Here is a 42,230-nt window from a genome sequence, read left to right on the forward strand (position 1 = left end):
GGCGGAGGGGACCCACGCGTTCCCATCTCGAACACGACCGTTAAGCCCTCCAGCGTCGATGGTACTTGAACCGCAGGGTTCTGGGAGAGTAGAACGTTGCCAAGCACAGAAAAAAGCCTTTTTGAGAGAAATCTCAGAAAGGCTTTTTGTTTTTCCTATCACTCAGCTGCAGAAAGTACATCAAAATTAACAGCCTCAAGCCTATTTCAAGCAATTACCTGCATTTTGTACAGGTAAATCCAGTAGAAATGCCCCAAATGGATCAATCCACCCAAATAAGCTGCACTTTTTACATCTAAGTTTGTTAATCTGAGCCTTGGAGTATCATTACCTGCACTTTTTGCAGCTAACTATAGGGAAGGAAGAAACTTAAGAAGCATCAATGGTAAAAATGTGTCTGAGTTAGTTTCTGCTTTTCTGTATCCGGACGAACCAATCCCTACACGGATCTAGCCTCCCGCTAGATCCTTTTTTAATTTCCTTACAATTTCTTAACCTGGGGATTACATAGCATTGACCCTAAGAACTTGGCATCAAGTTAGAATTGATTTATAGAACAAAATAAAAACAAGTAAACACACGAAATTAACAACGATTTCCACATTTCTTTTTCAAGGAGGATGATTCTATGAAAGTAGAACTGCATTGCCATACAAGACTGTCGGATGGTTCATTCACATTTGATGAAATATTGGATCTGGCTTTTCAAGAAGGTATCGGTCACTTAGCTATCACGAATCACGATACAACACGTGATCTTCATGAAATGGTGCTTGCTGGGCAAGAGAGAGGCATAGAGATCATTCCTGGCATAGAAATCTCAGGCTATGATTTTACAAGAAAGAGAAGGGTTCATATTCTCGGTTACTATATTGAGCAAGCAAACACTGCGATTGAGGCGTTATGCAGCCCATTGTTGGAAAGACGTCACCAAGGTTGCCTTACTGCGGTAGATAGACTGATTAAGGCGGGATATTCGATTACTTTGGATGACGTGATGAAACATGCGGAAGGCGGAACGGGTATCTACAAGCAGCATATTATGCACGCCTTGATAGAGCAGGGTTATACAACAACGATATATGGCGATTTATATAAAAAGCTGTTTTCTCGCGGTCAAAACGGCGAGCAGCCGGGTATTGCCTACATCCCGACAGAATATGTAGATGCGTGCGAGGCCGTTAGGGTTATTTTGCAGGCAGGCGGAGTTCCTGTGTTGGCACATCCCGGTCAATACAGAAGCTTCGAAATTGTCCCAGAGCTAGTGGAAGCAGGGCTCCAAGGTATCGAGGTGTGGCATCCGCTGCACAATCAAGAGGATGAGCGAAGAGCTCATGAGTACGCGCTTGAGTTCAACCTGATGATGACCGGGGGCTCTGATTTCCATGGGTTTTATGGAGAAAAAGAAGTGATGTTGGGGAGTAAATCTCCCGGATTGCATGTTGTGAATGACCTTCGTGAACGAAAACAAGCACTCAAGGAGATGATTTGATATGAAGTCCATCCATCAAACCCATGCTAACCTCCCATTATCATCCGAGCCAAGAATTCATGCAAGCAGCTTTATTACGAATAGTTTTGCCGGAGAGTGGACCTCCATCGGACCAACGAATCATATTATCGAGTCTCGAATCGGTGACTATACCTATACGATGGATGATGTGACGATCAATTATGCCGAGGTAGGCAAATTTACGTCCATTGCCTCGCACGTTTGTATCAATCCCGTGGATCACCCAATGGATCGGGTGACACAGCATCACATGACTTACCGAGGAGCCTCTTACGAACTCAGTGAAACGAATGACGAGGAGATTTTTAACTGGCGCAGAGGCAATCGTGTCACGATCGGGCATGATGTTTGGATCGGACATGGAGCAACTGTTATGAAAGGAGTTCATATTGGTACAGGAGCTGTTGTTGGTTCAGGAGCTATAGTTACCAAGGACGTCGCTCCTTATACGGTCGTAGTGGGTGTTCCTGCGAGACCAATTAAGCAAAGATTTCCTCAGGAAATCATCGATGCTTTGTTTCAGATTGCATGGTGGGATTGGCCCCGTGAACTCATCAAAGAAAGGTTCCAAGAATTGAACGATATCTCGAGTTTCGTCAAGAAATACGCGTAACGGTGAAGGGAGGCGGCAAGCATGTTTGAAGAAATGGATATTATGGACCATCTCATCCAGATGATTCAATCGGGTAAGTATGAGCCTGACGATAAACTGCCATCCGAGAATGAGATCGCAGATTGGTTCAAGGTTCCTCGTATCACGGCTCGTAAGGCCTATGAACGACTCCAGGAGCTCGGCTACATTTACTCCAAACAGGGAAAAGGAAGCTTTGTGCAGGACAGGAACCTGCGAATCCCCCTGGTGCTTTCCGCCAATAAAAGCTTCAGCCAGAAAATGATTGAGCTCGGGTATCCATATGAGTCGAAAAATATTTTTTGCGAGCCGATTGAATTCAATCACAAAATATACGAAACGCTTGGCGTTGAGGAAACGGATCGTGTTTATAAAATTGGCCGTCTTCGCATCATCGACGGTAGGCCGATCGCGCTGCATATCTCCTATGTTGCAGAATCCATCTTCCCTCATATAGAAAGCACGGGTAAGGATATTACTTCGATGTTTACCTATTACAAAAGTCAGGGATACGAGAATTTTCAATCTACGGAGACAACCCTTCGGTTAACGCATCCTTCCAAATATGAAAGGGAGCTACTGGCTTGCTCCAGTCTGATTCCGTTGCTAGTGCTAGAATGCGAGTGCAAGGACGGCGAATCAGGCCGAACTTTGGAATACAGTAAAACGATGTATCGTGGGGATTTGTTCACTTATGTCATATAGAAATGTTTTTTACACAAACTTAACAGCTGCTAACCTGGCAACAAGATATTGTGGGTGATGTGAAGTTGGTTTGCATAAGGAGGAAGGAGGCTTAGACATGAATCGGAAGCAAAGAACGGAAATGCTGATTAACGGTTCCCCCCAGCTCGCTGCTGCTTTGGCTAATGAGATTGAAAGCCGTTATCCTGTTGCTTTAATCGAAGAGCCGAACCATGGACTTGTTATGGTGAAGGTAAGGGAGACTGCACAGAAAAGCCTGTTTTACTTGGGCGAGGTGCTGGTAACCGAATGTAAGGTACGGGTCGAAGGCACAGTTGGCATCGGAATGTTGAAAGGCGACGAGCCAAAGAAAGCGTATGAACTGGCTGTCATCGATGCGGCATATGGCGCCGGCTTGAAGGAGACAGAAGCTTGGACAGCACGGCTACAGTCGGAAGGTGAACAATTAGCGGCAAGACGACAAGCGCAGCATAAGAGTGTTCTAAGAACGAAAGTTGATTTTGAAACAATGGACATAGATTGAAAGGAGTTTAACCGATGATGCTGGATATGGTGCACGACATCCAAACCGCGTATAGAAAGTTAATTGACTCGATGTCAAAGCCGGGGACAATTTCAGACCTTTCGGAAGAAGCAGGAAAGCTGGAACAGTTGCAAGGCTATCTGCCTGCAACGTATATAGCAGCTCGAATGCTGCTTGATACGGAAGTCACTTTCAAGGTGGTGTCTAAGCGGGAGAAGGAGATGGCACTTGCGCTTAGTCAATCTACGTATGCGAAAGAGGTTGAACTAGAGGAAGCAGACTTCATCTTCGTCCTCAGCGATGCTGAGCCTTCGGATTTTATTGGCGCTTTGGAAACGGCCAAAATCGGAGAGCTTCAAGACCCGCACAACTCAGCGACGATTATTATCGAAACGGCAGGCTTGTCCGGCGGAACGAAGCTGCTTTTGAGCGGCCCCGGAATACAGACGACCGCCAAAGCGGAGATACAGGTAATTCATGAGTGGATGGCCATTCGAGCTGAAAGAAATACTGAGTTTCCACTTGGGCTGGATCTGATATTTACGGATTCCTCCCACCGTATGCTGGCATTGCCTAGGACAACTCAAGTCATGAAGGAGGAAGTCTAAACGATGGGTTATGTAGCGGTAAAAGGCGGAACACGCGCAATAGAACAATCTTTGCAACGAATCCAGTATGAACGGTTGCGGCAGGGCAAGGTGCTGGATGTGTCCGCGATTGAAGCCGGAATGAGAGGGCTTGTTGATCAGGTCATGTCAGAAAGCAGCATGTACAGTGAGCAACTTGCGGCACTAGCGATTAAGCAGGCGGAAGGCAACCCGGAGGAAGCGGTATTCCTGCTCCGTGCTTATCGTTCCACACTGCCCCGGAAGCATTATTCCAGAACGGTGCACTCGGAGGAGATGCGGGTGGAAAGAAGAATTTCCGCTTCGTTCAAGGACATTCCCGGCGGACAAATTTTAGGTGCTTCCATGGATTACTCCCATAGGCTTTTGGATTTCGATCTCGTCGATGAGACAGAAGAAACTGTAGCCGAATGGATGGAAGAGTATCGTAAAGCGGAAAGAATCACGGCTCAAGAGATGACGGATACCGATGACGGCAGATTTCCCAAAGTGCTCGATTATTTAAGAAAAGAAGGACTCATTGCCGAATGTCCATTGGATCCTACTGAACCGGATGATGTTACCCGTACGAGTCTTACGTTCCCAGCAACACGGAGCGAGAAGCTGCAAATTTTGACAAGAGGACAAACCGGGGCTGTTACTTCATTGGCCTATGCGGTCATCCGTGGTTATGGCATGGTCCATCCTACGGTTGGAGAGCTGCGTGTCGGAGAGCTTCCCGTTTATATCGATAGCCCGCTCACGAAATCGGGTGAAGAAGATGATTCCTATTTTATCGGTGACATCAAGGTAACTGAGGTAGAAATGCTCGTGCCAGTAACGGTCGAGAAAGAGAATGGTCGCAAGGAGCTGCAGCTTGAATTCGGATACGGTCTTTGTTACGGACAAAATGAAACGAAAGCCATTGCCATGAGTATTTTGGACAAAAGCCTTGAAAAAGGCGATAAGTCGATTCCAACACAAAATGAGGAGTTTGTCCTTTTCCATATCGATTCTGTCGAATCAACAGGTTTCATTTCGCATTTGAAAATGCCGCATTATGTTACGTTCCAAGCGAAGCTTAACGATGTTCGTAAGACGAGAAAAACCCCATTGGGCAAAGGCCAGGAGGTGTAAGGCAGATGCGAATCCAATATAACTTTGCATTTTTGGATGAAGGGTCCAAGAGAGAGATCCGCCGAGCTACGCTTAAAGCGATAGCGATTCCGGGTTATCAGGTCCCATTCGCTTCCCGAGAACTGCCAATCGGACGTGGTTGGGGAACTGGAGGCTTACAGCTGACGTTGTCCCTAATCGGGAAAAAAGACGTGCTGAAAGTGATCGACCAAGGTTCGGATGAATCGGTAAATGCCGTCAGCATTAAGAAGCTGATCGACAAAACAACGGGTATTCCAACGGTAGATGCAACGAAGGATGCTACGCTGATCCAATCCAGGCACCGCATTCCGGAAGTCCCGCTAGACGCAGGACAAATCCTCGTCTTGCAGGTTCCGATGCCGGAGCCGCTGCGGATGTACGAATCCAGTGAACTGGAGACCAAACGTCTGCATGGGGAAAAAGATTATAGCGGGGCCTGGTTGATGCTATTCGAGCAAATCATGAAGTACGGTAGTGTATCCACGGGTGCGGATCATCCGGTTATGGTGCATGACCGCTATGTCATGGCGCCAAGCCCGATTCCGAAGTTCGACAATCCGAAGATGAACTATTCCGAAGCCTTAATTTTACTGGGTGCGGGACGCGAGAAGAAAATCTATGCCGTTCCACCCTATACGCAAGTGGTTTCCTTGGCGTTTGACGATGTTCCTTTTGAACCGGAGTCATTCCCAGGTCAAAGCTGCCGACAATGCGGTGCGCAAGATGTATTCATGGATGAACTTTATGACGCCGCAACAGACGAAACGTTTTACCAATGTAATGATACAAGTTATTGCTTAGATCAAATGAATCCATAATTGCTCTAAAGAGGAAGAGGTGACATGAGGATGGGAGAAATTGCAGCCCCTATCATGCGTGTTAATCATTTAAATAAACAATTCGGCTCAGGCTGTGAAGCTTGCAGCAACCCGGAGCACAGGCAGTTGGAGAGAAATTACTGCCGGGCTTGCGGCACCGTCTATTCGTGCCAAGATATCACTTTCGATCTGTACCCCGGCGAGGTTCTTGGTATTGTAGGCGAAAGCGGCAGTGGCAAATCGACATTGATGAGATGTCTCTACTTCGATCAGGATGTGTCCGGAGGAGAAGCTTACCTTCACCCTTACAAGGATGGCGAGAGCAACCTTTTTCAGGAGTCATCCCAACAGAAGAAACATATCCGTAATCATCTAATGGGCAAGGTGTATCAGAATCCAGTTCTGGGCTTAAGGATGAACTTTTCCTCGATCGGTAATATTGCGGAAAAAATGATTGCTGCTGGAAATCGTTCTGTCAGCGCCATGGAGTCCCGGGGAAGTGAGCTGCTAGAGCAGGTTCATATTCCCGTTTACCGGATGAAGGAAGCACCGAAGAATTTCTCCGGCGGCATGCAACAGCGCGTTCAAATTGCCAAGGCGTTGTCTAATAATCCACCGATTTTATTGCTAGACGAAGTGACAACTGGACTTGATTTATCCGTACAGGCGAATGTCTTGGATCTAATCAAGCACCTGCAAAGAGAGCTGAAGATCAGCATGCTGCTAGTATCGCATGATCTTGGAGTGATCCGAATGCTGGCAGATCGGACGATGGTGATGCTAGATGGCCGTATCGTTGAGCAGGGCTTAACGGACCAAATCCTTGAAGATCCACAACATGCGTATACACAACAGTTGGTTCATTCCCTGTTATAACGAATCCCCGAGTGGAGGTCTTTATGATGTATCTACTAACGAACGGCATCATTATTACGGAAGAAGCGCTTTTGGAAGGTTATGATCTACTGGTCCAAGATGGGCGAATCGCCAGAATTGCTCCCAGAGGTGAGATTGCGGAAGTGAAAGGTATGGAGGTCATCGACGCAGGCGGAGGTTACGTGACACCAGGGATGATCGACATCCACTCCGACTACATTGAGCATATGACGGCGCCTAGACCAACTTCACTTATCGATTTTAAAATAGGCCTGCGCGAAACAGAGAAAGAACTTATTTCTCACGGTATTACGACGATGTACCACTCTTTGTCCATTTTCAAATCAGTTGATTACAAATACCGTCCAATTCGTGAGCCCGAAAATGTAAGGAAGCTCATCGATTTGATCGATAGCACGCACAACAGCAAGCATTTGATCCGCCATCGTTTTCATGCGAGATTTGAGATCGATAATCTGGATCAGATCGATAATTTGAAGAGCTATATTGCGGAAGAGAAGGTTCATTTGGTTTCATTTATGGATCATACGCCTGGACAAGGACAATACAGAGATCTGGAAGTGTATAAAAAGACGGTTCTTGGCTACGATACGCTGTCTGATGAGAACATCGCCGTGTTAATTGCCAATCATCAGACCAAAGAGAAAATGACAGTAGACGCGATTCGGGAAATTGCCGAAATGGCTAGAGCACACAACATCGCCATCGCCTCGCATGATGATGATTCCGTAGAGAAGCTGGATTTGGTGAAAAGCTTTGGCACCGCCATTAGCGAATTTCCAATCACGCTCGACATCGCCCGCAAAGCGAAAGAGAAAGGCTTGCATACCGTAGCCGGCGCTCCCAATGTCATCCTAGGTGGTTCGCATAGCGGCAACTTGTCAGCAGCAGAAGCGATTGAAGATGGCTGCATCGATATTTTGTGCAGCGATTATTACCCGGCAGCGATGCTTCACGCCGTATTCCAACTCGCAGGACCGAACCGGAATAACCTTGTTGACATGTTCAAACTGGTTACTCTTCATCCGGCGCAAGCTGTTAACATTGACGCGGAATATGGTTCCGTCCGGGAAGGAAAGAAGGCAGACCTGCTTATCATTGAGCGATTGGAGCCGGATGATTTTCCCGTTGTGACCACCGTTTTTGTAGACGGAAAGCTGATTCAGAAGACGAACTACAGGATCTAACAGGAGGTGATGGCATGGAAAATTTGCTGTCGATAGAACAGTTGTCCAAATCTTTTACCCTACATAATTTAAATAAACAAATCTCTGCGATTGAAGATGTTAGCTTGTTTCTGAAAGAAGGTGAATTCGTAGGGATTACCGGGAAGAGCGGAAGTGGGAAATCCACTGTTCTGAAATGTATTTACCGTACCTACCTGCCTCATGCGGGACATATTTGGTACAACTCGGAGAGGTTCGGTCGTATTGATCTGGCTGCCGCTCCCGAGCGGACCATCATCGAGCTGCGCAAGCACGAAATTGGGTATGTATCACAATTCCTTAGCGTTATGCCGCGTACCACAGCTCGGGAACTGGTCCACAATGCCATCATAGAAATGGGCGATGATGCCCAGTATGCTGAGGCGGAGACGATCAAGATGCTGGAGCATTTCGAGCTCGACCGCAGCTTGTGGGACAGCTATCCAGCTACTTTTTCGGGAGGCGAGAAGCTGCGGTTAAATATCGCAAGAGCGATGGTTAAGCGCCCGAGACTGCTGCTGCTGGATGAGCCGACGGCAAGTCTAGATCACGGTTCAAAACTGAAAGTGAAACAATTGATCGAGCAGTTGATGAAGCAAGGAACGACGATGCTTGGCATTTTTCATGACCTGGAATTCATGGATCATCTGTGCGACCGGGAGTATCAAATCAGAGATGGCAGATTTTACACAGCAGAAAAGAAGGACAAGTTTACAATCTCTTAAAATAGACAGAATATTCAGAAAACAAACATGCGGTAAACTAGATAAAATAGGAATAATAGGAGGATTTTTTCAAATGAAAAAAATATTAACACTCATCATTTCTTTATCTCTAGTTGCCGTGGTGGCAGGTTGCGGTACAAAAGCAGCAGGCGACACCAAGGGTGCAGCAGCTCCAGTTAAGACCAAAGACACCATTACCATTGCCTGGTATCCGAATGAATCCGGCGCCGAGCTGAAAGATGCGCGTGAAGAACTAGGAAAAGCTATCGCAACAGCAACTGGTAAAAAAGTCGAGCATAAGACAACAACGGATTACATTATCGCGATTGAAGCTATTGCAAGCGGCGGTGCGGATCTGGCTTATATGGGACCACAAGGCTATGTTGAAGCTAATGCAAAAAATAATAAGGTTCAGCCTTTAGTTGTTTCGAGCGGTGAGTCAGGCACATTGGAAGACGCTGTTTACTATAGCTGGTTAGGCGTACGTAAAGGTGAAGAAAGTACATATAAAAACGGCAACGCATTCGCCATCGATAAAATTGCCGGCAAAAAGTTCTCATTTGTATCAAACTCCTCTACTTCCGGATTTAAAGTACCATCTGCCAATATCGTTAACTATTTCAGTAAACAAGACCAGTATAAAAAGTTAACCGTTGATGATCTGCTTCAAGGCGGCAAGGACAAGTTCTTCAGTGAAGTTCTTTTCGGAGGCACTCACCAAGGAGCGGCTGTCAATCTGTTAACAGGTAAAGCTGATGTAGCTGCATTCTGTGATACTTGTGTAGCTAACTATGTTGAAGTGAGCTCAGGGACAGCTAACACGCCAGGAGCGGTATACAAAGTGAAACAAGGAGCTGCTGAACCGTTTAACACACAAGTTGGTAAAGAGTTTAGTCTCATTTCCGTTACGCCAGTATTGAACTCCCCATTTGCTATTAACACAGGTACGGTCAGCGCAGAAGATACGAAAAAATTGAAGGATGCTTTCACATCGGATGCTATTACGAAAAACCCGAAGATCTTCTTGCCTAAAGACTCAAAAGATGCCGGCGTGTTCAAGCAAAAATCAGGCAAAGAAAAATTCCTGCCTGTAGATGATGCCTTTTTCGCTCCAGTCAGAATGCTGTCTAGCAATTAATGTCACCACGAGTCAACTAATGGATTAAGGGAGCAGCCATGACAACGTTATTGGAATTCAAGCAGGTCTCTAAACAGTACGGTGCGGATACAAGAGCGTTATCTGATGTTAATTTCACTGTCAAAGAAGGGGAGTTCCTGTCGATCATCGGACCTTCCGGAGCAGGCAAATCAACTCTCCTTCGCTGTATTAATCGGATGATCGACGCAAGCAGCGGAGAAATCGTATTTGATGGCGCGAACATTATGGAGTTTAAGAAGCATGAATTGAAACGGTTGAGAACACAAATGGGTATGGTGTTTCAGCATTACAATTTGGTGAATAGATTGACGGTAGTCGAGAATGTCCTGCATGGACGTCTTGGCTACAAGTCAACGATAGAGGGAGTTCTTGGGCTTTATACCAAGGAAGAGAAGAAGCAGGCTTTTGATATACTGAGCATTCTTGGGCTGGAAGATCAGGTGTACAAGCGTTGTGACCAGTTAAGTGGTGGACAAAAGCAAAGAGTTGGCATTGCCCGCGCTCTGGTGCAGAATCCAAAAATGCTGCTGTGCGACGAGCCAATTGCTTCCTTGGACCCGAATGCCTCTAAAGTGATTATGGATTACTTACGCACGATCTCTACCAACATGGGCATCACGGTCATCGTGAACCTGCACCAAGTGGATGCAGCGCTTAAATATTCGGATCGTATCCTTGGTGTGAACAAGGGAGCTATCGTCTATGACGGTTCGCCGAAAGAGATCAAGCGCGATCAGCTGTCCCTGATTTACGGTTCGGAGCTTGAAGAGCATGCAGAGGAGTTGGGGGGCAAATATGCGGGATAACTTCTTTGCTAAAAAGCGCATGAACACGCTGCTCTTCTGTGCTTTCCTATTGTTAATCACGTTAATTGCTATGATCGTTACAGACTATAACGTCATCAAAGGTTTCACTTCAATACCGAAAGCGGCTGAATGGGCAGTGAGCAACTTTTATCCCAATGAGAAAGCAATGAAGCGACTTCCTGCAATTATTAGCAGTCTATCTGAGACGATTCTTGTGTCTATAGCAGCAACCGCTGTTGCAGCCGTATTTGCCATGATGTTCGCAATAGCGGGCTCACATACGACAGGCGTTGGCGGCGTTTTCAGCTTCGTAAGCCGATCAATCGCAACTCTATTCCGAAACATTGATGTGGCTGCTTGGTCGATGATTTTGTTAATTTCTTTCGGGCAAAATGTACTCACTGGCTATTTTGCGCTCTTTTTCGGCTCATTCGGATTTCTGACAAGAGCGTTTATGGAGTCTATCGACGAAGTAAGCAACAGCTCTGTCGAGGCCTTAAGATCAACAGGGGCAGGTTATTTTCCGATCATCTTTCAATCCGTGATTCCTGCCAGCATTCCTCAATTGCTTAGTTGGGTTCTATTCATGGTAGAAACCAACATTCGCCAGGCAACATTAATCGGTATCTTGACAGGTACCGGCATTGGCTTTCTTTTCAGCCTGTACTACAAAGGTCTTAATTACAGTTCGGCCTCCTTGGTCGTTATCGTTATCATCCTTGCGATTTTTGCCATCGAATCGGTGTCTACTTATGTGAGGAGGGTGATTTTGTAAAATGGAACTTCAGGAATCGTTGAAAGCCGTCTCTAACAAAGATACTAGCTGGGATCACACCAAGAGCCCAAATCCCAAGAAACCCTTTAACAAACAATCCTTTGTAATTCGGCTGACACTAGCTGCGCTGGCTTTATTGACCGTGTTTGCATTTGCTACTTTTGACTATAAGGACATTAACCTAGTAGAAGCCGTCTTTTCGACAGCCCTTACGGTTAAAACCATGTTTTTTCAACCGCTTTTTAAACATATAACCTTTTTCGAGGCGATTAAACAGTTGATCATTACGCTGGGTCTTGCTTTCCTGACAACGTTGTTCGGGTCGATCATCGCTCTATTTCTCGGTTTATTGGCAGCTCGTAATCTATCTAATCCTAAACTCTCTATCGTCATTAAGGCCGGGGTCGCTTTTATTCGCGCGGTTCCAACTGTGTTATGGGTTTTAATTTTTGCTGTTGCAGCAGGACTTGGAAGTGTGGCGGCCGTCATCGGAATGACGTTCCATTCCATCAGCTATCTCGTCAAAGCATACTCGGAATCATTCGAGGAGCTGGATAAAGGGGTTATTGAAGCCTTGAAAGCAAGCGGTGCCAATTGGTGGCAAATCGTGTTTCAAGCTGTGCTGCCATCGTCCGTCTCCTACTTGATCTCATGGACGTTTATGCGATTTGAGATCAACTTCGCTGTCGCGTTGGCCATGGGGGCAGCTGCTGGAGCAGGGGGCATTGGGTTCGATATGTTCATGGCCAGTTCCTTCTACTATGATGTGAGGGAAATCGGTGCTATTACGTATCTCATCCTTGCGTTTGCCATCTTACTTGAATTGCTCGCTTCAAAAATTAAGAAGAAGTTAAGGGTTCAAGGGTGAACAATTAAAGCGCATTCACTCCATGGGGGGAACGCGCTTTTTGTTCCTGCACCGATCCCTCGCAGCTGCAGTAGCTGGAGAATCTACCGTTAATCTGCGCTGTACAGGCTCGGGGAATGGTTCTCATCCTCACTTGAGTTCACACACCATTTTGTAACTCCCAGCTTCCGCACGGAAACCGATCAAATCACGGTTTATTCGCAGCATGGGCGCGTTCATTGAATCATTGTGTGTCCTTAAATAAGGGACACCGCATGCGACGGCCGTTTGTATGCCGAGCATCTTTAAGGCGAGAGCTATGCGGCGGCCACGGTATTCCGGCAGCACGCCGGTATACTCATGATACATAGCCCGTGTTTGTTCGTTCTGTTGGAGCGTGACAACGCCAATGTAACGATCGCCATCCTTGGCGATATGAATCCACTCCGGACGCACGCCGGATTGTGTGAGGGTCCACTTTTTCCATTCCTCGAACCATGGAAAGCTGCCGGAGTAGCCGGGGATATCCGGATGGGTGATTTTATACAGCTCATAAAGCCTTTTCTCGCCAGCCTCCCCAGGCTCCTCCGCTAAAGTTATGAAGCGAATCCCCGTTTGCTCGGCTTTGCTTATCGCATCATACAGCGAACCGCCATCGAACGATGCCAAGTCGAGCACGGATTCAAACGTGTGGCGCTCCTTGATGTAGCCTCGGCGCTCCGCAAAAGCAAGCGATCTCTCGTCCGTTTCCCTCATGTAGTCGATTAATCGTGTCGCCTTGACCTCGGTAGCCCATTGATGAAGAGCATCGAATAAAGCTCTTCCGATCCCGACCCCGCGATTCTCTGGGTGAACGACAACCGTATGGCTTAAAGCTCCTGGCTCCGTCCAGGGAGCTCGCCAGCAAATCGCGTAACCGACCACTCGCCCTTGTTCGTCTTCCGCGACCCATTTGGGACGGTCCCATCCCATCAGCTCGCCATCCTCATTGTAATGCAGCTTGCCCGGAGGAATGCTATCCTCGTCTCGTTGCAGTCGCTCAGCTGTTGTCGGCTCTGACCAGATCAAATTTAGTAAGGGTGCGACCGCTGCATAATCGTCCGGCTGCCGCATCGTGCGAATCGTAAACGTTGACACTAGGATGACCTCCACCTCAAATTAAGTTAACTGATACAGTCATTATCCCATCCGCGGTGGAGAACTTCTTGGTAAAGTCTGGATATAAAAAAAGATTCGGATGGAAGCCCTTTTTCTCTCATTCATTTGACAATTTATCTAAAAAGGTGTAGAAATGAGATAACTGAATGTTCTGAGTAAATTCATTGACGAGATCGAGTAAGCTAATCCCTTGTTCCCCAGAGAGTTGGCCCTGTGCTGAAAGCCAACGTTCAAGACTTAGCCCAAAATCCTCTCCGAGAAGGAAAGCTGAAGCCACTGGAGTAAGCTGACCCGGGATCCTGCCGTTATATGGGGCGCGTATGTTGGTACGTTGACGGAGGTACCGAGGGTCGAGTTATGGATCAATCGGAACAAGGGTGGTATAGCGAGATACAATCTCGTCCCTTATGGGACGGGATTTTTTTGTATTTATTTTAATAAGGGAAAGGATGATCTGTATGAGAAAAGTGGATGTAAAAGAAAAAGCAAGAACCCGCGAGCTGCGCATCCTGAATCAATGGCAACAAAACGGAACATTCCGCGCATCGATCGATCATCGGAGTGATAAACCGAACTTCGTCTTCTATGAGGGGCCGCCTACAGCCAATGGAAAGCCTCATATCGGTCACGTGCTCGGACGTGTCATTAAGGATTTTATCGGCAGGTACAAAACAATGTCAGGTTACCGTGTCGTGCGAAAAGCAGGCTGGGATACACATGGCCTTCCCGTCGAGCTTGGCGTGGAGAAGCAGTTGGGTATTTCGGGCAAACAAGAAATCGAGAAATATGGAATAGCCGAATTCGTTGAAAAGTGCAAAGACAGCGTCTTCGAATACGAGAAGCAGTGGCGGGAATTGACAGAGGCAATCGCATACTGGACAGACATGGATAATCCCTATGTGACCTTAACGAATGATTACATCGAGAGTGTGTGGCACATTTTATCCGAGATTCATAAAAAAGAACTCCTCTACAAAGGTCATCGGGTCAGCCCTTATTGTCCTGACTGCCAGACGACGCTTAGCTCACATGAGGTGGCTCAAGGTTATGAAGATGTTAAAGACTTGAGTGCGACATTCGAGTTTCGCAGTACGAAAGGGCAGGAAATATTCCTTGCCTGGACGACGACCCCATGGACACTTCCAGCAAACGTTGCGCTTGCGGTAAATAAAGACATCGACTACGTGAAGGCCAAAAAGAATGGTAAAGTCTACGTCATTGCCAAAAATCTTGCCGAAAAGGTCTTAAAAGAGGACTATGAGATCCTCTCTACACACAAAGGGGAGGAATTCGTAGGAACCTCCTATGAGCCACCTTTTGGCTATATCTCTGTGAACCGCGGGCATATCGTTGTCGATGCGGATTACGTAAGTGATTCGAGTGGTACCGGAATTGTTCATATCGCGCCTGCACACGGGGAGGATGACTACCGCACATGCCGCCAGCATAACCTGGATTTCGTAAATGTCGTGAATCTTGCTGGACGGTATACGGAGGAAGTAGCCGACTTTGCCGGGCGTTTTGTTAAGGATTGTGATGTGGATATTGTCAAAAGCTTGTCAGAACGCGGTCTTTTGTTTGCTAAGGAACGATATGAGCACAGTTATCCATTCTGCTGGCGTTGTAAATCTCCCCTGCTCTACTATGCGATGGAAAGCTGGTTTATCAAAACAACGGCTGTGAAGGACCAACTTCTTGCGAACAACAGCCAAGTGAACTGGTATCCGCCGCATATCCGCGAAGGTCGTTTCGGGAAATTCCTTGAGGAGCTTGTCGATTGGAATATCAGTCGAAACCGCTATTGGGGCACTCCGCTGAACCTCTGGCTTTGTCAGGATTGCGGGTCAGAGTATGCGCCGGGAAGCAGGAAAGACCTGTATGAGAAATCCATCACGCCTATCGATGACAGTCTGGATCTGCATAAACCCTATGTGGATGCTGTGAAATTGCGCTGCTCTTGCGGAGGAACCATGGAAAGGACGCCGGAAGTGATCGATGTGTGGTTCGATAGCGGCTCGATGCCGTTCGCTCAGTATCATCATCCATTCGGTGATGAGAAACTGTTCGCAGATCAGTATCCGGCTGATATGATCTGCGAAGGCATTGACCAAACGCGCGGCTGGTTTTTCAGCTTGATGGCCGTATCTACCTTATATAACGGAAAGCTGCCTTACAAAGCGGTAATTTCAACCGGTCATGTTTTGGATGAAAATGGTCTGAAAATGTCCAAGAGCAAAGGGAATGTGATCGACCCTTGGGAAATCATTGAAGAATTCGGAGCGGATGCCTTCCGCTGGGCTCTGCTTGCTGACAGTGCGCCGTGGAACAGTAAACGGTTCTCTAAGCAGATTGTAGCCGAAGCTAAGTCTAAAGTAGTAGATACGATCAATAATACACACGCTTTTTACTCGTTGTATGCCATGATTGATCAATATAAGGCGGAAGACTATCCGCAGCAAGCTTCAAAAAACGAGCTAGATCGATGGGTGCTCTCTAGGTTGAACTCTACCCTTCAGAACGTCTTGAAGGGGCTGGAGGATTACGATTTTCTGAACCCAGCCAAGCATATGGAAGCTTTTGTTGATGAGCTAAGTAATTGGTACATTCGCCGTTCTCGCGACCGTTTCTGGGGCAGTCAAATGACGGAGGACAAAGTCTCTGCTTACCAAACGCTGCGCGAAGTCCTGGTCACCTTAGCACAGATGGTTGCCCCTTATATCCCGCTCATCGCGGAGGATATTTTCAGCAACCTTGGGGGTGAAGGCAGCGTTCATTTGACCGATTACCCGAAAGTAAACGAAGCAGCAATCGATACGACACTGGAAAATGACATGGCCACCGCTCGGCAGATCGTTGAGCTAGCGCGCAACATTCGCAACGAGGTCGGAATTAAAACACGCCAACCTCTGTCTGAACTCATTGTTTCGCTAGACCGTGACTTTAATTTGAGCAGATTTGAAGACATCATCAAGGACGAAATTAACGTGAAACATATTCGCTTGGAGCAGAGCGAAAGCACCTTCGTTGACTATCAGTTGAAATTGAACTTAAAAGTTGCTGGCAAGAAGTATGGCAAATTCGTTGGTCCTGTGCAAAATGCCTTGAAACAGCTTACTGCGTCTGAAGCTAAGCAAGTTGTTGACAACGGCCATCTGGACGTCACCTTTGACGGCGAAGCCATCCATCTTACTTTGGATGAGCTGCTTGTGGAAAAGCAGGGGAAAGCAGGATTTGCCTCCGCGGTGGGGTACCAAATCAACGTCGCGCTGAACACAGCCATAACGGAGGAGCTGGAACAGGAAGGTCTTGTTCGCGAGGTGATCCGCGGGATTCAAGATTATCGCAAGAAACTGGATTTGCCGATTGAAAAACGTGTCATCCTGACGCTGCATGTTGATGCTCCCTTGAAAGCCGCGATTGAGCGCTTTGATCATGTTTTGCGCGAGAATGTGCTTGTCTCCGAGATCAGATATGCTGCCCAAGCTGCGAATATGGAGGATGTTTCGTTCGGCGGTTATCAGTGCTTATTGCTCATAGAGTAGTTGGAGTTTGTGGGGGGTTGCTACTTAGTAGCGGCCCTTTCTTTTGTTGTGCGGAGGGAAGGCTGCGTCTGGAATTCTTCCTGTAGGGGAACTACAGGGCGTTATTTTGGAGAAACCGGTGATTTTGGTGAGAAAGCGGAACTACAGGGCTCTATTTGCCCTGAAATGGCTATATTTCACTGAAACCTATTGAATAGGGGATTGTAGTTCCCTTACAATAGTCATAATGTTAGTTTATTGAAAAACTAGAGGACTTTAGTTCCTCTAGTGGGGGGAGAAAAGTATGCTAACGAAAACAGAAATTGTCGCCTACTTGAACCGAATTGGCATCAAAGATATTCAGGCTCCAACTAAAGCCTATATGTTTGATCTACATAGAGCACATGTAGCCAATATTCCATGGCAAACACTCGATATTTACGCTGGCAGACCGACATCTATGGATGTGAGGGAGAGCGTTCAGCTTATGATCAATCATCGAAGCGGTTATTGCTTTCACTTAAATGGTTCATTTGGTACTTTGCTTAAGTCTTTAGGGTATCAAGTGTCGTGGCATAGGGCCGGTGTACAGCCAATCGGTGAAGAGCCAAGGGTTAATTCTTTTCATCTAGGTGTTACCGTCAGCTTGAATAATGAAGCCGGAGAGAGCGAACCGTGGATTGTTGATGTCGGTCTTGGCGATATGCCTTATGAGCCGCTGCCTTTGCACTTCGGGAAATACACACAAGGGCATGCTACTTATCAGGTAACGGCGTCTAGTGTAGCCGAACAGGGGTGGCGCTTGGAACACGATCCCCTTTATGCTTATGCTGGAGTCGATTATGCGCCTGAGGCTGAACTGAATTTGGACGTATTCAAAGCTAATCATGACTTTTACAGCCGATCAAGTGAATCACCGTGGATGAATTTGTTTCTTCTTCGACAAAGATGTGCGGCAGAGAGTAATGAGCTTAGAGGCTGTGTATGGAAAAAATGGGATCTGAATGGCGCGGAATCAACGGAGTTGTCAAATCAAAGCCAGTGGCTTGATGTTATGGCCTTTATTTTTAATGAAAGACTTGTCACCTATTCGGTGTTGGAACGTGATGAGCTATGGAAAAGAGTAAGGAAACAGCATGAGGATTGGAAGAAGCTGACGAACAAGTAAATAAAGAGTACAAAAGCCAGTCAAACACCAGATGTTTGACTGGCTTTTTTCATGCCGGCACCTACATGGAGTCGATTATTTAGCGAGTAATTTCAAAAACTCACGCATGAAGCCTGGCAAATCAGGCCAAGCATGGCCAGAGACCAACTTCCCATCCACATGAAGCGTGTCCGTCGCATACTTGGCGCCAAGCTGCTCGACGTCCAAACGACATGCGGAATAGGCAGTCATGGTGCGACCTTCAAAGTAATGGTTGTCTTTTAAAGCGGAGAATACTTGCGCAGCATGACAGATAGCGCCGAGCGGCTTGTCAGCTTCAAGAAAATGGCGAAGAATGCGTGGAACATGTTCATTCGATCGAATGTACTCCGGAGCTCTGCCCCCAGGAATGATAAGTCCATCATACTGACTAGGGTCTACATCAGCAAAAGCGATGTGTGAAGGCAGCAAATGCCCAGGCTTTTCTGTGTAGGTCTCCCAACCTTCGATAAAATCGTGGACGACGGTACGAAGCACTTTTTTCGTCGGTGAAGCAATAACAGCCTCATATCCTTCCTCTAATACACGGAAATAAGGATAATACACCTCTAGAACTTCTGCAGCATCACCGGTAAGAATTAAGATTCTCTTTGACATCGTATCACTCCTTGGTAATTATTGGTAACCTATAAATTTAATTATGAATAAACCACGCAGCGTTGTAAACGGGTGGATTTTGACACGAATTGTCGAATGCCAGTTGGAGACGTAACCAAAGCTATAACTGCCCCCTCTTAATTGGATAGTGCGGCTTTTTTTTTGCATGAAAGGTTAAAAGGGGGCTGATGGAGAATTGCTGAGCAAGGTACATTTGTAGGTGCAGGCATATCTCGAGGCTAGGAGGAGAAATGATGAATCAGCAAAGAAATTCAGGTTTGAGCAAGGGAAATGAAGAGCTAGCAGAGCAGGTAAGTGCAAAGCGAAACAAGCTCCACGAGGAACGAGTAGGGCAAGCGAATGCGTTTTTGAAGCAAAAGGTGGAGGGTCTTGAGGGTGACAGTTATAGACTGAGCTATCATTTGATGCCTCCTGCAGGCTGGATGAATGATCCGAACGGTCTAATTTTTTATAAAGAAGAGTATCATGCGTTTTATCAGCATTACCCATATGAGGCCAAATGGGGACCAATGCACTGGGGACACGCCAAAAGTAGAGATTTGGTGAATTGGGACCATTTCCCAGTAGCGTTAGCGCCTTCGGAAGAATACGACGCAGGAGAAAATAGCGGCCACGGCTGTTGGTCGGGCAGCGCGGTGGACGATAATGGTGTCCTTACGTTAATTTACACAGGGCATGTTGATGGACGCACACCGGTGGAGGTGCAGTGTCTCGCGACTAGCACGGACGGAGTGAGCTTCCGCAAAGAGGCTTGCAATCCGGTCATTGCGGGGGCTCCACAAGAAGGCGGAGTCGGGTTCCGAGACCCGAAGGTCTGGCAGTATGCAGGTGCATGGTATATGGTGGTCGGGTACGGGAAAGACGGCTTGGGCAAAGTGTTGATGTATACATCTGAGAATCTGCGGGAGTGGCGCTACCTTGGAGTAGCTGCGGAGAGCGACGGAACGATGGGAGATATGTGGGAGTGTCCGGATCTCTTCCCTTTAGGGAGCGGGGACGATCATGTGCTTGTCATTTCACCGATGAATATGGGAACGACGAAGACGATGTACTTAACCGGCAAGTTGAACTATGAAACAGGTCAATTCGCCTATGGCTATGCGGAGCGGCTGGATTACGGGTTCGACTTCTATGCCCCGCAAACGTTCATGGACGGGCAGGGCCGGCGCATCCTCCAAGGCTGGATGAACATTTGGGGTGCCAAGATGCCCGAGCAGGAGCGGGGCTGGATGGGGGCCTTCACCTTACCGCGCGAGCTGAAGCTTAACGCGGATGGAGCCCGTGGCGGAGCTTACTGCTCTACGCGGGGCGCACCAACGTGTTGACGATCTATCTATTGGTGCGGATACGGAGTTGACGCTGCCGAATGTGTATGGCGATACGCTTGAGTTAATCGCCGTTTTTGATGTGGCGATAACCGCTGGTGCAGCGGAATTCGGCTTGTTGCTCCGCTGCTCGGAGGATGGCACCGAGTATACGAAAGTAACCTATTCGGCAGCTGACCGCAAGCTCAGCGTGGATCGCACCCACTCCGGCGCAGGCGAAGCGGGTGTGAGCGAAGTGCAGTTGGCGCCGATGGCGGATGGGCGCTTGAAGCTGCATCTGTTCCTCGACCGCTCATCGGTCGAGCTCTTCGCAAATGACGGAGTGAAAACCGTCACGAATCGGATTTACCCTGCGGCGGCTAGCCTGGGTATCAAGCTGTTTGCCGAGAAGGGCGAAGCTCATCTCGAGAGCTTGGACGCTTGGGTTTTGTAATTTGCAAAACCCAATAGCCTTAGCGGGAACTACAGGGCGCTATTTGCTCCGAAAGTGAAGATTTTTCCAGTGAGCGGAACTACAAGGCGCTACTCGTAGATTTACAGACGAAAATCGAGCTAATTGACCAAATAAGACCCTGTAGTTCTCTCAGAATAGGAAATACGCTGATTCTATTCAAATAGCGGACTCCAGTTCCCCTTCATTCCAAAAAACCAGCAAGCCCAAGGCTGCTGGTTTTTGATCATGCTAGTTCCGTATACGCATCGCCCGATAAGCATTCCGGGTAACGCACTGTTTAAGCCATTCCAGGTCCAAACCTTGCTGAGCCGCATAGGGCAGGAAATCGGTCAGCAGGTGGTGATAAGGACGAAGATTCCCGCCTTTCTCCTCACCAACCGTGTACCAGCCTGTATCTTGAGAAAGCAGGATTTGCTCGCTGCTTACGCCATAAGCTCGTAGTTGTTGCAGCAATTCCACATGCTTGTCATAGGTGCCTGGCAGAATGGAATCGATCGAGATCCACATGCCCTCATCCGCCAATCGTTGATGGACGGCCAAATCCTTGCCAGTTTGGGCATGCACCCAGATGAAACGTTCCCGATCGAAGCCTGCTTCTCTCATGATTTCGCCCGCATGCAGGGCGGTATCCCCACCAATGGTGTGGCATTGAATCGGCAATCCAGTTTCAAAGGAGGTGCGAATCGCAGCCCGCAAAATTTTTTGCTGCGTCTCATTGATCGACGTTCCGTCGTTTAAGGCGATTTTGATATAGCCAGGGAAGACGCCGCTATCTCCAATGCCGTTTTGCGCTTCACGAATCCATAGATCGGATAACTCGCGCTCCGTGGCTTGATAAACGAAAGGCGGTAAATAAGGTGCCTTATAAAAGCCGGTATTTGTCACGAGATGCAGACCAGACTTGGTAGATAAGTCTTTTAAAACATAGGGGTCACGCCCCAAATATTCCGGCGCACAATCTACAAATGTTGAGCAGCCCGCTTCCTTCAACTGCAGCAGCAGCGGCAGGATGGAAGCCACAACTTCATCTCGGTCGTAATCATCCGGAGTTAACTTGCCATCCTCGACAAATCCAACGAGGACATGCTCGTGGACGAGAATTGTTCCAGCTTCTTTTTCATGGATAAGTCCGGTTACGGTCTGCAGCATCGACGTCGCCCCTTGATCCTGAGTTTTGACTTTATTATAGTCTATGGCGGACCATTGGCAACACTATTTTATTCTTTTACAATAGAATCATCAGTAAAACCCTTAAGAACGGAGAATCCGCATGTCCGCCGAATCGATTTTAAATCAAGAGCTGCAGCCGTACATTCGTTATGCGGACCTGCTGCATTTTCAGCAATGGAAAACGCCGCCGAGAATCATCACCGACTACATGCTGCTTTATGTGCAGGAAGGGTCCTTTCGCCTTCAAGTAGAAGGGGAGCTCTATGGGGTGAATCAGGGGCAGTTCATCTTCGTGCAGCCGGGAATTGTGCATCAGATGGAATCCGAATCGCCACTTAGTCTGATGTCACTGCATATGGAATTGTTTCCGTCCTTAGTCGAAGCTCGTCCCGAAATGATCGTACCCATCGATCACGGCTATAACCCAGAGGCGGTTCCTCTACAGCCAAGCCTGCAAACGTTCGCGGATATCTGCATCCCCTATATATTAAAGCTTTCGAGACACGAATGGTTGCTTGACACTCTGCAGCAGACAATTGCACATTGGGGCCGCAAAAATGCACTGGACCTTCTTCAAGCGCAAGTGCATGCCACAGAGATTGTACTGGAATTGTTAAAAGAATACACAACCCGCAGCACCTCTGAGCACAGTCGCTCCACCTCGCTTAGTTGGGTGCCTGCCTATATGCAGTACCGGTTGTCGGAACCGCTGCCTGTGGAGGAAATGGCACATAAAGCCCTCATGTCCCGCTCTTATTTCTCCCTGCATTTTCGCTCCCAATTTGGAGTGTCCCCTCATCAATTTCTGCTCAAGCTACGCCTAGATTACGCGACGGACCTGCTTCGTGGCACGGATTTGCCACTTCAGGATATTGCGGACAGCTGCGGATTTTCGAGCGTCCACCATTTTTCCAAGATGTATAAGCTTCGTTTCGGATACCCGCCAAGTCAAGTTAGGCGCCATCCATAAAAAGACGTTTTGATACATTTGCTATGCATTTTGACAAAGCCAGACGCTCGCAGCTCCCCTATAATGAAGTCATGGAATTCACAACACTTTGTTACAAGGAGGCTGCTATGACCGAAACAGCGTATGTAGGCATTCTTCGTCCGTATGACATCGGCAAATATAGTGTGGAAATGAACTCGAAGCTGCTGCGGAGATACAAATACATGCATGAACGGTTATTCCGCTGTGCGGCCGGGCAGCTTCCGGCAAGAAGTCACTGGCATCTAAAAGCTGCGCTGGGCAAGCATCTTTACGAGGATGCCGAGGCGGTCGGTTCCCTTCGCGCGCGCATTTTGGAGCTTAGAACCTCCCCGATGATGCTGCAAAAAGAACCAAACGTCACATTGACGCTGCTCTTTGAGGAATTGATTCAGGCGCAGAGCGACATGGAACTGCTGGTGGGGGTTTATCGCGTGATAAAGCCGGCACTTTTGAAAGCGTATACCCAGCATATCGCGGACACCCAGCAGCTTGTGGATTATCCGACCATTCGCCTTTTAAAGTTGCTGTCTTCGGATTTGCGCGAGCAGATTGAATGGGGAGAAAACATGATTCAGTCGCTGCATAGCGACGGCGAATCTGTGGAGCAAGCTGACGAGTTCGAGGGTCGGATCAGCGGGTTTTTGGGTGCGGCGGGCGGCATTACGGGCGAGCAAGGCGCTTCGATACAGGTGCCTGCACGCTGGCGATCCGGCAAGACGTATGAGCTGCCGAAGCAAGCTGTTCGGGATGCCAAACGAATGGGACCTCCGGCCCTTGGCCGCACGGCTATACCGCATCAATCGGACGACCCGATTCGCCTTCGACTGCTGGATATGATGAAATCCAGGCAAGAGGAAATGGCCGCCGTGGAGAACGTGGCGAGCGTCATTTACGATCAACTCCATATGCCATGGGAGTTCTATCAGGATTTGGCGCGCCATCTGTGGGATGAAGTGCGGCATGCACTTTTCGGCCAAGCGGCGATGGAGGCGGAAGGCATCGATTGGATGGTGCTGCGGCAGTATGTCGGCGGCTATGATCCGTTAATCGATAAGCTGCCGGCGCAGCGCTACGCGCTTTTGAGCATTGGCTTTGAGGAAAAAGCGATGCGCCGTCCGGGCAAAATCGCTGAGTATGAGTTTTGCAGAGATGAGGCGAAACATCCGCTTATGGAGCGGTTCCAGGACTATGACTGGGCCGATGAAGTAACGCATGCCGCGTTTGGACGCAAATGGACGCCGGAATTATTTGGCGAGGACTTGGACTATGTGCGGCAGGTTGCGGATTTTGAAATGGAAGAACGCAAGAAACTATTTGAAGCATGGGCCAAAATTGAAGGGAGCGAAGGCGGAAGATGAGTGAGAAACGAACGTATGATTTTCAAAGACAAATAGAGACTTATGATCGCGCTGATATTGTCGTTATCGGAGGGGGACCTGCGGGAACAGCGGCTGCTATTTCTGCGGCAAGAAGAGGAAAGAAAGTCATTTTGCTAGAAAAGTCAGGGCAGCTTGGCGGTATGGGCACTTTGGGTAATGTGAGCATTTTTATGCCGATTGGGAACGTAACGGGCATATACCGTGAGATGATCGCAGAGGTGCTCGCCGAATATTTACCGGAGCATCATGATACGTCCATTGCCCCGCAATATTCACCTTTTGAGCTACGGCATTATTTAAATGAGAAAATGAAAAAGGAAGGCGTAGAGGTCATCTACCATACCGAGTTTGTTGGGACGGTCAAGGATGGAACTCGCTTGGAAGCAGTGATTGCGTCCACACGTGAAGGCTTAAAGGCTTTTGAAGCTAAGCAATTCATAGACTGCACTGGGGATGCCAGAGTCGCTCTCGATGCTGGAGTGCCTCATACGTCGGGAAGAGCCGAGGATGGGCTAACTCAGCCGATGACGCTTATGTTTATGATGCAAAACACAGGCAAGCCTGTAACCCCGATCCTGCCGGAAGGCTGCTATTATTATGAAAAAGTGTCCGATCTGCCGCAGGGACGCCATCTATTTTGGGAGCGCAACAAGGATGGTCAGCTCCTTGTGAACATGACTCGGGTCAAAGGCAACGGCGCCAAAATCAAGGATATCAATTACGCCGAAACGGAAGCGCTGAGACAGGTATTCTCCATCGTGCACTATTTACAGCGGAACGGTTTTGAGACCTATGCGCTTTCCCATGTGGCCAATCAGGTCGGCGTAAGGGAAACGAATCAGATTCAGGGGCTGTACACACTAACTGAGCAGGATGTGGTGGAGGGTCGCCGATTCCAAGACGTGGTCGCCCAGACGAATTACGAGATCGACATCCACAGTCCCGATGGCAAAAAGACCACAGACGAGCGCAAAGTCAGCGGCTACGATATTCCGTATCGCTGCATGGTGCCCGATGAGGTGGAAAATCTGCTCGTCGCTGGCCGTTCCATATCCGCTACCCATGTAGCGATGTCTTCTATGCGTGTGCAGCCTACTTGCTATGCGCTGGGGCAGGCAGCGGGGATTGCTGCTTCCATTGCTTTGGACGATGCATGCGTCATTCGCGATGTATCCATTGATGCGCTGCATGAGGGACTGCGTGAGATGAACGTTGTTTTTCATAAGCTGGCTTCGTATTCATAAGCAAAGCAGGTGCACTTGCGGAGCGGAGGCGAGCGCTTCAGCACTTGTAACGATGAAAAACATCGTTACAGCAAGTGTGAGCCGCGCCGAGGAGGGCGCAACGATGAAAAACATCGTTGCAGGTCCGCCCGCGGAGCGGAAGCGAGCACTTCAGCACTTGTAACGATGAAAAACATCGTTACAGCAAATGTGAGCCGCGTAGAGGAGGGCGCAACGATGAAAAACATCGTTGCAAGTCCGCACGCGGAACGGAAGTGAGAGCCTAAATATTCTCCCGATCCAGCAAATAAACTTTCACATTTTTCTTCACGCCGAATTCCTGCGCTTGACTCAAATCGTTCATGAACACATCAATTCGCGAACCGCGAATCGCCGAGCCGATATCCTCAGCTTTGCGAATACCGATCCCCTCAATGAATACGGTGGAGCCTAGTGGAATGACGGCAGGATCGACGGCGATCGTCCGTCCTTCTTTGGCTTTTAACCCGCTGAAGGTGATGCCGTACGTAGGATGGGAGGCCTTTTTACCGGTTGATTCGAATCCCGCTGTATAGGCCGTCAGTGTGGTATTGATCACTTTTTTAATGATTTTTGGCTGTGTATTCGTGGCAGCCGCAGTTGCTCCTGAAGGGATCTTCAGGGTCTGTCCAATTGTCAGCCCACGCGGATCGCCAATCCCGTTGGCCGCCATGAGGTCATTCACATCCACTTCAAAATCACGAGCGATTTTGAACAAGGTATCTCCCCGGTTAACTTGATACTGCGTTGTCGGCGGGATGGTAGTAGTGGTAGTGGTTTCATATTCAACTGCATTTGATGCAAGACTGTAAGATTGCGAGATATCCGTGAACTCGTCGCTGCTTGGATAGGAATAGGCTTTATCTGCAAGCCATAAACTAACTAACAAAGGAATTGTCAGAGTCGTAAACAAGATTTTTAGAAACATCATAGCTCCTCCTCAAAAAGTTAATAGAGTTATAGCTACTAGACTCGTCAAATTTAGATTTTTCTATACGTATTCTATGAAAATTTACTAGATTCAAGCGCGTAAAAGATTCTTTTACGGGCTTTTTTGCTGTTTACAGACGGATTGGCAAACGTTCGTCCTGACGTGAATACACTATAGCAACAACCTAAAGGAATGATGTTCATGCGCCAAGGATACGGAATGTTCCAACAACAATCGGCGAAAATGCGGTTAACACCGCAGCTGCGCAAAGCCATATCGATTCTGCAGCTCTCGACACCTGAATTGCTGGAGGTTGTTCAGCAGGAGATGAACGAGAATCCGGTGTTGGAATACGCCGCCGCTAACGAGCGAACGGTCGGAGGCTCTGCTCCTTCTCGTCCTAACCGCAAGAGGGATGGCGACGCTCCTTATGATCCGCTGCACCATGTCGCTTCGAATGAGGTGTCCCTGGAGAGGCATTTGAAGGAGCAGTTATTTTTCATGAAAAAAGCGCCGCAAAGCGTGCGCCGAATTGTCATTTTTATGATCGGAAATTTGGATAGCAATGGCTATCTAGGTCCTTCGATAAGTGAAATTTCGGATGTAATGAAAGTGGAGCGTGAGCTAGTGGAGCAAGCACTTACGATTCTGCAAAGCTTTGAGCCATCTGGTGTAGGGGCGAGGAATTTGCGGGAATGCCTGCTTTTGCAGGTACAGTCTTTGGCCGAAAGCTTTCCGCTGGTCGCGACACTCATTCGCCATCATCTGAAGGATGTTGCCGATTTTCACATTCATAAGCTATCGCAGCGCTTACAAGCTTCTCCACAAGAAATTCATGCAGCCGTTGACGTCATCAAGGGGTTAAATCCTAGGCCTGGGGCTGCTTTTCATACAGAAGCCATCCACTATATTATGCCAGAGGTCGTCATAGAAAAGTCAGGCGAAAGGCTTGTGGTATTCACTCATCAGGCAGCGCTGCCCCGTCTATCGATGAACGGCTATTATGAGCGAATTGTGAAGGAGGGAAAAGATACGAACGAGGCCGCTCGCTTCCTAACCGGCAAATTGCAATCGGCGATGTTCTTTTTAAGGTGCTTGGAGCAGCGCCGAAAGACGATTTTTCGCGTAGCTCAGGCCATTGCAGAGGAACAAAGCGAATTTTTTTGGAAGGGGACGGCCTATCTCAAACCGATGACGTTGAAACACATTGCCGATAAGCTAGGCATGCATGAATCGACAGTCAGCCGTGCAACGGCCGGCAAATATGCCCAAACACCATGGGGCATCTTCGAGCTCAAGCATTTTTTCCCATCCGGCTTGCCTCAAGACTGTGGAGATGCAGCGTCGTCCGAGCGTGTCAAAGCCAGATTAAAGGAATGGATTCGTAGCGAGAACCCTGCTAAGCCATACTCGGATCCTAAGCTGGCTGCGCTGCTGAAGCAGGAGGGCATCCAGATTTCACGCCGCACGGTGACGAAATATCGGGAGGAGCTCGGCATTTCTTCTTCCCTGAGAAGGAAGCGCATATAGTTAACCTAGAGGGTCATGGCCGGATCAAGGTTTTGGCCCATAAATTCATATCCTCGTATTTATCGTAGATATCGCAGTTTTTCGTCAACCTGCCGTAATAGGCATAGCCCATTTGATAGAAAACAGCATTCATGCCAAAGGAAAGTGCTCTGGACAGCGAGTAAGCGCAGGTAACCTTGCGAGCGATCAATTCATCCTCCAAAGCGTGCATCAAAAGCCTCATGAGCCCTTGGTTGCGAAAGGTCGGAAGTGTGGCGCAATCGGTCATTTCCGCGTTGGCGTACATGGTGTTAATTTCAGCGGATGCAGCGCTAATGAGCTCATCTTGCGATTCGACGAGATAATAAATCGTCCCCTCCTGCATGGTTTTTGCAACATACTGAGGATCATTCATGGGTGTAGGGTAGGTTTGGAAAATCTGGCTGTACAATTGCGACAGCTTCTCTGCATCCTCGATCAAGGCTATTCGCAGATTAAAAGGACCCGGTACAGCGGGTCGATTGGTCTTCCGGGAAAGCGCTAGCACCTTACGCAAAATGTGATCCTCTTCCATCCAATAATCGCTGCTCCGCCGCTCCAGATCGTAATAAAATGCCATACAGTAAGCGTCCACACCATGAAAATATCCTTTATAAATGCCCTCCAACATGCAGCCTTTTCCCAGAAAAACTTGCCAATCCTGCTCCCGCGATTTGATGAAAACTTTGGTCAGCGCATAACTTTTGGCTACATCAGCTATTCGCTCGTAGATGGCATGGACATTGCCTTGATAGTCGTCTACCCGCAATCTTTTGTTCATGAAATCGAGGTAAAAGCTTACCGTATAATCGCTGCCGGTTTCAACTTCCATGTGGGATGTTGGCAGATCATTTGGCATTACGCAGTCCCCCCTTCTTCTTAACATGGTTATATGCTTGGATGCGTTAGATTAGCCTTGTAAAAGTTTACGTTGTTGGTCCAAAGGTGGCATGTATTTTGCTTCGTTATTAGGCAGCAGCAGCTGCGCAAACCCTATCTCATGAAGGAGGCTGAGAGCTTATGCAGTGCATGTGGTGTGAGACGGAAGATGTCCGTGAAGGGGTAAAAGATTGCTACTGGATCATGCCGGACGGGAGGATGGCTGTACAGATTTTGAACGTACCCGCGATCGAGTGCGCGAATTGCCGAACATATGTGCTGGAAGGCACTGCCCAGCAGATCGAAGAGATGCTGTATTGGCATGACGTTTCTGCGCTCGGCAGTTCCTTTCACTATGACGAGCTGATGAAGGCTCCACGGGTCAAGAATATATTTCTCAAATAAAAGGGATGGCTGATTAGTGGGGGTGCCTTATGGGACGGGAGCATTTAATCAAGCCGGTTTTGGATCATCCTTATCCCACGGTTCAATATGGAAAAGGGGTGTACCTCTACGATGAGCAGGGCAAAGCGTATCTGGACGCATCGTCAGGGGCAGTGACGGCCGGCATCGGGCATGGCGTGCAAGAAATAATCGATGCGATGATGGAGCAAGCCAGCAAGGTGTCTTTTGTGTACCGTTCACAGTTCACAAGTGAACCAGCAGAGAAACTGGCGAAGAAGCTGAGCGATTTGGCGCCAGGGGGCGACTATTGGGCCTTCTTCGTGAACAGCGGCTCCGAAGCGACAGAAACGGCGATGAAGATTGCCATTCAGCACTGGCAAGAGAAGGGCCGCTTCGGGAAGAACAAGATGATATCGCGCAGGATGAGCTATCATGGCATCACCATGGGCGCTCTTTCGATGTCTGGCCATGTACTTAGACGAAGGCGGTTTATACCGCTTTTAGAGGATTTCCCAGTCGTTGCTCCCGCTTATTGCTATCGGTGTCCGTTCAAGATGAATGCAGCTTCTTGCCAGCTGGCGTGCGCAGACGACTTGGAAACAGCGATTAAACGAATCGGCGCTGAGCATATTGCCGCCTTCATTGCGGAGCCCATTGTTGGGGCTGCTGGAGGAGCGATTGTTCCGCCTCCGGGTTATTTTAAGAAAATTAAGGAGATCTGTGATCGCTATGACATCTTGTTTATCGCCGATGAGGTGATGACCGGTATTGCTCGGACGGGTGAAATGTTTGGCATGCAGCACGAAGGCGTAGAGCCCGATCTGATAGCGCTCGGGAAAGGGTTGAGTGCCGGCTACACACCAATGGCGGCCACGCTGGTGAAGGATCATGTGATGGCGCCCATTTTACAGGGCTCCAAAAGCATAATGGCCGGCCATACGTACAGCGCCAACCCGCAGTCTGCCGCCATTTCGCTGGCCGTACTGGACTACGCCCTGAAGCATCAACTTGCTCAATCAGCTCGAAGGATGGGAGCTTATTTACTGGCTAAGCTGCGTCAAATGGCGGATAGCATCGCAATCATTGGCGACGTCAGGGGGAGAGGTTTACTGCTGGCTCTCGAATTCGTTCGAAATCGGGACGATAAGACGATGTTTCCGCCTGCAGCGGGCATCACTTCCCGAATCATAGATAAAGCCTTTCACAAAGGCTTACTCGTTTATCCCGCAGCTGGCGCTGTGGATGGTGCTGGGGACGCCATTATTGTGGCGCCGCCTCTGGTGATTACGGAAGCGGAAATCGATCAGCTTGCACAACTTTTGGAAGAAGCGATTCGCGAAGTCATGGATGAGCTGACGAGAGAGTCGGCAGGAGGTGGCGAAGATGGAGAGATCTGAGCTGAGCAAAGTGAAGAGCTTGGAAGAGGCGCTTCATGCGATTAACGATGGCTGCACGCTCATGTACGGCGGGTTTGGCGGTATTGGCACACCTCCGACGCTGATTGATGGTATTTTAAACAAAGGGGTCAAAGACTTAACGATTATCGGCAACGACACCGGTTTTCCTCATATCGGGATTGGCCGTTTAGTGACCGCTGGACGGGTGCGAAAGGTGATTGCCTCCCATATCGGCTCCAATCCTAACGCTGGTCAAATGATGGAGGACGGCTCCATGGAGGTTGTCTTTTACCCGCAAGGCACACTGGCGGAGAAAATTCGGGCAGGCGGAGTAGGCCTCGGAGGTATTTTGGTGGACGTTGGTGTCGGAACGATGATGGGAGAAGGCAGGGACACGGTGTCGATCGATGAGCGGACGTATTTAGTAGAGCCAGCTCTGACGGCTGATGTGGCGATTGTTCATGCTTTGAAGGCGGACCCTTTCGGCAATCTTGTCTATGATAAAAGCGGTAGAAATTACAATCCGCTCGTGGCGATGGCTGGGACTTTTACCATTGCCGAGGTCGATGACATTGTGCCGCTTGGCGCGCTGGACCCCGAAAGTATTATCACACCAGGCATTTTCGTCGACATGGTCATCCTCAGCAAAGGAGTGAATTGGCAATGGGTATGGGAAAAGAAAACCGTGACCGAATAGCGAAACGAGCCGCTCAGGAGTTGAAAAACGGGATGGCCGTCAATTTGGGAATTGGCATCCCGACTCAGGTTGCGGACTATGTGCCGGAGGGTGTTCAGATTGTTTTTCATGCAGAAAATGGCATCTTGTACGCAGGCGGAGCCCCGAAACCAGGGGAAGAAGATGCGTTCCTCTGCAACGCGGGTGGATATCCGCTCACGATTCTGGGCGGAGCCTCCTATTGCGATAGCTCGATTGCTTTTGCCATGATTCGCAGGGGCTGCATTGATATTACGATCCTTGGGGCGCTGGAGGTTAGCGAGCGCGGTGATTTGGCGAATTGGATCGTACCTGGTAAGCGGGTGGCCGGCATCGGCGGTGCGATGGAGCTTGCGCAAAAAGCGAAGAAAGTCATCGTGCTCATGAACCATATCAATCGGCAGGGTGAATCCAAAGTGAAGAAGCAGTGCGACTTGCCGCTGACCGCCAGGGCTTGTGTGAAGCTGATTATTACGGAAATGGCCGTGATGGAAGTGACGGAGCAGGGACTGCTTTTGAAGGAGATCATGTTGCCCTATACGGTAGATGACATCGTGCGTCATACGGAGGCAGCCTTGATCATTCCGGAACATATTTCATACATTCCATAATGTGTTGCCAACCATAAGGAGGGAATTCCTTTGCCGAATCCTAGTACTGACCAGCCAGGGAAGGCCGAGTTGCCCGAGCTTTCAAAGCGAATTCATGAGTGGATCACGCTGCATCGTGACGCTGGGACCGCACTGCTGCAGCAAATGGTCCGAATTGCAAGCACACAAGGCAACGAGAAGGAGGTTCAACTGCTCGTTGCCGATCAACTGCGAGGCCTGAGAATGGATGTGGATATGTGGGAACCGGACGGAGAGGAGCTTGCAGATCATCCGTATTTTTGCTCAACACGGAGCCGCTTTGCAGGTAGTCCCAACGTTGTGGGAGTTAAGAAGGGGACAGGAGGGGGACGTTCGATCCTGCTGAACGGTCATGTGGACGTTGTGCCGGAGGGTCAGCGGAATCAGTGGGCGCACGATCCCTATAGCGGTGAAGTGGTTGACGGCAAGCTATATGGACGTGGCTCAACGGATATGAAAGGCGGCAATATAGCGCTTTTGCTTGCTCTTGGGGCTATTCAGGGTCTCGGTCTGAAGCTGAAAGGCGACGTTATTTTCCAAAGCGTTGTGGAAGAAGAAAGCGGCGGGGCGGGGACGCTAGCGGCCATCCTACGAGGTTACCGGGCTGACGCAGCTCTGATTCCGGAACCGACGAATTTCCGTATTTTTCCCAAACAGCAAGGCTCGATGTGGTTCCGAATTGAAGTCAAAGGACGCTCGGCGCATGGCGGAACAAGGTACGAAGGCGTTAGCGCTATCGAGAAAAGCATCAAGGTCATTCAGCATATCCTAGAGCTTGAGAAGGAGAGGAATGCCAGGATCACAGATCCGCTGTACGCGAACAATCCCATTCCGATTCCCATTAATCTGGGTGTCATTCAAGGCGGGAATTGGCCATCATCTGTTCCAGATACGGTCAAAGTGGAGGGGCGCATGGGGGTTGCTCCTGAGGAGAAGCTGCAAGATGCCAAGGTAGAAATGCTGAGGTGGTTGGAGCAGTTGAAGGAAGTGGATCCTTGGTTTGCAGAGCATCCGCCTGAACTACAGTGGTTTGGAGCGCAATGGGTTCCGGGCAGCGTTGACCCGGAGCACCCTTTGATGCAAGTGCTTATGCAGCAATTTCGCGCGGTAAAACAAGATGAGCCCGTCATAGAAGCATCGCCATGGGGCACAGACGGCGGCTTGTTAACGCAGCTGGGCGATACGCCCTGTATTGTTTTTGGCCCAGGGATTACGCAAGTGGCGCATTACCCGAATGAGCACATTGTGCTGGAGGATGTGTTTACAGCTGCTGAGATTATCGCGCTAACCTTGATTGACTGGTGCGGTTTTGACAGAATGGAGGCATAGGGGATGGATGTGAGGGAGAGAAGGACGAAGTACATTGAAATGAAGACCTCTCTGCCGGGGCCGCAGGCTCAGAAGCTGCTCAATCGGCGTATGGCTAGCATTCCGCGGGGGCCGTTTAATACCGTATCTACCTTTGCGGCAAAAGGGGAGGGAGCCCTGCTCACCGATGTCGACGGGAATACATTTATCGATTTCGCTGGTGCAATTGGTTCTTTAAATGTCGGTCATTGTCCGCCCAAAGTGGTGGAAGCGCTGAAAGCGCAGCTGGAGAACTATTTGCATCCATGCTTTCATGTGATGATGTATGAGCCCTATGTGGCTCTTGCTGAGAAATTAAATGAAATAACGCCGGGTGATCATGAGAAAAAAACGTTTTTTTTGAATAGCGGGGCAGAGGCGGTTGAAAATGCCGTGAAAATCGCACGCAAGTATACGGGGCGCAAAGCTATTATTTCTTTTGAGCGCGGCTTTCACGGAAGAACCTATATGGCGATGTCGCTCACGAGTAAAGTGAAGCCGTACAAAAATGGCTTCGGCCCTTTCGCGCCTGATACCTATAAAATGCCTTATCCTTACTACTACCGTGCTCCGGGCGGTATGTCAGCGGATGAGCTGGATGCTTACATTTTGCAGAGGTTTGATGAGTTTTTCTTGTCTGAGGTTCCGGGTGAGGACGTCGCTGCCGTGATTCTAGAGCCGGTTCAAGGCGAAGGGGGTTTTGTCATCCCTTCCACGCGTTTCATTCAAGGAGTCAAAGCCATTTGCGAGAAATATGGGATTCTGCTTATCGCCGATGAAGTGCAGACGGGTTTTGGGCGAACGGGTAAAATGTTTGCGATGGAGCACCACGGTGTTGTGCCGGATCTCATGACGATGTCCAAATCCATTGCGGCTGGTCTCCCCATCAGCGCTGTGACCGGCAGGGCTGAAATTATGGATGCCCCCGGAGTTGGGGAAATTGGGGGGACGTATGGCGGCAGTCCGCTTGGCTGCGTTGCTGCTCTGCAAGTCATTGCCATGCTAGAGGAGGAGCGGCTTGCCGAACGGGCTGCACGGATCGGGGAAGCCGTCACTGAGCGGTTTCGGCGGCTGCAGCAGGAACTCAGCTATATCGGAGATGTACGCACATTGGGCGCCATGAGTGCTATTGAGGTAGTGAAAGATCCAGTGAGCCGAGCACCGGATAAGGAGCTGACGGCTCGGATTCTGCAGGAGGCGCATCAGCACGGCGTTATCGTGATGAGTGCAGGCATATACGGAAATGTGATTCGAATCTTAAGTCCGCTAGTGATCACAGACGAACAGCTTCTTGAAGGCCTTGATGTGCTGGAGGCGGCGTTCAGGGCTTGCGGCGGTTAGAAAAGCAGTTAGAAAAGGGGAAACAGCATGAAGAAGCATTTATTCATTGATGGGAAATGGGTAGAAGCCGGCGAGTATCGGCCCTTATTCTCACCTTACAGCGGTGAACAAATTGCCGAAATTGCTTACGCAGGGGCGGCTGAGGTGCAGCATGCACTGGAAGCGGCTGAAAGAGCGAGACCTTCGATGGCGCGTATGCCGGCACATGAACGCGCTGCGATATTGGAGCGGCTGGCGGCCTTGATAAGTGATAAGGCGGATGAGTGCGCTGGAATTATCGCGCTTGAAGCAGCGAAGCCGCTGAAAACAGCGAGGCTTGAAGTGGAGCGAACCATCGCAACTTACAAGTTCGCCGCTGAAGAGGCGAAGCGGATTCACGGCGAAACGATTCCGATGGATGCAGCGCCTGGCGGGGAGGATCGCGTGGCGTATACGATCCGCCAGCCACTCGGCGTTATTGCGGCGATAACACCGTTTAACTTTCCGATGAATTTGGTTGCGCATAAGGTGGGTCCCGCGCTGGCTGCGGGCAACACGATTGTTTTGAAGCCGGCAGGACAGACGCCGTTATCTGCGTTATTACTGGCGGAACTTCTGCAGCAGGCGGGGCTTCCCGCAGGGGCGCTGAACGTTGTAACGGGTAGTGGGAGCGTTATTGGCGATATGCTGGTGACGGATGCAAGAGTGAAGGCGGTGACCTTCACGGGAAGCCCGGAGGTCGGGATTGCCATACGGAGTAAGGCAGGTCTCAAAAAAGTGATTTTAGAACTAGGCTCCAATTCTGCCCTCATTGTGGATCAAGGGACGGATGTGGACAGCATGATCGCGCGGGCAGTTACAGGAGCTTTCTCGTACGCTGGTCAGGTGTGCATTTCTATTCAGCGAATCTATGTGCATGAGCAGCTATTTGATGAATTTGCCCGGAAATTCGTCAAGCAGACGGAGCTGCTTCAATTAGGCGATCCGCTTGATCCCAAGACGGATGTGTCGGCTGTCATCACTCCGCGTGAGGCGCAGCGGGCGTTGGAATGGATTACGGACGCCGAGCAATCTGGCGCTGTTGTCGCGACCGGCAACAAGAAGGAGGGGAATGTCGTTCATCCGACAGTCCTGCTGCATGTTGCAGAGGCGAGCAGCATCTCCTGTAGGGAGGCTTTTGCTCCCGTTGTGATGATCAATAGAATCGCCACCGTTGAGGAGGGGATAGGGCTGGTTAATGACTCCCGGTACGGCCTGCAAGCGGGGATCTATACGCAAAACATCCGGACTGCGTTTGCCGCTGCCGAAGCGTTAGAGGTGGGGGGTGTCATGATTAATGACATTCCCACCTTCCGCGTAGACCACATGCCGTATGGCGGCGTTAAGGAGAGCGGCACAGGGCGTGAAGGCGTGAAATACGCCGTGGAAGAGCTGACGGAGCTGAAGCTAATTTGTTTTAAAAAGTAGCGCTGGCTGCTCCGTCTGCCTGTCCGCTCGCATAAAAGTTGAAGGGGAGCCCCTAAGTAGAATGTTCTACTTGGGGGCATCCCCTTCATTGTTTAATCAGGCGCAACACTGCGACACTTGTGTGTGCGAGGAACTACAGGGCGCTAATTCAGCGAAATAGGCCGAATTCAGCCTTTATGGGAACTACAGGGCTTTATATCCGCCGAAATGCCTGGATTTCGGCCGGAAACGGCAGAATAGCGGACCGTAGTTCCCTCGACGCGACGCAATGCCGCTTTCTTGCAAAATAGCGGCCTGTAGTTCCCATGCCGCTCATTTTCACACTCAGCTCTCCGCACTAGGCTCCTTACCCTCACTATGCGCCTCCGAGGACGCCTTGCTCTCGATCGCACTTGCCTTGCCTTCATCAGCGCCAGTCTTGCTCTCTTTCTTCTGCGCCTTCATCAGCTTATCCTTCATTTCATCCCGTTTTGACCGGCGATCCTTCAATGAGGCGTGCTCTGGCGCCTCCGAGTAGGCTTTTCTTCTGCCAATCCGGTGCAAATTTTCTGGCACTAAGTTGAATTTTTCATCTTTCATCAGCGCGATAATGCCCGTGCTTTCCGGTTGCTTCTCAATCCCGTAGATTTCGTTGAAATACTCATCCGCCCGGCCCGGCACATAGTTCTTGGGCTCTGGGTAACCAACGATGACGCCTTCGTAGTTGCGCAAAATCACCTTATCTTGGCTCTGCGAGATCAAATAGTTAGGCTGAAGCGCAATTTTACCGCCGCCGCCGGGAGCATCGACAACGAAGGTTGGCACCGCATAGCCCGAAGTATGTCCACGCAGTGCTTCGATAATCTCGAGACCCTTGGACACCGGAGCCCGGAAATGGCCGATACCTTCGGACAAATCACATTGGTAAATGTAATAAGGGCGCACGCGTATTTTTACAAGATCATGCATGAGCTTTTTCATAATATAGGTGCTATCGTTGATGCCCGCTAGAATGACGGACTGATTGCCGAGTGGAACACCCGCATCGGCGAGCATGGCGCATGATTTTTTCGCTTCTTCCGTCATTTCTAGCGGATGGTTGAAATGCGTATTGAGCCAAACGGGGTGATACTTTTTGATGATGGAACACAAATGCTCCGTAATCCGCTGAGGGAAAACAACCGGTGCCCTTGTACCGATCCGGATGATTTCGACATGGGGAATCGCCCGCAAATTTTTCAGTATATATTCCAAAATATTGTCATTGATCAGCAGCCCATCCCCACCAGATAGCAGAACGTCGCGCACCTCCGGCGTATTCCGGATATACGCAATGGCGTCATCCAACTGCTTTTTGGGAACGCCCATGCCCACTTGACCGGAGAATCGGCGGCGCGTGCAGTAACGGCAGTACATGGAGCACTGATTGGTAACTAGAAAAAGCACCCGATCCGGGTACCGATGCGTTAAACCAGGTGTAGGAGAGTCTTCATCCTCGTGTAGAGGGTCCTCCAGGTCATATTTTGTTTTCAGCAATTCGGCGGAAACAGGGACAGATTGCATACGAATCGGGCATCTCGGATCATCAGGATTCATCAGAGATGCATAGTAGGGGGTAATATTCAAAGGGATCGTTTGCGTTGAGATGCGCACGCCCTCTTCTTCTTCAGGAGTTAGATTCACGACTTTTTTCAAATCATCCAAGGAACGAATGGTATGTGTCAGCTGCCAAAGCCAATCATTCCACTGCTCATCCGTGACGTTTTTCCATAGCGCAACTTGCTTCCAGTGACGTCGTTCCATAATGGCACCTCCAGTATTGATGTTTGCTCAGTAATAGAAGATGCAAAAAGCATGCCAACATTTCCTCACGACTTCGGAAAACGCAAAAAAGACTCCTTGCGGAGTCTGGCAGACTAAGGCTTTCTCACGATGCCGTAGCGATTAAGCTTATATTGCAGGGCTTGGCGTTTGATGCCGAGAGCTTGAGCGGTGAGGGTGATATTGTACTGATGGTGGGTGAGCGCGTTCACAATCGCTTCTTTTTCCAGCTGCTTCACCTTATCGGTTAATCCACGTGAGATCACCGCCTTCTCATCCTGCTGCTCCAATCGGAGCGCATTATTCCCCGTGATCGAAGCGGGAAGGTGAGCTTCTTCAATGATTTCGCACTCCAGTTCCATCATATTATAGGTCGATTCGATTGCATGGCTCAGCTCGCGAATATTACCAGGCCAGTGATAGTCTAGCAAACGCTGCATGGCTGCTGGCGCTATGCCCGTAATTTTCATGCCAAACAGGTCATTAAATGTATCAATAAAATGATTCGTCAAAATCGGAATATCCTCTTTGCGCCCAGCGAGCGGAGGAAGCGTTAGATTCACAACATTCAGCCTGTAAAAAAGATCGCTGCGCAAGAGCCCCTTATCCAAGGCTTCCTTAGGATCAATGTTCATGGCCGTAATGATGCGGACATCTACCTGCAGCTCCTGTGTGCCCCCAACCCGGCGAACAAGCCCGTCCTGCAGCACGCGCAGCAGTTTGGCCTGTAGAACTAAATCCAAGCTGTTCAATTCATCGAGAAAAAGCGTCCCGCCATTCGCCTGCTCAAATAAGCCTGCACGGTCGATTGCCCCTGTGAATGCGCCCCTTGCCGTTCCGAACATGATGCCTTCCATAAGCTCGTTGGGGACAGCTGCACAATTTTGTGCAATAAAAAGACGGCTTCTTCGAGCCCCGGCATTATGGATGCTTTGGGCCACTAATTCTTTACCTGTGCCGGTGGGGCCGCATATTAGGACAGGCGAGCTTGTACGCGAAACTTTTTTGGCAAAAGAAATCGTCTGAAGGAAAGCCTCATTACTGCCGATTAAATCGCTGAAATGATAGCGGGCGGAGCTCGTGATCTTCTTATCTTTGGAAGGGGACTCGTAAATTTGATGCCGAAGGTCTAGAATTTGATCGTGGAGATGAACGATGCTTGTAATATCTTTGGCCACCTCTAGGGCGCCGATAATGTCTCCATTTTCCAGAAGCGGGTACGTGCTGTTAATGGTGGTGATTCTTTTGCCAGTGACGCTGACATACGTTTGGATTTTCTCGCGGATTTCTATACCCGTTTGCAGCACCTTCATGAAAGTGCTCGTATCGTTGGTTAGAGAAGGGAACAGCTCAAAAAAGTTTTTCCCGACAACCTGCTCACGCTTCAGCCCATCTGTTTCCGCCATCTTATCATTATAGAAAATAGTGATTCCCTCACGGTCAATGAGATGAACACCGACATCAATGATATTCAGCATTTTTTCAAAATAAGCCGATCCATGCTCGTTCTGCCCGGACATTATGTACACCCCCTCGCGTTAAGGATGGTTCAATGATTCACTTAACATTTTATGCCGGCGGGAGCTGAATATGACCTGGTAACGCAAAAAGCCGAAGGGACATGGCCCTTAACGGCTTAGGTTGTTAGGTATGAGTTCAATTAATGAGACATGGCAGTTCCGATTAATTTCAGATACAAAATGTCGCCTGTTTTTGCCCACATCAGAAAATGGTAGCGGTTGAGCAGAACGTTCTTTTTCATGTCAGTTTTCATTTGCAGCACCTCCTTTTTGTTAGTAGAAGAATTGATAGAGTAATAGATACTAGATTTGACCAAATCATAGAATTATATACATCGGGGGCTGATAGCTTGAAAAAAAGCGATAGAAATGTAAAGATGCGTTATATAGGATGAGGGTAGAAGGGAATGTGACCGTAATGTCAGAAGAACGATTAGCTGTATTAGAAGTAGATATTGATCAGGCAGGATATGACGAGGTTCCGGATATTATAAAAAACATTCATTTTGAGGTGCGGCAAGGTGAACTTGTAGGTCTGTTAGGTCCCAATGGAGCTGGCAAAAGCACAACGATGAAGAGCATCCTAGGCTTGTTGAAGGATTTCAAAGGGAAAGTCTCTTTTATGGGTGAGCGAAAAAGCTACGCTTATATTCCAGAGCATCCTATTCTGTATGATGAGTTGACGTTGTGGGAGCATATGGAATTCGCTGCTTCTGTTTATGAACTAGATCGAACGGTATTTCTGGAGCGAGCAGATGATCTCTTGCACAGGTTCCGGCTTTTGGATGAAAAGCATCAATTACCAGGCAAATTTTCCAAAGGGATGCAGCAGAAAATCATGCTGATCCTGGGCTTTTTGAATAAACCGGACGTGTATATTGTTGATGAGCCCTTCATTGGATTGGATCCGAAGGCGATCAAAGATTTCATAGGGATGTTGGATGAGGAACGTAAGCGGGGCGCTGGGATTTTGATGAGTACCCACGTTTTAGACACGGCAGAGCGTATTTGCAGCTCGTTTGTGCTTCTGTCAGGCGGCAGATTGGTGGCTAATGGATCCCTGAAGGACATTCAAGAACAATGCGGCATGCCGGACGCGCCATTATTCGACTGCTTCCATTCCTTACTATAGAGAGGGGGACCGTACTTTGAAAAACAGTTTTCAGCTTTTTGCGCGGCGGGTTCGATCGGATTGGTTATTTCAGTATAAAGCGTTACGCATGGCGGTGGATTGGGTTATTGCGATCTATTTTGTCATTCCGCTGATCATTGTGGCTGGTTATCAATACTACTCTTGGTGGGCGACACAGCCTTCTTGGTTCACCTTTATCACGTTGTTTCTGGTGGGCACGGTCTTTTATTTGTTCACTTGGCTCGGAACCATTCGGTATTTTGTTGAGGAAGGCGATCAGCTTTTCCTTCGGCAGAACCAGAGGTGGTTTCAGCATCTCATGCGTCTTGGGCATCGATATTCCCTTGTACTGCAGGGGGTTACAACGCTTCTATTGGTGCTCGTTTTTCTTCCATTGCTTGTTCAGACGTATGGTTTTCGTGCGCCTCAGATTATTTCCTTGTGGTTAATTACCTATATGCTGAAAATTAATTTAGGCTTGCTTCGCCAATTGGTAGCCCTTCGTATGCAGGGAATCCTCTATTGGATACTTCGGATCGTTGCTTTTGCAGGGTTGTTCTTCGTGTATCAAGAACTGGTTGCAGTGATTAGTCAGAACGCACTTTATATTTGGGCGATTCTGTTATTTCTTCTCGTACTGGCTGTGTTCTTAAGCAGATTGCGGCTACAAGAGAAAGGGGCCTTCTTCGCAGATATCGCCAGAGAGCGAGACTCGCGGATGCGGATTGTTTCTTTGATGTTAATTCGTGTTACGGAGCGAAAAAGGAAACCGAAGCGCAAGCGCCCTTTATTATTCAAAAATTCACAACGCTTGTTTAAAGGAAAAGGCGCCGGCAACGGAATCGCTGATTTATTAGTAAAATCCTTTTTTAGAAATGGGACGCAGTGGAAGCAAACGATCCAGTTTGCCGCTCTGATTAGTGCGGCAATGTTTATCATGCCGGGACCTCTTAAAATTGTGGTCTGGATTGTTGCCGCATGCGCGTTGGTATTTTGGAGAAAATCATTTTGTAAAGACGAGCTAACGACACCATTTTTAACTCTTTTTCCTATCCAAGATACTGCGAAACATCAAGCTCTCCAATTATCGACACCTATTCTTGTGCTGCCTGCGCTGATCCTGATAAGCTTATGTCTGGGGATCTCTTTCTTCACTTGGTGGGGACCTATCCTGATGATAGGGGCTGCAATTCCGCTCGCTTATGGGACTTCTTCTGTATTTACAAGTTGGTATTGAATGGCGAGTGCTTCACTGAAATAAGCTATATACGAAAAGAACAATGTTGTAGGGATACAGCGTTGTTCTTTTTTTCGTGGGCTTGAAGTCTAATTAGAGGTTGTAATCCTTCTGGAACCATGGTATATTCCTAATCTGTCGTTCAAAGACAGGTTATACAGCACTCAGAAACATGTCGAAAAAAGAATTTTAAAAAAAGCTTGCAAATCAAATTTCGACATGGTATATTACTTTTCGCTGCTTCGGTAACACGGCAGAGAACGAAAGAAATTGATCTTTGAAAACTGAACAACGAGTGAGTAAGCACGAACGAGAAATCGTTCAAAAATAGAGATTATTTTAATCTCGCTAGCAAGTCAATGAGCTATTAAGCTTTCAGATATAAGGACGAGCAATCGTCAACTATTATGGAGAGTTTGATCCTGGCTCAGGACGAACGCTGGCGGCGTGC

Annotated in this window: 36 protein-coding genes, 1 rRNA gene, 1 pseudogene and 1 other annotated feature; of the genes and pseudogenes, 31 read left to right on the forward strand and 7 right to left on the reverse strand. The window is 48.8% G+C overall.

The annotated features are described in order from the left end of the window. The 15 genes from rrf to AC58VC_RS37100 form a co-directional block, all read left to right on the forward strand. Nucleotides 1–105 (forward strand): 5S ribosomal RNA (gene rrf / locus AC58VC_RS37030); the annotation flags it as partial. 523 nt (nucleotides 106–628) lie between these two features. After that, nucleotides 629–1,492, forward strand: a complete 864-nt coding sequence (locus AC58VC_RS37035; RefSeq protein WP_497376468.1) for a PHP domain-containing protein — start codon at nucleotides 629–631, stop codon at nucleotides 1,490–1,492. 1 nt (nucleotide 1,493) lies between these two features. Continuing rightward, nucleotides 1,494–2,126 (forward strand): DapH/DapD/GlmU-related protein, encoded by a 633-nt coding sequence (locus AC58VC_RS37040; RefSeq protein WP_497376469.1) that lies wholly within the window; start codon nucleotides 1,494–1,496, stop codon nucleotides 2,124–2,126. Nucleotides 2,127–2,147: 21 nt separating this feature from the next. Continuing rightward, entirely contained in the window at nucleotides 2,148–2,849 is a 702-nt protein-coding gene (locus AC58VC_RS37045; protein ID WP_497376470.1) for a GntR family transcriptional regulator, read from the forward strand. Nucleotides 2,850–2,946: 97 nt separating this feature from the next. After that, nucleotides 2,947–3,372, forward strand: a complete 426-nt coding sequence (phnG, locus tag AC58VC_RS37050; RefSeq protein WP_497376471.1) for a phosphonate C-P lyase system protein PhnG — start codon at nucleotides 2,947–2,949, stop codon at nucleotides 3,370–3,372. Nucleotides 3,373–3,386: 14 nt separating this feature from the next. Further along, the gene (gene phnH / locus AC58VC_RS37055; protein WP_497376472.1) at nucleotides 3,387–3,980 is read left to right on the forward strand and encodes a phosphonate C-P lyase system protein PhnH; all 594 of its coding nucleotides are present in this window, start codon (nucleotides 3,387–3,389) and stop codon (nucleotides 3,978–3,980) included. Nucleotides 3,981–3,983: 3 nt separating this feature from the next. Further along, nucleotides 3,984–5,114 carry a carbon-phosphorus lyase complex subunit PhnI gene (locus tag AC58VC_RS37060; protein ID WP_497376473.1) on the forward strand — a complete coding sequence of 377 codons (1,131 nt, stop codon included), beginning with the start codon at nucleotides 3,984–3,986 and terminating at the stop codon, nucleotides 5,112–5,114. A gap of 5 nt (nucleotides 5,115–5,119) precedes the next feature. Then, nucleotides 5,120–5,953 (forward strand): alpha-D-ribose 1-methylphosphonate 5-phosphate C-P-lyase PhnJ, encoded by an 834-nt coding sequence (locus AC58VC_RS37065; RefSeq protein ID WP_497376474.1) that lies wholly within the window; start codon nucleotides 5,120–5,122, stop codon nucleotides 5,951–5,953. 30 nt (nucleotides 5,954–5,983) lie between these two features. Continuing rightward, the gene (locus AC58VC_RS37070; protein WP_497376500.1) at nucleotides 5,984–6,829 is read left to right on the forward strand and encodes an ATP-binding cassette domain-containing protein; all 846 of its coding nucleotides are present in this window, start codon (nucleotides 5,984–5,986) and stop codon (nucleotides 6,827–6,829) included. A 26-nt stretch (nucleotides 6,830–6,855) separates the two neighbouring features. Further along, a complete protein-coding gene (phnM, locus tag AC58VC_RS37075) occupies nucleotides 6,856–8,037 on the forward strand; it encodes a phosphonate metabolism protein PhnM (RefSeq protein ID WP_497376501.1) in 1,182 nt (393 codons plus the stop codon). A 14-nt stretch (nucleotides 8,038–8,051) separates the two neighbouring features. After that, entirely contained in the window at nucleotides 8,052–8,780 is a 729-nt protein-coding gene (locus AC58VC_RS37080; RefSeq protein ID WP_497376475.1) for a phosphonate C-P lyase system protein PhnL, read from the forward strand. 73 nt (nucleotides 8,781–8,853) lie between these two features. Continuing rightward, on the forward strand, nucleotides 8,854–9,918 hold the full coding sequence (locus tag AC58VC_RS37085) for a phosphate/phosphite/phosphonate ABC transporter substrate-binding protein (RefSeq protein WP_497376476.1): 1,065 nt from the start codon (nucleotides 8,854–8,856) through the stop codon (nucleotides 9,916–9,918). 38 nt (nucleotides 9,919–9,956) lie between these two features. Then, a complete protein-coding gene (phnC, locus tag AC58VC_RS37090) occupies nucleotides 9,957–10,745 on the forward strand; it encodes a phosphonate ABC transporter ATP-binding protein (RefSeq protein WP_497376477.1) in 789 nt (262 codons plus the stop codon). Next, the gene (locus tag AC58VC_RS37095; protein ID WP_497376502.1) at nucleotides 10,735–11,520 is read left to right on the forward strand and encodes a PhnE/PtxC family ABC transporter permease; all 786 of its coding nucleotides are present in this window, start codon (nucleotides 10,735–10,737) and stop codon (nucleotides 11,518–11,520) included. The genes phnC and AC58VC_RS37095 overlap by 11 nt, the downstream gene beginning before the upstream one ends. Nucleotide 11,521: 1 nt before the next feature. Continuing rightward, entirely contained in the window at nucleotides 11,522–12,388 is an 867-nt protein-coding gene (locus AC58VC_RS37100) for a PhnE/PtxC family ABC transporter permease (protein ID WP_497376478.1), read from the forward strand. A gap of 129 nt (nucleotides 12,389–12,517) precedes the next feature. Here the strand turns inward: AC58VC_RS37100 and AC58VC_RS37105 are convergent, their stop codons facing one another. Further along, nucleotides 12,518–13,504 (reverse strand): GNAT family N-acetyltransferase, encoded by a 987-nt coding sequence (locus AC58VC_RS37105; RefSeq protein ID WP_497376479.1) that lies wholly within the window; start codon nucleotides 13,502–13,504, stop codon nucleotides 12,518–12,520. A 176-nt stretch (nucleotides 13,505–13,680) separates the two neighbouring features. Further along, nucleotides 13,681–13,934: a binding site (T-box leader), on the forward strand. Between the two features lie 49 nt (nucleotides 13,935–13,983). On the opposite strand from AC58VC_RS37105, the gene ileS reads away from it, so the two are divergent. Both ileS and AC58VC_RS37115 read left to right on the forward strand, forming a co-directional pair. Then, entirely contained in the window at nucleotides 13,984–17,067 is a 3,084-nt protein-coding gene (gene ileS / locus AC58VC_RS37110) for an isoleucine--tRNA ligase (protein WP_497376480.1), read from the forward strand. A 283-nt stretch (nucleotides 17,068–17,350) separates the two neighbouring features. Next, on the forward strand, nucleotides 17,351–18,214 hold the full coding sequence (locus AC58VC_RS37115; RefSeq protein WP_497376481.1) for an arylamine N-acetyltransferase family protein: 864 nt from the start codon (nucleotides 17,351–17,353) through the stop codon (nucleotides 18,212–18,214). A 75-nt stretch (nucleotides 18,215–18,289) separates the two neighbouring features. Here AC58VC_RS37115 and AC58VC_RS37120 read toward each other — a convergent pair whose 3' ends face one another. Further along, complete coding sequence (locus tag AC58VC_RS37120; protein ID WP_497376482.1) at nucleotides 18,290–18,850, reverse strand: DJ-1/PfpI family protein; 561 nt, start codon at nucleotides 18,848–18,850, stop codon at nucleotides 18,290–18,292. A 254-nt stretch (nucleotides 18,851–19,104) separates the two neighbouring features. Between AC58VC_RS37120 and AC58VC_RS37125 the strand changes: the two are divergent. Next, nucleotides 19,105–20,629 (forward strand): annotated as a pseudogene (locus tag AC58VC_RS37125) (glycoside hydrolase family 32 protein). A 249-nt stretch (nucleotides 20,630–20,878) separates the two neighbouring features. On the opposite strand, the gene AC58VC_RS37130 reads toward AC58VC_RS37125, so the two are convergent. Further along, a complete protein-coding gene (locus AC58VC_RS37130; protein ID WP_497376483.1) occupies nucleotides 20,879–21,799 on the reverse strand; it encodes a phosphotriesterase family protein in 921 nt (306 codons plus the stop codon). 121 nt (nucleotides 21,800–21,920) lie between these two features. Here AC58VC_RS37130 and AC58VC_RS37135 point away from each other — a divergent pair, with 121 nt between their 5' ends. From AC58VC_RS37135 to AC58VC_RS37145, 3 genes are all read left to right on the forward strand, one after another. After that, nucleotides 21,921–22,790 carry a helix-turn-helix domain-containing protein gene (locus tag AC58VC_RS37135; protein ID WP_497376484.1) on the forward strand — a complete coding sequence of 290 codons (870 nt, stop codon included), beginning with the start codon at nucleotides 21,921–21,923 and terminating at the stop codon, nucleotides 22,788–22,790. 107 nt (nucleotides 22,791–22,897) lie between these two features. After that, nucleotides 22,898–24,169, forward strand: a complete 1,272-nt coding sequence (locus AC58VC_RS37140; protein WP_497376485.1) for a hypothetical protein — start codon at nucleotides 22,898–22,900, stop codon at nucleotides 24,167–24,169. Further along, nucleotides 24,166–25,434, forward strand: a complete 1,269-nt coding sequence (locus tag AC58VC_RS37145; RefSeq protein ID WP_497376486.1) for an FAD-dependent oxidoreductase — start codon at nucleotides 24,166–24,168, stop codon at nucleotides 25,432–25,434. The genes AC58VC_RS37140 and AC58VC_RS37145 overlap by 4 nt, the downstream gene beginning before the upstream one ends. Nucleotides 25,435–25,696: 262 nt before the next feature. On the opposite strand, the gene AC58VC_RS37150 is transcribed toward AC58VC_RS37145, so the two are convergent. Then, complete coding sequence (locus AC58VC_RS37150) at nucleotides 25,697–26,380, reverse strand: 3D domain-containing protein (RefSeq protein WP_497376487.1); 684 nt, start codon at nucleotides 26,378–26,380, stop codon at nucleotides 25,697–25,699. A gap of 204 nt (nucleotides 26,381–26,584) precedes the next feature. Between AC58VC_RS37150 and rpoN the strand changes: the two genes are divergently transcribed. Next, nucleotides 26,585–27,913 carry an RNA polymerase factor sigma-54 gene (gene rpoN, locus AC58VC_RS37155; RefSeq protein WP_497376488.1) on the forward strand — a complete coding sequence of 443 codons (1,329 nt, stop codon included), beginning with the start codon at nucleotides 26,585–26,587 and terminating at the stop codon, nucleotides 27,911–27,913. Nucleotides 27,914–27,926: 13 nt separating this feature from the next. On the opposite strand, the gene ablB is transcribed toward rpoN, so the two are convergent. Further along, nucleotides 27,927–28,790, reverse strand: a complete 864-nt coding sequence (gene ablB / locus AC58VC_RS37160) for a putative beta-lysine N-acetyltransferase (protein WP_497376489.1) — start codon at nucleotides 28,788–28,790, stop codon at nucleotides 27,927–27,929. Between the two features lie 161 nt (nucleotides 28,791–28,951). Between ablB and AC58VC_RS37165 the strand changes: the two genes are divergently transcribed. The 7 genes from AC58VC_RS37165 (at nucleotide 28,952) to AC58VC_RS37195 (ending at nucleotide 36,090) form a co-directional block, all read left to right on the forward strand. Continuing rightward, nucleotides 28,952–29,215 (forward strand): YokU family protein, encoded by a 264-nt coding sequence (locus AC58VC_RS37165; RefSeq protein WP_497376490.1) that lies wholly within the window; start codon nucleotides 28,952–28,954, stop codon nucleotides 29,213–29,215. Nucleotides 29,216–29,244: 29 nt separating this feature from the next. Beyond that, nucleotides 29,245–30,612, forward strand: a complete 1,368-nt coding sequence (locus AC58VC_RS37170) for an aspartate aminotransferase family protein (RefSeq protein ID WP_497376491.1) — start codon at nucleotides 29,245–29,247, stop codon at nucleotides 30,610–30,612. Then, on the forward strand, nucleotides 30,599–31,309 hold the full coding sequence (locus tag AC58VC_RS37175) for a CoA transferase subunit A (RefSeq protein WP_497376492.1): 711 nt from the start codon (nucleotides 30,599–30,601) through the stop codon (nucleotides 31,307–31,309). Before AC58VC_RS37170 ends, AC58VC_RS37175 begins: the two co-directional genes overlap by 14 nt. After that, complete coding sequence (locus tag AC58VC_RS37180; RefSeq protein ID WP_497376493.1) at nucleotides 31,276–31,938, forward strand: 3-oxoacid CoA-transferase subunit B; 663 nt, start codon at nucleotides 31,276–31,278, stop codon at nucleotides 31,936–31,938. Before AC58VC_RS37175 ends, AC58VC_RS37180 begins: the two co-directional genes overlap by 34 nt. A 69-nt stretch (nucleotides 31,939–32,007) precedes the next feature. Next, nucleotides 32,008–33,285, forward strand: coding sequence for a peptidase (locus AC58VC_RS37185; protein ID WP_497376503.1), 1,278 nt, complete (start codon nucleotides 32,008–32,010; stop codon nucleotides 33,283–33,285). Nucleotides 33,286–33,324: 39 nt separating this feature from the next. Next, on the forward strand, nucleotides 33,325–34,644 hold the full coding sequence (gene gabT, locus AC58VC_RS37190; protein ID WP_497376494.1) for a 4-aminobutyrate--2-oxoglutarate transaminase: 1,320 nt from the start codon (nucleotides 33,325–33,327) through the stop codon (nucleotides 34,642–34,644). A 27-nt stretch (nucleotides 34,645–34,671) separates the two neighbouring features. Then, complete coding sequence (locus AC58VC_RS37195) at nucleotides 34,672–36,090, forward strand: aldehyde dehydrogenase family protein (protein WP_497376495.1); 1,419 nt, start codon at nucleotides 34,672–34,674, stop codon at nucleotides 36,088–36,090. A 324-nt stretch (nucleotides 36,091–36,414) separates the two neighbouring features. Here the strand turns inward: AC58VC_RS37195 and kamA are convergent, their stop codons facing one another. Beyond that, nucleotides 36,415–37,872, reverse strand: a complete 1,458-nt coding sequence (gene kamA, locus AC58VC_RS37200; RefSeq protein WP_497376496.1) for a lysine 2,3-aminomutase — start codon at nucleotides 37,870–37,872, stop codon at nucleotides 36,415–36,417. 113 nt (nucleotides 37,873–37,985) lie between these two features. After that, entirely contained in the window at nucleotides 37,986–39,410 is a 1,425-nt protein-coding gene (locus tag AC58VC_RS37205; protein ID WP_497376497.1) for a sigma-54 interaction domain-containing protein, read from the reverse strand. A gap of 418 nt (nucleotides 39,411–39,828) precedes the next feature. Here AC58VC_RS37205 and AC58VC_RS37210 point away from each other — a divergent pair, with 418 nt between their 5' ends. Then, entirely contained in the window at nucleotides 39,829–40,542 is a 714-nt protein-coding gene (locus tag AC58VC_RS37210; protein ID WP_497376498.1) for an ABC transporter ATP-binding protein, read from the forward strand. A 16-nt stretch (nucleotides 40,543–40,558) separates the two neighbouring features. Further along, nucleotides 40,559–41,779, forward strand: a complete 1,221-nt coding sequence (locus AC58VC_RS37215) for an ABC transporter permease (protein ID WP_497376499.1) — start codon at nucleotides 40,559–40,561, stop codon at nucleotides 41,777–41,779. Nucleotides 41,780–42,230: the final 451 nt, after the last annotated feature.

It is taken from the genome of Paenibacillus sp. J22R67 (genome assembly GCF_059692175.1).

Bases quoted from the DNA above. Each gene is read 5' to 3' on its own strand.
- AC58VC_RS37140 (WP_497376485.1), top strand. From the start codon at position 22,898: ATGACCGAAACAGCGTATGTAGGCATTCTTCGTCCGTATGACATCGGC.
- AC58VC_RS37070 (WP_497376500.1), top strand. From the start codon at position 5,984: ATGGGAGAAATTGCAGCCCCTATCATGCGTGTTAATCATTTAAATAAA.
- AC58VC_RS37060 (WP_497376473.1), top strand. From the start codon at position 3,984: ATGGGTTATGTAGCGGTAAAAGGCGGAACACGCGCAATAGAACAATCT.
- ileS (WP_497376480.1), top strand. From the start codon at position 13,984: ATGAGAAAAGTGGATGTAAAAGAAAAAGCAAGAACCCGCGAGCTGCGC.
- AC58VC_RS37210 (WP_497376498.1), top strand. From the start codon at position 39,829: ATGTCAGAAGAACGATTAGCTGTATTAGAAGTAGATATTGATCAGGCA.
- AC58VC_RS37130 (WP_497376483.1), bottom strand. From the start codon at position 21,799: ATGCTGCAGACCGTAACCGGACTTATCCATGAAAAAGAAGCTGGAACA.
- kamA (WP_497376496.1), bottom strand. From the start codon at position 37,872: ATGGAACGACGTCACTGGAAGCAAGTTGCGCTATGGAAAAACGTCACG.
- AC58VC_RS37040 (WP_497376469.1), top strand. From the start codon at position 1,494: ATGAAGTCCATCCATCAAACCCATGCTAACCTCCCATTATCATCCGAG.
- AC58VC_RS37115 (WP_497376481.1), top strand. From the start codon at position 17,351: ATGCTAACGAAAACAGAAATTGTCGCCTACTTGAACCGAATTGGCATC.
- AC58VC_RS37135 (WP_497376484.1), top strand. From the start codon at position 21,921: ATGTCCGCCGAATCGATTTTAAATCAAGAGCTGCAGCCGTACATTCGT.
- AC58VC_RS37065 (WP_497376474.1), top strand. From the start codon at position 5,120: ATGCGAATCCAATATAACTTTGCATTTTTGGATGAAGGGTCCAAGAGA.
- ablB (WP_497376489.1), bottom strand. From the start codon at position 28,790: ATGCCAAATGATCTGCCAACATCCCACATGGAAGTTGAAACCGGCAGC.
- rpoN (WP_497376488.1), top strand. From the start codon at position 26,585: ATGCGCCAAGGATACGGAATGTTCCAACAACAATCGGCGAAAATGCGG.
- AC58VC_RS37150 (WP_497376487.1), bottom strand. From the start codon at position 26,380: ATGTTTCTAAAAATCTTGTTTACGACTCTGACAATTCCTTTGTTAGTT.
- AC58VC_RS37145 (WP_497376486.1), top strand. From the start codon at position 24,166: ATGAGTGAGAAACGAACGTATGATTTTCAAAGACAAATAGAGACTTAT.
- AC58VC_RS37100 (WP_497376478.1), top strand. From the start codon at position 11,522: ATGGAACTTCAGGAATCGTTGAAAGCCGTCTCTAACAAAGATACTAGC.
- AC58VC_RS37080 (WP_497376475.1), top strand. From the start codon at position 8,052: ATGGAAAATTTGCTGTCGATAGAACAGTTGTCCAAATCTTTTACCCTA.
- phnG (WP_497376471.1), top strand. From the start codon at position 2,947: ATGAATCGGAAGCAAAGAACGGAAATGCTGATTAACGGTTCCCCCCAG.
- AC58VC_RS37035 (WP_497376468.1), top strand. From the start codon at position 629: ATGAAAGTAGAACTGCATTGCCATACAAGACTGTCGGATGGTTCATTC.
- phnM (WP_497376501.1), top strand. From the start codon at position 6,856: ATGTATCTACTAACGAACGGCATCATTATTACGGAAGAAGCGCTTTTG.
- phnH (WP_497376472.1), top strand. From the start codon at position 3,387: ATGATGCTGGATATGGTGCACGACATCCAAACCGCGTATAGAAAGTTA.
- gabT (WP_497376494.1), top strand. From the start codon at position 33,325: ATGAAGACCTCTCTGCCGGGGCCGCAGGCTCAGAAGCTGCTCAATCGG.
- AC58VC_RS37195 (WP_497376495.1), top strand. From the start codon at position 34,672: ATGAAGAAGCATTTATTCATTGATGGGAAATGGGTAGAAGCCGGCGAG.
- phnC (WP_497376477.1), top strand. From the start codon at position 9,957: ATGACAACGTTATTGGAATTCAAGCAGGTCTCTAAACAGTACGGTGCG.
- AC58VC_RS37180 (WP_497376493.1), top strand. From the start codon at position 31,276: ATGGGTATGGGAAAAGAAAACCGTGACCGAATAGCGAAACGAGCCGCT.
- AC58VC_RS37205 (WP_497376497.1), bottom strand. From the start codon at position 39,410: ATGTCCGGGCAGAACGAGCATGGATCGGCTTATTTTGAAAAAATGCTG.
- AC58VC_RS37045 (WP_497376470.1), top strand. From the start codon at position 2,148: ATGTTTGAAGAAATGGATATTATGGACCATCTCATCCAGATGATTCAA.
- AC58VC_RS37095 (WP_497376502.1), top strand. From the start codon at position 10,735: ATGCGGGATAACTTCTTTGCTAAAAAGCGCATGAACACGCTGCTCTTC.
- AC58VC_RS37175 (WP_497376492.1), top strand. From the start codon at position 30,599: ATGGAGAGATCTGAGCTGAGCAAAGTGAAGAGCTTGGAAGAGGCGCTT.
- AC58VC_RS37170 (WP_497376491.1), top strand. From the start codon at position 29,245: ATGGGACGGGAGCATTTAATCAAGCCGGTTTTGGATCATCCTTATCCC.
- AC58VC_RS37120 (WP_497376482.1), bottom strand. From the start codon at position 18,850: ATGTCAAAGAGAATCTTAATTCTTACCGGTGATGCTGCAGAAGTTCTA.
- AC58VC_RS37165 (WP_497376490.1), top strand. From the start codon at position 28,952: ATGCAGTGCATGTGGTGTGAGACGGAAGATGTCCGTGAAGGGGTAAAA.
- AC58VC_RS37085 (WP_497376476.1), top strand. From the start codon at position 8,854: ATGAAAAAAATATTAACACTCATCATTTCTTTATCTCTAGTTGCCGTG.